This window comes from Streptomyces sp. NPDC043812, from assembly GCF_056436245.1.
On the sequence record NZ_JBWKCY010000004.1, the window covers coordinates 1 to 57,457 of the forward strand.

Annotated in this window: 48 protein-coding genes, 1 tRNA gene and 2 rRNA genes (1 of these 51 cut by a window edge); 33 read left to right on the plus strand and 18 right to left on the minus strand. The window is 69.8% G+C overall.

What is annotated here, in order from left to right; genetic code table 11:
- The 3 genes from AC067Z_RS07325 to AC067Z_RS07335 all read left to right on the plus strand — a co-directional run.
- Positions 1–94: ribosomal RNA gene (locus AC067Z_RS07325) — 23S ribosomal RNA — on the plus strand; the annotation flags it as partial.
- 79 nt (positions 95–173) lie between these two features.
- A 5S ribosomal RNA gene (gene rrf, locus AC067Z_RS07330) occupies positions 174–290 on the plus strand.
- A 159-nt stretch (positions 291–449) separates the two neighbouring features.
- Positions 450–522 (plus strand) — tRNA-Thr (locus AC067Z_RS07335).
- Positions 523–599: 77 nt separating this feature from the next.
- On the opposite strand, the gene AC067Z_RS07340 is transcribed toward AC067Z_RS07335, so the two are convergent.
- Positions 600–3,254 (minus strand): SpoIIE family protein phosphatase, encoded by a 2,655-nt coding sequence (locus tag AC067Z_RS07340; RefSeq protein WP_478788492.1) that lies wholly within the window; start codon positions 3,252–3,254, stop codon positions 600–602.
- A gap of 267 nt (positions 3,255–3,521) precedes the next feature.
- Between AC067Z_RS07340 and AC067Z_RS07345 the strand changes: the two genes are divergently transcribed.
- The 10 genes from AC067Z_RS07345 to AC067Z_RS07390 all read left to right on the plus strand — a co-directional run bounded on the left by AC067Z_RS07345 (position 3,522) and on the right by AC067Z_RS07390 (position 18,152).
- Positions 3,522–8,996 (plus strand): HAMP domain-containing protein, encoded by a 5,475-nt coding sequence (locus AC067Z_RS07345; RefSeq protein ID WP_478788493.1) that lies wholly within the window; start codon positions 3,522–3,524, stop codon positions 8,994–8,996.
- 274 nt (positions 8,997–9,270) lie between these two features.
- Complete coding sequence (locus AC067Z_RS07350) at positions 9,271–9,954, plus strand: response regulator (protein ID WP_478788494.1); 684 nt, start codon at positions 9,271–9,273, stop codon at positions 9,952–9,954.
- 135 nt (positions 9,955–10,089) lie between these two features.
- A complete protein-coding gene (locus tag AC067Z_RS07355) occupies positions 10,090–12,906 on the plus strand; it encodes a DNA translocase FtsK (protein WP_478788814.1) in 2,817 nt (938 codons plus the stop codon).
- A gap of 189 nt (positions 12,907–13,095) precedes the next feature.
- A complete protein-coding gene (locus AC067Z_RS07360; RefSeq protein WP_478788495.1) occupies positions 13,096–13,917 on the plus strand; it encodes a helix-turn-helix domain-containing protein in 822 nt (273 codons plus the stop codon).
- 82 nt (positions 13,918–13,999) lie between these two features.
- Complete coding sequence (gene rimO, locus AC067Z_RS07365; RefSeq protein WP_478788496.1) at positions 14,000–15,466, plus strand: 30S ribosomal protein S12 methylthiotransferase RimO; 1,467 nt, start codon at positions 14,000–14,002, stop codon at positions 15,464–15,466.
- Complete coding sequence (pgsA, locus tag AC067Z_RS07370) at positions 15,463–16,149, plus strand: CDP-diacylglycerol--glycerol-3-phosphate 3-phosphatidyltransferase (protein ID WP_478788497.1); 687 nt, start codon at positions 15,463–15,465, stop codon at positions 16,147–16,149. The genes rimO and pgsA overlap by 4 nt, the downstream gene beginning before the upstream one ends.
- Positions 16,146–16,655, plus strand: coding sequence for a CinA family protein (locus tag AC067Z_RS07375; RefSeq protein WP_478788498.1), 510 nt, complete (start codon positions 16,146–16,148; stop codon positions 16,653–16,655). Before pgsA ends, AC067Z_RS07375 begins: the two co-directional genes overlap by 4 nt.
- 109 nt (positions 16,656–16,764) lie before the next feature.
- Entirely contained in the window at positions 16,765–17,148 is a 384-nt protein-coding gene (locus tag AC067Z_RS07380) for a helix-turn-helix domain-containing protein (RefSeq protein WP_478788499.1), read from the plus strand.
- Positions 17,149–17,293: 145 nt separating this feature from the next.
- Complete coding sequence (locus tag AC067Z_RS07385) at positions 17,294–17,764, plus strand: Dps family protein (protein ID WP_478788500.1); 471 nt, start codon at positions 17,294–17,296, stop codon at positions 17,762–17,764.
- A 145-nt stretch (positions 17,765–17,909) separates the two neighbouring features.
- Positions 17,910–18,152, plus strand: a complete 243-nt coding sequence (locus AC067Z_RS07390) for a hypothetical protein (protein WP_478788501.1) — start codon at positions 17,910–17,912, stop codon at positions 18,150–18,152.
- Here AC067Z_RS07390 and AC067Z_RS07395 read toward each other — a convergent pair.
- From AC067Z_RS07395 to AC067Z_RS07405, 3 genes are all read right to left on the minus strand, one after another.
- The gene (locus tag AC067Z_RS07395; protein WP_478788502.1) at positions 18,100–18,894 is read right to left on the minus strand and encodes an SDR family NAD(P)-dependent oxidoreductase; all 795 of its coding nucleotides are present in this window, start codon (positions 18,892–18,894) and stop codon (positions 18,100–18,102) included. The two genes, AC067Z_RS07390 and AC067Z_RS07395, sit on opposite strands and share 53 nt — an antisense overlap.
- Positions 18,895–18,926: 32 nt before the next feature.
- On the minus strand, positions 18,927–19,727 hold the full coding sequence (locus AC067Z_RS07400; RefSeq protein ID WP_478788503.1) for an Fpg/Nei family DNA glycosylase: 801 nt from the start codon (positions 19,725–19,727) through the stop codon (positions 18,927–18,929).
- Between the two features lie 123 nt (positions 19,728–19,850).
- Positions 19,851–24,476: an ATP-dependent helicase gene (locus AC067Z_RS07405; protein WP_478788504.1), complete on the minus strand. Its 4,626-nt coding sequence runs from the start codon at positions 24,474–24,476 to the stop codon at positions 19,851–19,853.
- Between the two features lie 90 nt (positions 24,477–24,566).
- On the opposite strand from AC067Z_RS07405, the gene AC067Z_RS07410 reads away from it, so the two are divergent.
- Genes AC067Z_RS07410 through AC067Z_RS07420 form a run of 3 tightly spaced genes read left to right on the plus strand, consistent with a single transcriptional unit; the run spans position 24,567 to position 26,570 of the window.
- Complete coding sequence (locus AC067Z_RS07410) at positions 24,567–25,439, plus strand: AraC family transcriptional regulator (protein ID WP_478788505.1); 873 nt, start codon at positions 24,567–24,569, stop codon at positions 25,437–25,439.
- A 10-nt stretch (positions 25,440–25,449) separates the two neighbouring features.
- Positions 25,450–26,265, plus strand: coding sequence for an AzlC family ABC transporter permease (locus tag AC067Z_RS07415; RefSeq protein ID WP_478788506.1), 816 nt, complete (start codon positions 25,450–25,452; stop codon positions 26,263–26,265).
- Positions 26,262–26,570 carry an AzlD domain-containing protein gene (locus AC067Z_RS07420; RefSeq protein ID WP_478788507.1) on the plus strand — a complete coding sequence of 103 codons (309 nt, stop codon included), beginning with the start codon at positions 26,262–26,264 and terminating at the stop codon, positions 26,568–26,570. Before AC067Z_RS07415 ends, AC067Z_RS07420 begins: the two co-directional genes overlap by 4 nt.
- Before the next feature lie 25 nt (positions 26,571–26,595).
- Here the strand turns inward: AC067Z_RS07420 and AC067Z_RS07425 are convergent, their stop codons facing one another.
- Positions 26,596–27,531 (minus strand): hypothetical protein, encoded by a 936-nt coding sequence (locus AC067Z_RS07425; RefSeq protein ID WP_478788508.1) that lies wholly within the window; start codon positions 27,529–27,531, stop codon positions 26,596–26,598.
- Between the two features lie 79 nt (positions 27,532–27,610).
- Here AC067Z_RS07425 and AC067Z_RS07430 point away from each other — a divergent pair, with 79 nt between their 5' ends.
- The 5 genes from AC067Z_RS07430 (at position 27,611) to recX (ending at position 31,498) form a co-directional block, all read left to right on the plus strand.
- Entirely contained in the window at positions 27,611–27,805 is a 195-nt protein-coding gene (locus AC067Z_RS07430; protein WP_478788509.1) for a DUF3046 domain-containing protein, read from the plus strand.
- A 181-nt stretch (positions 27,806–27,986) separates the two neighbouring features.
- Complete coding sequence (locus AC067Z_RS07435) at positions 27,987–29,147, plus strand: AI-2E family transporter (RefSeq protein ID WP_478788815.1); 1,161 nt, start codon at positions 27,987–27,989, stop codon at positions 29,145–29,147.
- 146 nt (positions 29,148–29,293) lie between these two features.
- A complete protein-coding gene (locus AC067Z_RS07440; RefSeq protein ID WP_478788510.1) occupies positions 29,294–29,593 on the plus strand; it encodes a hypothetical protein in 300 nt (99 codons plus the stop codon).
- Between the two features lie 210 nt (positions 29,594–29,803).
- Positions 29,804–30,928 carry a recombinase RecA gene (recA, locus tag AC067Z_RS07445; protein ID WP_478788511.1) on the plus strand — a complete coding sequence of 375 codons (1,125 nt, stop codon included), beginning with the start codon at positions 29,804–29,806 and terminating at the stop codon, positions 30,926–30,928.
- A gap of 3 nt (positions 30,929–30,931) precedes the next feature.
- Positions 30,932–31,498: a recombination regulator RecX gene (gene recX, locus AC067Z_RS07450; RefSeq protein WP_478788512.1), complete on the plus strand. Its 567-nt coding sequence runs from the start codon at positions 30,932–30,934 to the stop codon at positions 31,496–31,498.
- A gap of 295 nt (positions 31,499–31,793) precedes the next feature.
- Here the strand turns inward: recX and AC067Z_RS07455 are convergent, their stop codons facing one another.
- The 8 genes from AC067Z_RS07455 to AC067Z_RS07490 all read right to left on the minus strand — a co-directional run bounded on the left by AC067Z_RS07455 (position 31,794) and on the right by AC067Z_RS07490 (position 38,082).
- Positions 31,794–32,180, minus strand: a complete 387-nt coding sequence (locus AC067Z_RS07455) for a rhodanese-like domain-containing protein (protein ID WP_478788513.1) — start codon at positions 32,178–32,180, stop codon at positions 31,794–31,796.
- Positions 32,177–32,737 (minus strand): cupin domain-containing protein, encoded by a 561-nt coding sequence (locus AC067Z_RS07460; protein ID WP_478788514.1) that lies wholly within the window; start codon positions 32,735–32,737, stop codon positions 32,177–32,179. The genes AC067Z_RS07455 and AC067Z_RS07460 overlap by 4 nt, the downstream gene beginning before the upstream one ends.
- Before the next feature lie 66 nt (positions 32,738–32,803).
- Entirely contained in the window at positions 32,804–32,890 is an 87-nt protein-coding gene (locus AC067Z_RS07465; protein WP_311605579.1) for a putative leader peptide, read from the minus strand.
- A gap of 32 nt (positions 32,891–32,922) precedes the next feature.
- Positions 32,923–34,536: an FAD-dependent monooxygenase gene (locus AC067Z_RS07470; RefSeq protein WP_478788515.1), complete on the minus strand. Its 1,614-nt coding sequence runs from the start codon at positions 34,534–34,536 to the stop codon at positions 32,923–32,925.
- Positions 34,537–34,756: 220 nt separating this feature from the next.
- Positions 34,757–35,662, minus strand: coding sequence for an amino acid ABC transporter permease (locus tag AC067Z_RS07475; RefSeq protein WP_478788516.1), 906 nt, complete (start codon positions 35,660–35,662; stop codon positions 34,757–34,759).
- Positions 35,659–36,327: an amino acid ABC transporter permease gene (locus tag AC067Z_RS07480; protein WP_478788517.1), complete on the minus strand. Its 669-nt coding sequence runs from the start codon at positions 36,325–36,327 to the stop codon at positions 35,659–35,661. Before AC067Z_RS07480 ends, AC067Z_RS07475 begins: the two co-directional genes overlap by 4 nt.
- A gap of 75 nt (positions 36,328–36,402) precedes the next feature.
- Positions 36,403–37,242, minus strand: coding sequence for a glutamate ABC transporter substrate-binding protein (locus AC067Z_RS07485; RefSeq protein WP_478788518.1), 840 nt, complete (start codon positions 37,240–37,242; stop codon positions 36,403–36,405).
- A 54-nt stretch (positions 37,243–37,296) separates the two neighbouring features.
- On the minus strand, positions 37,297–38,082 hold the full coding sequence (locus AC067Z_RS07490; RefSeq protein WP_478788519.1) for an amino acid ABC transporter ATP-binding protein: 786 nt from the start codon (positions 38,080–38,082) through the stop codon (positions 37,297–37,299).
- Positions 38,083–38,415: 333 nt separating this feature from the next.
- Here AC067Z_RS07490 and AC067Z_RS07495 point away from each other — a divergent pair, with 333 nt between their 5' ends.
- Both AC067Z_RS07495 and AC067Z_RS07500 read left to right on the plus strand, forming a co-directional pair.
- On the plus strand, positions 38,416–39,123 hold the full coding sequence (locus AC067Z_RS07495; RefSeq protein WP_478788520.1) for a response regulator transcription factor: 708 nt from the start codon (positions 38,416–38,418) through the stop codon (positions 39,121–39,123).
- 15 nt (positions 39,124–39,138) lie between these two features.
- Complete coding sequence (locus AC067Z_RS07500) at positions 39,139–40,533, plus strand: sensor histidine kinase (protein ID WP_478788521.1); 1,395 nt, start codon at positions 39,139–39,141, stop codon at positions 40,531–40,533.
- A gap of 71 nt (positions 40,534–40,604) precedes the next feature.
- Here AC067Z_RS07500 and AC067Z_RS07505 read toward each other — a convergent pair whose 3' ends face one another.
- The gene (locus tag AC067Z_RS07505) at positions 40,605–41,603 is read right to left on the minus strand and encodes a TAXI family TRAP transporter solute-binding subunit (protein WP_478788522.1); all 999 of its coding nucleotides are present in this window, start codon (positions 41,601–41,603) and stop codon (positions 40,605–40,607) included.
- A 126-nt stretch (positions 41,604–41,729) separates the two neighbouring features.
- On the opposite strand from AC067Z_RS07505, the gene miaB reads away from it, so the two are divergent.
- Both miaB and AC067Z_RS07515 read left to right on the plus strand, forming a co-directional pair.
- Positions 41,730–43,220: a tRNA (N6-isopentenyl adenosine(37)-C2)-methylthiotransferase MiaB gene (gene miaB / locus AC067Z_RS07510; protein WP_478788523.1), complete on the plus strand. Its 1,491-nt coding sequence runs from the start codon at positions 41,730–41,732 to the stop codon at positions 43,218–43,220.
- A 30-nt stretch (positions 43,221–43,250) separates the two neighbouring features.
- Positions 43,251–43,958 (plus strand): class III extradiol dioxygenase subunit B-like domain-containing protein, encoded by a 708-nt coding sequence (locus tag AC067Z_RS07515; protein ID WP_478788524.1) that lies wholly within the window; start codon positions 43,251–43,253, stop codon positions 43,956–43,958.
- A 91-nt stretch (positions 43,959–44,049) separates the two neighbouring features.
- Here AC067Z_RS07515 and AC067Z_RS07520 read toward each other — a convergent pair whose 3' ends face one another.
- Together AC067Z_RS07520 and AC067Z_RS07525 are read right to left on the minus strand one after the other, a co-directional pair.
- Positions 44,050–44,295 carry an antitoxin gene (locus tag AC067Z_RS07520; RefSeq protein WP_478788525.1) on the minus strand — a complete coding sequence of 82 codons (246 nt, stop codon included), beginning with the start codon at positions 44,293–44,295 and terminating at the stop codon, positions 44,050–44,052.
- A gap of 33 nt (positions 44,296–44,328) precedes the next feature.
- Positions 44,329–44,652, minus strand: coding sequence for a hypothetical protein (locus tag AC067Z_RS07525; RefSeq protein WP_478788526.1), 324 nt, complete (start codon positions 44,650–44,652; stop codon positions 44,329–44,331).
- Between the two features lie 181 nt (positions 44,653–44,833).
- Between AC067Z_RS07525 and miaA the strand changes: the two genes are divergently transcribed.
- The 6 genes from miaA to hflX all read left to right on the plus strand — a co-directional run bounded on the left by miaA (position 44,834) and on the right by hflX (position 52,732).
- Positions 44,834–45,772 (plus strand): tRNA (adenosine(37)-N6)-dimethylallyltransferase MiaA, encoded by a 939-nt coding sequence (gene miaA / locus AC067Z_RS07530; RefSeq protein WP_478788527.1) that lies wholly within the window; start codon positions 44,834–44,836, stop codon positions 45,770–45,772.
- A 106-nt stretch (positions 45,773–45,878) separates the two neighbouring features.
- Positions 45,879–46,319, plus strand: a complete 441-nt coding sequence (locus tag AC067Z_RS07535) for a hypothetical protein (RefSeq protein ID WP_478788816.1) — start codon at positions 45,879–45,881, stop codon at positions 46,317–46,319.
- Between the two features lie 73 nt (positions 46,320–46,392).
- Positions 46,393–47,307, plus strand: coding sequence for a diaminopimelate epimerase (gene dapF, locus AC067Z_RS07540; protein ID WP_478788528.1), 915 nt, complete (start codon positions 46,393–46,395; stop codon positions 47,305–47,307).
- A gap of 140 nt (positions 47,308–47,447) precedes the next feature.
- On the plus strand, positions 47,448–49,526 hold the full coding sequence (locus tag AC067Z_RS07545) for a RelA/SpoT family protein (protein WP_478788529.1): 2,079 nt from the start codon (positions 47,448–47,450) through the stop codon (positions 49,524–49,526).
- 76 nt (positions 49,527–49,602) lie between these two features.
- The gene (locus tag AC067Z_RS07550) at positions 49,603–51,066 is read left to right on the plus strand and encodes a M1 family metallopeptidase (protein WP_478788530.1); all 1,464 of its coding nucleotides are present in this window, start codon (positions 49,603–49,605) and stop codon (positions 51,064–51,066) included.
- 175 nt (positions 51,067–51,241) lie between these two features.
- Positions 51,242–52,732, plus strand: coding sequence for a GTPase HflX (gene hflX / locus AC067Z_RS07555; protein WP_478788531.1), 1,491 nt, complete (start codon positions 51,242–51,244; stop codon positions 52,730–52,732).
- A 136-nt stretch (positions 52,733–52,868) separates the two neighbouring features.
- Here hflX and AC067Z_RS07560 read toward each other — a convergent pair whose 3' ends face one another.
- Together AC067Z_RS07560 and AC067Z_RS07565 are read right to left on the minus strand one after the other, a co-directional pair.
- Positions 52,869–54,038, minus strand: coding sequence for a trypsin-like serine peptidase (locus tag AC067Z_RS07560; RefSeq protein WP_478788532.1), 1,170 nt, complete (start codon positions 54,036–54,038; stop codon positions 52,869–52,871).
- Between the two features lie 314 nt (positions 54,039–54,352).
- On the minus strand, positions 54,353–55,528 hold the full coding sequence (locus tag AC067Z_RS07565) for a trypsin-like serine peptidase (protein ID WP_478788533.1): 1,176 nt from the start codon (positions 55,526–55,528) through the stop codon (positions 54,353–54,355).
- A 334-nt stretch (positions 55,529–55,862) separates the two neighbouring features.
- Here AC067Z_RS07565 and AC067Z_RS07570 point away from each other — a divergent pair, with 334 nt between their 5' ends.
- Positions 55,863–57,239, plus strand: coding sequence for a diaminobutyrate--2-oxoglutarate transaminase family protein (locus tag AC067Z_RS07570; RefSeq protein ID WP_478788534.1), 1,377 nt, complete (start codon positions 55,863–55,865; stop codon positions 57,237–57,239).
- Between the two features lie 31 nt (positions 57,240–57,270).
- Positions 57,271–57,457 carry the 5' portion of an IucA/IucC family protein gene (locus AC067Z_RS07575; RefSeq protein ID WP_478788535.1) on the plus strand. Its footprint extends 1,712 nt past the window's final position, so 187 of the gene's 1,899 nt are visible here — the first part of the coding sequence; it begins with the start codon at positions 57,271–57,273; its stop codon lies beyond the right edge, outside the window.

Here is a 57,457-nt window from a genome sequence, read left to right on the forward strand (position 1 = left end):
AGGCTCCCAGTAGACGACTGGGTTGATAGGCCGGATATGGAAGCCCTGTAAGGGGTGGAGTTGACCGGTACTAATAGGCCGAGGGCTTGTCCTCAGTTGCTCGCGTCCACTGTGTTAGTTCTGAAGTAACGAACTCGCCGTTGCCGGCTGGTAGTTCGACATCTTCATAGAGTTTCGGTGGTCATTGCGTTAGGGAAACGCCCGGTTACATTCCGAACCCGGAAGCTAAGCCTTTCAGCGCCGATGGTACTGCAGGGGGGACCCTGTGGGAGAGTAGGACGCCGCCGAACAATCATTTGCCTCAACCCCCGGATCCGTTCCGGGGGTTGAGGCATTTTTGCGTTCCCCACCAATGCGCGTCGGGGATGGGATCGTACGTTTGGAAGCACCCCTCACCATGGGCTATGCTTCTTCTCGTTGCTCCGGGGACACACCCCACAGAGCAACAGGCCCCTATAGCTCAGTCGGTAGAGCGTCTCCATGGTAAGGAGAAGGTCAACGGTTCGATTCCGTTTGGGGGCTCAACGAAAGAGAAGGCCCCTCGCCTTTCGGCGAGGGGCCTTCTTCGTTTTCCGGGCCGGTCGGTCCGTCGATTCCACTCAGTCCTTGTGGGGCTCGTGGACGCGCATCGCGAGAATGGCCATGTCGTCGGAGGCCGGCTCGGCCGCGAAACGCTCAACTGCCCTGAGGACACGCGCCGCGACCGCTCCAGCCGTCAGCCCCGTGCAGGTGGTCAGCACGTCACTGAGGCCGTCGTCGCCCAGCATCCGCGTGCCCTCACGGCGCTCTGTCACGCCGTCCGTCACGCACAGCAGCACGTCACCCGGATCCAGGGTGACGACCTGCTCGTAGAGCTCCAGGTCGTCCATGACGCCGAGCAGGGGCTGAGGCTCCGCCGCCGGTTCCACCGAGCCGTCCTGACGCAGGCGCAGGGGCAGCGGGTGGCCGGCACAGACGAACTTGAGGACCGCACTGCCGTCCTCCTGCGGCCACAACTCTCCGTAGAGAAGGGTGAGGAAGCGGCTGCGCGCGCCTTCGTCGAGGATTGCCGCGTTCAGCCGCTCCAGCACGGCGGGACCGCCGAAGCCCTCACGGGCCAGCAGACGCAGTGCGTGGCGGGCCAGACCCGTGACGGCCGCGGCTTCCGGGCCCGTGCCGCAGACGTCGCCGATGGCGAACCCGTAGGCGCCGTCGCGGATCGGGAAGAGGTCGTAGAAGTCGCCGCCGACCTCGTTGCCCTCACCGGCGGCGCGGTAGATGACCTCGACCTCGACGCCCGGGATCTGCGGCAACTCCGGCGGCAGCAGACTGCGCTGGAGGGACTGGCTGATGGCCACGCGTTCCGAATAGAGGCGGGCGTTGTCGAGGGCGAGAGCGGCACGGCGCGAAAGGTCCTCGGCCAGTTCCAGGATCTCCTGGCGGAAGTGGTCGTCGGACGGCTTCCCCAGGGTGAGCATGCCGATCACGCGGTTGCGGGCGAAGAGCGGGAGGACCACCGTCTCGCCGCCGACGGCGGCTGCCGTCGCCAGCGTGCTGCCGATGCCGGACGAGACCGGAGGAGTGGAGCCGAGGCCCAGCTCGCGCTTGGACGCCACCAGGGCCGCCTGCTGCGCGGCTTCGACGGGAGCGTTCCACACGCGGGCGCCCGGCGTCGGCACCGGGTCCGGGGGATCGATCCTGGACAGCAGTGCCTTGACGCCGTCAATGCGTTCCTCGTCCTCATGGAGGACATAGCTGAGGTACGGCTCCGAGGACTGGTCGGCGATCGTGTACACCGCACACCAGGTGGCGAGCGTGGGGACCGTCATCTGGGCCATCAGGGCCAGCGTCTGGTCACGGTCGAGGGTGCCGGCGAGCAGGTCCGAGGCCTCGACGAGGAAGGACAGGGAGCCTCGGCGCAGCCGTTCCAGTTCGCCGAGCCGGGCAGACTCCACGGCGAGGGCGATGCGGTCGGCGGCGAACTGCAGGCGCAGTGCCTCCTCGTTCGAGTAGAGGCCGGCCGATTCGGCGGCCACGCCGAGGGAGCCGGTGAGCCGGCCCTCCACCTTGAGCGGGACGGTCACGACCGAGCGCATTCCCGTGGAGTTGAGGAGCGGCACGGCGCCGGGGACGACGGTGAGATCCTCGTGGACCGCGGGCATGCGGGCGGAGCCGTAGCGGCCGGTGCCCGCCTCGACCGGGACGCGGGCGAAGCGTTGGCGGGCCGACGGAAGTCCGGTCGTGGCGCGGACCTCCAGCTCGGTCTCGTCGTCCGTGGCGAGCAGCAGGAAGGCCGCATCGCCGTCGAGCATGTCGCGGGCCCGTTCGACGGTGCGCTGGAGCAGGCCGTCGAGGTCGTCGGGTGCCGGCGAGCCGATGAAGACCTCGAACGGGTCGGTCGTGCGGTTGTCCGATCCTCCGTCGGAGACCGGGGTGCGCTGGGGCGTCTGCAGAACGGCCCGCTCCTCGTCGCGCACAAGGAGGCAGACCGTGGACGGCTCGCCGTTGTTGTCGCGTACCCGGAGGTGGGAGGCGTAAACAGGGACGACCCGGCCGTCGGTCCCGCGGATGCCGTAGCTGCCCTCCCAGCGGGAGAGCTGGAGTGCTTCGGCGATGCCGGTGCCGGTGCCGGGGGTGTGCGGCCAGGCGGCGATGTCGGTCAGCGGCTTGCCGATGACCTGTTCCGCCGGGTAGCCGAAGAGGTGCTCGGCGTCCTCGTTCCATACGGAGATCGCCCCGCTGCGGTCGATCTGGGTGACGGCGACGCGGACCCGCTCGTCGGCGACCGGCAGCATGGCCGTCGGCAGGGCGGGCCCGGCGGAGCGGGCGCCCACGTTGCGCTGCGGGAGGTCGAGCTGGAACCAGACCTGTTTGTGGGTGGGGCTGTACTCGACGCCCCAGCGGGAGGCGAGCGCGGCGCACAGGAGCAGTCCCCTGCCGTTCTCCCGCTCGGGGCTCCCGAACGTGTGCTGGGCGCCCTGGATCGGGATCTCGCGCTCGGGGTAGTGGTCGGCGACCTCGACGCGTACGCCGTCCTCGCTGCGCAGGCACAGGACGTCGGCCGCCGTGCCAGCGTGGATGACCGCGTTGGTGACCAGTTCGCTGGTGAGGACCACCGCGTCGTCGACGACGTCCGAATACCCCCAGCCCTGGAGGGTGTCGCGGACAAAGGCTCTGGCGGTCGCGACGGACCGCCCGACAGGGTCGAAACTGGCGGCCGCCCGCGCGGTGATCACAGAACTCCTCGTACGCGTCTCGACGCCCGGCTCTGCCATGATCGGCCCGTCCCTCCCCTGCCCGGTGGTAGTACGTGCACCACACCGCCCCCGCCGGGCGGACCGGGGCGGCTGGACAGCCGGATGCCAGGTTACTTACCTTCGCTGTCCGAGCGGATGCCGGTCATGGCTGTTTCCGTCCTCCGGGGGTGGGGACGCTATGCGAAGCTGCCGAACTGTTATGGCCTGGTTCCGGCATGGTGAAACACTGGGCACGCTTCCTGAGACAGCCCGGGCAGTACGGTCAACCCCTGCGGGAGGGACACGGTGGAGTCTGGCGTGGCGGCGCGTGGCAAGGATACGCGCGCGAAAGGCGGACGGTCCCGGAGCAATGGGACAACGGAAGTCGACACAGCGGCCCTGAACAGGCTGCTGGCGGCTCTGGTGACGATGCGGGACGGGAACTTCCGGCGTCGGCTGACCGTGTCCGGCGACGGCGTCATGGCCGAGATCGCGGCGGTCTTCAACGAGGTCGCCGATCGCAATCTGCATCTCACCGGTGAGATCGCGCGCGTCCGCAGAATGGTCGGGCGTGAGGGAAAGCTCACCGAGCGGCTGGAGACCGGGGCCTGCGAAGGATCGTGGGCGACGGCGATCGACGCCTCGAACGAGTTGGTGGACGATCTCGCGCGGCCCGTGTCCGAGGTCGGGCGGGTGCTGTCCGCGGTCGCCGAGGGTGATCTGGACCAGCGCATGGAGCTGCGGTCGCACTCCACGGACGCCCAGGACGGGACGGTGCGTCCGCTGAGGGGTGAGTTCCTCAAGGTCGCGCGTACGGTCAACAGCCTGGTCGACCAGTTGTCGGCGTTCACCGACGAGGTCACGCGTGTGGCGCTCGAGGTCGGTACCGAGGGCAAGCTCGGCGGTCAGGCGCAGGTGCGCGGAATGTCCGGTTCGTGGAAAGACCTCACGGACTCGGTCAACACCATGGCGTACCGGCTGACCGCTCAGGTGCGGGACATCGCGCTCGTCACCACGGCCGTGGCCAAGGGTGACCTCTCGCAGAAGGTGACCGTCCATGTGGCGGGCGAGATGCTGGAGCTCAAGAACACCGTCAACACGATGGTGGACCAGCTCCAGTCGTTCTCCTCCGAGGTCACGCGTGTCGCCCGCGAGGTGGGCACGGAAGGTGAACTGGGCGGTCAGGCAACAGTTCCGGGCGTGGCCGGCGTGTGGAAGGACCTCACCGATTCGGTGAACACGATGGCCGGCAACCTCACCTCGCAGGTGCGGGGCATCGCCGAGGTGACGACGGCGGTCGCCAACGGTGATCTGTCGCAGAAGGTCACCGTGAGCGCACGCGGTGAGGTGGCGCAGCTCGCCGAGACGATCAACCAGATGACCGAGACGCTGCGGACGTTCGCGGACGAGGTCACGCGTGTGGCCAGTGAGGTCGGCGCGGAGGGTCTGCTCGGTGGTCAGGCGCAGGTGCCGGGTGCGGCGGGTACGTGGAAGGACCTCACCGATTCGGTGAACACCGTCTTCCGCAACCTGACCACGCAGGTGCGGGACATCGCGCAGGTGACGACCGCCGTGGCCAACGGTGATCTGTCGCAGAAGGTCACGGTGGACGTCGCGGGCGAGATGCTCGAGCTGAAGAACACCGTGAACACCATGGTGGACCAGCTGCAGTCGTTCGGTTCCGAGGTGACGCGGGTGGCCCGCGAGGTCGGCGTCGAGGGCCGTCTCGGTGGTCAGGCGGAGGTGCCGGGTGCGGCGGGTACGTGGAAGGACCTCACCGATTCGGTGAACACCGCGTTCCGCAACCTCACCGGACAGGTGCGGGACATCGCGCAGGTGACGACGGCTGTCGCCAACGGTGATCTGTCGCAGAAGGTCACGGTGGATGTCGCGGGCGAGATGCTCGAGCTGAAGAACACCGTGAACACCATGGTGGCGCAGCTGTCGTCCTTCGCCGATCAGGTCACGCGCATGGCGCGGGACGTGGGCACGGAAGGCCGCCTGGGTGGTCAGGCCCGAGTCGACGGTGTCAGCGGCACGTGGAAGGAGCTGACGGACTCCGTCAACTTCATGGCCGGCAATCTCACCTCGCAGGTGCGCCAGATCGCGCAGGTGACGACGGCGGTGGCCCGAGGCGATCTGTCGCAGAAGATCGATGTGGACGCGCGGGGCGAGATCCTCGAGCTGAAGAACACCATCAACACGATGGTCGACCAGCTCTCCGCGTTCGCCGAGCAGGTGACCCGGGTGGCCCGTGAGGTGGGCACGGACGGGCGGCTCGGCGGTCAGGCGCAGGTGCCCGGCGTCGCGGGTGTGTGGCGTGATCTGACCGATTCGGTGAACGGCATGGCCGAGAACCTGACCGGCCAGGTCCGCAACATCGCGCAGGTCGCGACGGCGGTGGCCCGTGGTGATCTGTCGCAGAAGATCGATGTGGATGCGCGGGGCGAGATCCTCGAGCTGAAGAACACGCTCAACACGATGGTCGACCAGCTCTCCAACTTCGCGGAGCAGGTGACCCGGGTGGCCCGTGAGGTGGGCACCGAGGGCATCCTCGGCGGTCAGGCGGAGGTGCAGGGCGTCTCCGGCACCTGGAAGGACCTGACCCAGTCCGTCAACTTCATGGCGAACAACCTGACGAGCCAGGTGCGCAACATCGCCGAGGTGACGACGGCGGTCGCCAAGGGCGACCTGTCGAAGAAGATCACCGTCGACGCCAAGGGCGAGATCCTGGAACTGGTGACGACCGTCAACACGATGGTGGACCAGCTCTCCGACTTCGCGGACGAGGTGACCAGGGTCGCCCGTGAGGTGGGTACGGAAGGTGTGCTGGGCGGTCAGGCGCGGGTGCGCGGTGTCACCGGCATCTGGAAGGACCTCAGCGACAACGTCAACCTGATGGCCAACAACCTGACCAATCAGGTGCGCAACATCGCCCGGGTCTCCTCGGCGGTCGCCAACGGCGATCTGTCGAAGAAGGTGACCGTCGAGGCACGCGGCGAGGTCGCCGAACTCGCCGACACGGTCAACACGATGGTGCGGACGCTGTCGTCCTTCGCCGACGAGGTCACCCGGGTGGCCCGTGAGGTGGGCACCGACGGGCGGCTCGGCGGCCAGGCCCGTGTGCCGGGTGTCTCGGGTACGTGGAAGGACCTCACCGAGTCCGTGAACTCGATGGCCTCCAACCTCACCGGCCAGGTGCGGCAGATCGCCACGGTCACGACGGCCATCGCGAAGGGTGATCTGACCCGCAAGATCGACATCGATGCGCGGGGCGAGATCCTCGAGCTGAAGACGACGATCAACACGATGGTCGACCAGCTGTCGTCGTTCGCCGAGGAGGTCACGCGAGTGGCCCGTGAGGTGGGCACCGACGGGCAGCTGGGCGGTCAGGCGCGGGTGCGTGACGTCGACGGCACCTGGCGCGACCTCACCGAGTCCGTGAACGAGATGGCCGGGAACCTGACCCGGCAGGTGCGCGCGATCGCGGCCGTCGCCACGGCGGTGACGCGCGGCGATCTGAACCTGAAGATCGACGTGGACGCGGCGGGCGAGATCCAGGTTCTGCAGGACAACATCAACACGATGATCGCGAACCTCCGCGACACCACCCTTGCCAATGAGGAACAGGACTGGCTCAAGGGCAATCTGGCGCGTATCTCCGGTCTGATGCAGGGGCGGCGCGATCTCGACGACGTGGCCTCGCTCATCATGAGCGAGCTGACGCCGGTCGTCTCCGCACAGCACGGTGCGTTCTTCGTGGCGATGCCGACGGGCGGCCCGGACGTGGCGGCGGGCGGTGAGTCGTACGAGCTGTGCATGCGCGGCAGCTACGGCTACTCGGCGGGGCTGATGCCGACGTCGTTCCGGCCGGGGGAGACCCTGATCGGTACGGCTGCGGAGGAGAAGCGGACCATCCAGGTCAATGTGCCGCCGGGCTATCTGAAGATCTCCTCCGGTCTGGGTGAGGCCTCACCCGCTTATGTGATCGTCCTTCCGGTGCTGTTCGAGGGGAAGGTCCTCGGTGTGATCGAGCTGGCGTCGTTCCAGCCGTTCACGCAGATCCAGCGGGACTTCCTGAACCAGATCGCCGAGATGATCGCCACGAGCGTCAACACGATCAGTGTCAACACCAAGACCGAGGTGCTGCTCAAGCAGTCGCAGGAGCTCACGGAGCAGCTGCGCGAGCGCTCGGCGGAGCTGGAGAACCGGCAGAAGGCGCTGCAGGAGTCCAACGCCGAACTGGAGGACAAGGCCGAGCTGCTGGCGCAGCAGAACCGCGACATCGAGGTGAAGAACACCGAGATCGAGGAGGCCCGGCAGGTGCTGGAGGAGCGTGCGGAGCAGCTCGCGGTCTCCATGCGCTACAAGTCGGAGTTCCTGGCGAACATGTCGCACGAGCTGCGGACGCCGCTGAACTCCCTGCTGATTCTGGCCAAGCTGCTGGCGGACAACGCGGACGCCAATCTGTCGCCGAAGCAGGTGGAGTTCGCCGAGACGATCCATGGCGCGGGTTCCGATCTGCTGCAGCTGATCAACGACATCCTCGATCTGTCGAAGGTCGAGGCGGGCAAGATGGATGTCAGCCCGACGCGTATCGCGCTGGTGCAGCTGGTCGACTACGTCGAGGCGACGTTCCGGCCGCTGACGGCGGAGAAGGGGCTCGACTTCTCGGTCCGGGTCTCGCCGGAGCTGCCCGCGACCCTGCACACCGACGAGCAGCGGCTGCTGCAGGTGCTGCGCAATCTCCTGTCGAACGCGGTGAAGTTCACCGACAGCGGCGCGGTCGAGCTGGTCATCCGGCCGGCGGGCGCCGATGTGCCGCAGTCGATCAGGGAGCAGTTGCTCGAAGCGGGTTCGTTGCAGGACGCGGACGCGGACCTGATCGCGTTCTCGGTGACCGACACGGGCATCGGGATCGCGGCGGGCAAGATGCGGGTCATCTTCGAGGCGTTCAAGCAGGCGGACGGCACGACCAGCCGGAAGTACGGCGGTACCGGCCTGGGCCTGTCGATCAGCCGGGAGATCGCGCGGCTGCTGGGCGGCGAGATCCATGCGGCGAGCGAGCCGGGCCGTGGTTCGACGTTCACGCTCTATCTGCCGCTGCACCCGAGCGAGCTGCCGCCGCAGGGCTATCCGCAGCTCGCGCCCGGGACGGGCGATGCCCAGGCGGCGGCGCACGCCGCCGCGGAGGACGACGGGAGCGCCCAGGTGCAGCCCGCTGCCGGCCGGCAGGCCGGGCCTGCCGCAGGGCCGGCGGCGCTGTTCCGGAGGCGGCGCAAGGCCCTGGGTTCCCAGGACGGGCGGCAGTCGGGTCAGCTGCAGGGGCAGCGCCAGGGGTACGAGCCGTGGTCGGAGTCGGCGGCCGGGCAGGAGGTCCCCGAGCAGCGGCGGGTGTTCGCGTTCGACGGCGAGAAGGTGCTGATCGTCGACGACGACATCCGCAATGTGTTCGCGCTGACGAGCGTCCTGGAACAGCACGGACTGTCGGTCCTGTACGCGGAGAACGGCCGGGAGGGCATCGAAGTCCTTGAGCAGCACGACGATGTGACGGTCGTACTGATGGACATCATGATGCCGGAGATGGACGGTTACGCGACGACGACGGCGATCCGCAGGATGCCGCAGTTCGCCGGGCTGCCGATCATCGCGCTGACCGCGAAGGCGATGAAGGGCGACCGGGAGAAGGCGATCGAATCGGGTGCTTCCGACTATGTCACCAAGCCGGTGGATCCCGATCACCTGCTGTCGGTGATGGAGCAGTGGATGAACGCGAGGTGAGCGGACGTCGCGCGAATCGGCGCGAGTTGCTGATCGATTGTGTCCAGAGGTGTGTGGGGCCGAGATATTCGGGGAACTATCCGGTCTCCCCCCACGTTTTTGGTGCGTGCACAGTGACATCGCGGTGACAGGGTGTGGCGACGGGCGGGGTGCGGCTACCATGACCGGCACAAGGACGGGCGGCGCAAGGGAGTCGTCCCCTGGGGCGGCGCCCGGTGCGTCCTCCGGCTCTTCGAGCCGGAGAGACCCCATGCCGGGGCGAGGAGGACGGGGCATGGTGCAGAAGGCCAAGATCCTCCTGGTCGATGACCGGCCGGAGAATCTGCTCGCGCTGGAGGCCATCCTCTCCGCGCTCGATCAGACACTGGTGCGGGCATCGTCAGGGGAGGAAGCGCTCAAGGCGCTGCTGACGGACGACTTCGCGGTCATTCTGCTGGATGTCCAGATGCCGGGAATGGACGGTTTCGAGACCGCGGCGCATATCAAGCGCCGTGAGCGGACCCGCGATATTCCGATCATCTTCCTGACCGCGATCAACCACGGCCCCCACCACACCTTCCGCGGTTACGCGGCGGGGGCCGTCGACTACATCTCGAAGCCCTTCGACCCCTGGGTCCTGCGGGCCAAGGTCTCGGTGTTCGTCGAGCTGTACATGAAGAACTGCCAACTGCGGGAGCAGGCCGCACTGCTGCGCCTCCAGCTGGAGGGCACCGGACAGCCCGACACGTCCGGCGGGCGGGAGCCCGCGGGACTCCTCGCCGAACTGTCCGCGCGGCTCGCGGCAGTTGAGGAGCAGGCGGAAGCCCTGTCCAAGCAGCTCGACGACGATTCGGCCGATGCCGCGGCGGTGGCCACTGCCGCCCATCTCGAGCGCAAACTCACCGGATTGCGCCGCGCTCTGGACGCGCTGGAGCCGGGCACCGGCGGAGGCGCGCCGACGCTCCCTTCGCAGAGCTGACGCAGGCCCGCGTCCCCTCAGGGCGGCAAGCGCCTTGAGGGGTGCGTCAGTTCGGCGCCCCTCCCGGCGCGACACGAACGGGTGAAGCAGTGGGCACGCGTGTCCACTGACGTCGACACCGGTAACCTCACCACCATGGCCTCACGTACGTCCGGCAAGGGTTCCCACGGCACGGCGGGCACCGCAAAGCCGCGGGCCGGCCGTACGACCGGTGTCGCGAAGAAGGCGGCTCCCGCCAAGAAGACCGCCGCGAAGAAGTCCGCACCGGCGAAAAAGGCACCGGCGAAGAAGGCTGCCGCCAGGAAGGCGGCCGCGCCGAAGCCGGCACCGTCCCCCACCGGGGGCGTCTACCGGCTCGCACGCGCCCTCTGGCTCGGCCTGGCACACGCGGTGGGCGCGATGTTCCGCGGCATAGGGCGCGGCGCGAAGGGACTTGACCCCGCGCACCGCAAGGACGGTCTCGCGCTGTTGCTGCTGGGCATCGCGCTGATCGTCGCCGCCGGTACCTGGTCCAACCTGCGCGGGCCCGTAGGCGACCTCGTCGAGATGCTGGTGACCGGTGCCTTCGGCCGGCTCGACCTGCTCGCGCCGATACTGCTCGGCGCCATCGGCGTACGTCTGATCCTCTATCCCGAACGGCCCGAGGCGAACGGCCGCATCGTGATCGGCCTGTCCGCGCTGGTCATCGGCGTGCTCGGGCTGGTCCACATCGCCTGCGGCTCGCCCGGCCGCGGCGAGGGCACCGAGGCCATCCAGGACGCCGGAGGCCTGGTCGGCTGGGCCGCATCGAAGCCGTTGATCTTCATGATGGGCGAGGTGCTGGCCGTACCCCTGCTGGTCCTGCTCACCGTGTTCGGCCTGCTGGTCGTCACCGCCACGCCCGTGAACGCGATCCCCCAGCGGCTGCGGCTGCTGGGCTCCAAGCTCGGCCTGGTCGACCCGGTGGACGAGACGGGTGCCGACGGCGGGGCCACCGTGGACGACGAGCGGTACGGCGAGCAGTGGCGCGCCGCGGTACCGGCCCGGCCCAGGCGCACCGCCGGCCGCGCCGGCGACGCCTCTGCCGACTACGATCCCGGCTTGGCCGAGGAAGAGGCGCTGTCCCGGCGCAAGCGCCCGCGCCGGCCCTCGGTGCAGCCCGCGATGGGGCGCGAGATGGACGCCGTGGACGTCGCCGCCGCGGCGGCCGCGGCACTCGACGGTGCCGTCCTGAACGGCATGCCGCCCTCCCCGCTGGTCGCCGACCTCACGCGCGATGTGACGGCCGACCGGCAGCGGGCCGCCTCACCCGTGCCCTCGGCACGCGAGCCCGAGGACGTCCGGCCCGAACCGCAGAGGACGGCGCGGGGTGCGGACGGTTCCGTACCGCAGAGGGCGATTCGGGGTGCGGACGGTTCCGTGCCGGATCTCACCAAGCCGGCGCCCGACGAATCCCAGCCCCTGCCGCCACGCGCCGAGCAGCTGCAGCTGTCCGGTGACATCACCTACGGGCTGCCCTCGCTCGATCTGCTGGAGCGAGGCGGTCCTGGCAAGACGCGGAGCGCCGCCAACGACGCTGTGGTCGCGTCGCTGACCAACGTGTTCATGGAGTTCAAGGTCGACGCCGCCGTCACCGGTTTCACCCGCGGCCCGACGGTCACCCGCTACGAGGTCGAGCTCGGCCCCGCGGTGAAGGTCGAGCGCATCACCGCACTGACCAAGAACATCGCGTACGCGGTCGCCAGCCCCGATGTGCGGATCATCTCGCCGATTCCCGGCAAGTCCGCGGTCGGCATCGAGATCCCCAACACCGACCGCGAGATGGTCAACCTCGGTGATGTGCTGCGTCTCGCCGACGCCGCGGAGGACGACCACCCGATGCTCGTCGCACTCGGCAAGGACGTCGAGGGCGGCTACGTGATGGCCAACCTGGCGAAGATGCCGCACGTCCTGGTCGCGGGCGCCACCGGCTCCGGCAAGTCGTCGTGCATCAACTGCCTGATCACCTCGGTGATGATAAGAGCGACACCCGAGGACGTCCGGATGGTCCTCGTCGACCCCAAGCGGGTCGAGCTCACCGCGTACGAGGGCATCCCGCATCTGATCACCCCGATCATCACCAACCCCAAGCGGGCAGCCGAGGCCCTGCAGTGGGTGGTGCGCGAGATGGACCTGCGCTACGACGACCTCGCGGCGTTCGGCTACCGCCACATCGACGACTTCAACCAGGCCGTGCGCAACGGCAAGGTCAAGCTGCCGGAGGGCAGCGAACGCGAGCTCCAGCCGTATCCCTATCTGCTGGTGATCGTGGACGAGCTCGCCGACCTGATGATGGTCGCGCCCAGGGACGTCGAGGACGCGATCGTGCGCATCACCCAGCTCGCACGAGCCGCCGGAATCCACCTGGTCCTGGCGACCCAGCGGCCCTCCGTCGATGTCGTCACCGGCCTGATCAAGGCGAACGTGCCGTCCCGGCTCGCCTTCGCCACCTCCTCGCTCGCCGACAGCCGGGTCATCCTCGATCAGCCGGGTGCCGAGAAGCTGATCGGCAAGGGTGACGGACTGTTCCTGCCGATGGGGGCGAACAAGCCGACCCGTATGCAGGGCGCCTTCGTCACCGAGGACGAGGTCGCCGCCGTCGTCCAGCACTGCAAGGACCAGATGGCGCCGGTCTTCCGCGACGACGTCGTGGTCGGCACGAAGCAGAAGAAGGAGATCGACGAGGACATCGGCGACGACCTCGATCTGCTGTGCCAGGCCGCTGAGCTGGTGGTTTCCACCCAGTTCGGCTCGACGTCCATGCTTCAGCGCAAGCTGCGGGTCGGCTTCGCGAAGGCCGGCCGGCTGATGGACCTGATGGAGTCGCGCAACATCGTCGGGCCCAGCGAAGGATCCAAGGCACGTGACGTTCTCGTGAAACCGGACGAGTTGGATGGAGTGCTCGCCGTGATCCGGGGAGAGACTCACTCGTAAGGATTCGGAGAGCAACCGTTTCCCTTGGTCATACGTCAAGTTGGAGGGAGGCACGAAAAGAAGTTCCGCCCCCGGGAAGCGCGGCCATTCCGATGGCGTACAAAGTCCCGCCGCCCGGTTGCCCCACCCTTTCGTACCACCCATAGACTGAACCTCCAGCAGGTGGTTACACGCTCGAAAGGCGCCCCCGTGTCCATCGGCAACTCCCCCGAAGACAACCGGCCTTCATTCGAAGACCCCCGGCCGTCGATCGGTCACGCCCTGCAGCAGGCGCGTGTCGGCGCCGGTCTGACCGTCGACGAGGTCAGCTCCTCCACCCGGGTGCGCATCCCCATCGTGCACGCGATCGAGGACGACGACTTCACCCGCTGCGGCGGCGACGTGTACGCCCGCGGCCATATCCGTACCCTCGCCCGTGCCGTCGGGCTCGATCCTGACCCCATGGTCGCCCAGTACGACGCCGAGCACGGCGGACGTCCGTCGCCGACCCCTGCCGCACCGCTCTTCGAGGCGGAGCGCATCCGCCCCGAACCGCGCCGGCCCAACTGGACCGCGGCCATGGTCGCCGCCATCGTCGCCGTGGTCGGCTTCGCCGGCTTCACGCTCTTCAGCGGCGACAGTGACGGCAAGGACACCTCCGTCGCCGAGGGAACCCCCGAGACGAAGCCCACCCCGACCAAGCCTTCGGTCACCAAGCCCGCCGACCCCAAGCCCGATCCTTCGGACAGTGCCATCGCCGCCGTGCCCAAGGACAAGGTGACGGTGAAGCTGTCGGCCACCAACGACAAGAGCTGGATCTCCGCCAGGTCGCACAACGGAAAGCTGCTCTTCGACGGCACCCTTGCCCAGGGCGAGTCCAAGACCTTCCAGGACGACGAGCGCGTCGACCTGATCCTCGGAAACGCCGGCGCGATCGACCTGTTCGTGAACGGCAAGAAGGTCGAGGACGACTTCGAAATGGGCGGCGTCGAGCGCCTGTCCTACACGAAGGGCGACCCCGAGGCCGGCTGACGATCTTCGGGAGTACGGGGCGACGGACGGGGGGCAACCCTCGGGGCAGGGGAGCGGGCCGGGACAAAGTAGTCTTGAGCCCATGCCCGAACGCCGTACCGTCGCCCTTGTCACTCTCGGCTGCGCCCGTAACGAGGTGGACTCGGAGGAACTCGCAGGCCGCTTGGCAGCGGACGGCTGGGAGCTCGTCGAGGAAGCCTCAGACGCGGATGTCGCTGTCGTCAACACCTGCGGATTCGTCGAGGCCGCCAAGAAGGACTCCGTCGACGCCCTGCTGGAGGCCAACGATCTCAAGGATCATGGCCGCACCCAGGCCGTCGTCGCCGTCGGCTGCATGGCCGAGCGGTACGGCAAGGATCTTGCAGAGGCGCTTCCCGAGGCCGACGGAGTGCTCGGCTTCGACGACTACGCCGACATCTCCGACCGCCTGCAGACCATCCTCAGTGGAGGCGTCCACGCCTCGCACACCCCGCGTGACCGGCGCAAGCTGCTGCCGCTGAGCCCTGTCGAGCGCCAGGGGGCCACCGAGGTGGCCCTTCCCGGCCACGGAGACATCACCCCTGCGCCCGAGGACCTGCCGGAAGGTGTCGCACCGGTGTCGGGACCGCGCGCTCCGCTGCGCCGCCGCCTCGGCACCAGCCCCGTCGCCTCCGTGAAGCTTGCCTCCGGCTGCGACCGGCGCTGCACGTTCTGCGCCATTCCCTCCTTCCGCGGCTCGTTCATCTCGCGCCGCCCGAGCGACGTGCTCGGCGAGACGCGCTGGCTGGCCGAGCAGGGCGTCAAGGAGGTCATGCTGGTCTCCGAGAACAACACCTCGTATGGCAAGGACCTCGGCGACATCCGGCTGCTGGAGACTCTGCTGCCGGAGCTGGCGGCGGTCGACGGCATCGAGCGGGTCCGGGTGAGCTATCTGCAGCCTGCCGAGATGCGGCCCGGGCTGATCGATGTCCTGACGTCGACCGAGAAGGTCGTGCCGTACTTCGACCTGTCCTTCCAGCACTCCGCTCCCGACGTGCTGCGCGCCATGCGCCGCTTCGGTGACACCGAGCGCTTCTGGGAGCTGCTGGAGACCATTCGGGGCAAGGCCCCGCAGGCCGGTGTCCGGTCGAACTTCATCGTCGGCTTCCCCGGCGAGAGCGAGGCCGACTTCGCCGAGCTGGAACGCTTCCTCGGTGCCGCCCGCCTCGACGCGATCGGCGTCTTCGGATACAGCGACGAAGAGGGTACCGAGGCCGTCTCGTACGAGAACAAGCTCGATGCCGACGTCATCTCCGAGCGCCTGGAGCATCTGTCCAGACTCGCCGAGGAGCTCACGGCGCAGCGCGCCGAGGAGCGGATGGGCGAGACCCTCGAGGTGCTCGTCGAGAGCGTCGACGACGAGGAGGGAGCCGTCGGCAGGGCGGCGCACCAGGCGCCCGAGACCGACGGCCAGGTGCTGTTCACGTCCGCCGGGGGCCTCGTGCCCGGCCGCATGGTGACGGCCAAGGTCGTGGGCACCGAGGGTGTCGACCTGGTGGCCGAATGTCTGGGCGAGGAGGCGGGCAGATGACGGGAGTGCCCGCATCCGCGGCGGGCGGCACCGGCAGGCCGGCGCCCGGCGGCAAACTGGGCGCTGCGGCCGTCAATCAGGCCAGTCTGTGGAACATCGCCAACATCCTGACCATGGTGCGCCTGGTGCTGGTGCCCGCGTTCGTGGTGCTGATGCTGCAGGACGGCGGCTACGACCCCGCCTGGCGCGCGTGGGCGTGGGCGGCGTTCGCCGTCGCGATGATCACGGACATCTTCGACGGGCATCTGGCCCGCACGTACAACCTGGTCACCGACTTCGGGAAGATCGCCGACCCGATCGCCGACAAGGCGATCATGGCAGCCGGACTGATCTGCCTGTCGGCACTCGGCGATCTGCCGTGGTGGGTGACCGGAGTGATCCTCTTCCGTGAGCTGGGGATCACGCTGATGCGTTTCTGGGTGATCCGGCACGGCATCATTCCGGCCAGTCGCGGCGGCAAGATGAAGACGCTCGCTCAGGGCGCGGCGGTCGGTATGTACGTGCTGGCACTGACCGGTGCGCTGGCGACCCTGCGCTTCTGGGTGATGGGGGTCGCCGTCGTGCTCACGGTCGTCACGGGGCTCGACTACGTGCGACAGGCGATCGTCCTGAGGCGCAAGGGACTCGCCGAGGAGCGGGCCGCCGCGGCCGCGCGGACCACGGCCGAGGGCGCGGAACGGTGAACACGGCGGCTCGGGTGCTGGCTCTGCTTGCGGAGCGTGGCGAGACCCTGGCCGTTGCCGAGTCCCTCACGGGCGGTCTCGTGGCCGCGCGGTTGACGGAGGTTCCGGGAGCCTCGCGGGTGTTCCGCGGGTCCGTCACGGCCTATGCGACCACCCTGAAGAGCGACCTGCTGGGCGTCGACGGGACCCTGCTGGAGGAACGTGGGGCGGTCGACTCCGAGGTCGCGCAGCAGATGGCGGCAGGTGTACGAAGGCGTCTCGGCGCTGTGTGGGGGATCGCGACGACGGGCGTCGCGGGGCCGGATCCGCAGGACGGCCGGGCGGTCGGGACGGTCTACGTTGCCGTTTCGGGACCTTCGGGCGCGGGGAAAGTGGCCGCTTTGCGGTTGAACGGCGGCCGGGAGGAAATCCGTAGAGAGAGTGTACGGAGAGTGCTCGACCTGCTCTCCGACGAACTGCACTCGAATGCGCGGACACAGGATACGGAACAGAACGGGGGGACTTGATGTTTGCAGCCCTGAGTGAACACGACATCGCTCCCCGCACGGCCGCGGCGCGAGGCGGTACGGTGGGGCGTGAAGGATGCGGCTACGCGGTCCGAGGAGGGAGCCACCGATGATTCTGCTCCGTCGCCTGCTGGGTGACGTGCTGCGTCGGCAGCGCCAGCGCCAGGGCCGTACTCTGCGCGAAGTCTCCTCGTCCGCCCGAGTATCGCTCGGCTATCTCTCCGAGGTGGAGCGGGGGCAGAAGGAGGCTTCCTCCGAGCTGCTCTCCGCGATCTGCGACGCGCTTGACGTACGGATGTCCGAGCTCATGCGTGAGGTGAGCGACGAGCTGTCCCTGGCCGAACTGGCCGAGTCGGCACGCGCCACCGAACCGGTGCCTGCGCCGGTACGCCCGATGCTCAATTCCGTCTCCGTGACGTCGGTGGCAGGTGTGCCGACGGAGCGTGTGACGATCAAGGCACCCACGGAAGCGGTCGACGTCGTCGCCGCCTGATCCGTAAGGCGCTGCAGGCCTGGTTTGGTCAAGGCCCCGAGTGGTACGCGAGTACCGGTCGGGGCTTTTTCCTTGCCGCCGAATGGCCCTTTTGTGTAGTTATGCGATTGTGGAGCGTAGTCGCGAACCCCAGTGGAGGACACGCATGTCTGTCGTGAAGAGCCCTCTGTCCGAAGCGGACCTCAAGACGGTCGGTGACGCGCTGCGAGGCGCACTGGTGGACCTGGTGGATCTGGCTCTGGTGGCCAAGCAGGTGCACTGGAACGTGGTCGGGCCGCGGTTCAGGTCGGTCCACCTCCAGTTGGACGACGTGGTCGACACCGCGCGTCAGCACTCCGACACGGTGGCCGAGCGGGCGTCGGCGATCGGTGTGACGCCGGACGGGCGGGCCGCGACCGTGGCCGCGCAGAGCGCGATCGGGACGGTGCCGGACGGCTGGATCAAGGACGTGGATGCGGTGCAGACGCTGGTGGACGCGCTCGGCGCCGTCGTCGGGCGGATGCGGGAGCGCATCGAGGCCACGGCCGATCCGGACCCCGTGAGCCAGGACATCCTGATCGGGCTGACCGCGGACCTCGAGAAGCACGCGTGGATGTTCCAGGCGGAGTCCGCGTAGCCGGCCGGCGCTCAACGGGAGATGCCGGGGTGGCCGCGCCAGGGCACCGGCGGACACCGCCGCCTGTGCGCCGGGTCCGTCAACCGTGCGCCCTCCCGGCCGTCGGGCACGTCGCACTAGCGTGAACGCAGCGGAGGAGGCGGCCATGGCGATACGCGGGGCGGTCCTCGTGCCTGTTGTCGCGGTGCTCGGGCTCGTGGTGGGCGGGCTGTGGTGGTGGGCCGTACTGCGGTTGGTGCTGGTGCCCGAGCACACGGGCGTCGTCGAAGGCGCGGTGGCCGCAGGGGGTTGGGGGTTGAGTCTGCTGCCGGTGCACGTGGCCGCCTCACGCGGCGTCACCAGGGCATCACGACGCCGCCGTTCGGACGGAATATCTGACCCGTCGTGAACGACGAGGCGTCGCACGCCAGATGAAGCACCGTCTGGGCGATGTCCTCCGCTTCGCCGACCCTGCGCAGCGGGGACATCCGGATCAGCGCGGCCTCGGCCTGGTGCTGGAGCGTTGCGTCGTGCCGGTCGGTCATCGGCGTGCGGACCCAGCCCGGGGCGACGGCGTTGACGCGGATGCCGTGCGGGCCGAGTTCGGTCGCCAGGGTCCTGGTGAGCTGGACGACCGCCGCCTTGGACGCGCTGTAGCAGAGCAGTCCGGCGTTCGCCGCATCGACGGCTCCGGATGCCATGGTGATGATCGAGCCGCGGCCTGCGGTCTGCCTGTCCTCACCCGCGTCCCCGTCCGAGGCGAGCATCGCGCGGGCCGCTTCCTGGCAGGCGTACAGCACGCCCTTGAAGTTGACGTCGAATACGCGGTCGAGGTCCTCGTCCCGGGTGTCGAGGACGGCGCTGGTGTGCATGACCCCGGCGATCGCCGCCATGATGTCGAGCCGCCCCGTGCGCGCCACCGCGGCCTCGAGCTGAGCCCGCTCGGTGACATCGAGGGCGTGACCGACAGCGGTGCCGCCATCGGCGCGGATGAGGGAGCAGGTCTCGTCGAGGCCCTTTTCGTCGAGGTCGGCACAGTGGACGTCGGCGCCTGCTGCGGCGAGCAGGACGGCCGTGGCGCGGCCGATGCCGCCGGCGGCGCCGGTGACGAAGGCTGTGCGGCCGCTGAGGTCGTATGCCGGGAGTCCCATGTCCGGACGGTACGGCCGAATCTGACGGATCGTCAATTACTGGGACCGGATTGGCAGCGCGGGCACCAGTACGTGGGGCGCTCGCGGCTGCCGTCACCCTGGTCGGCCTTGCGCACCGGGGTTCCGCAGCGCGGGCACGGGCGGCCCTCGCGGCCGTAGACGTACAGCTTCTGTCCCGGGTTGCGGCCACCGGTCGTGACGCGGTCGGGGCGGTCCTTGTTGAGGTCGAGGAGCCGGTGGGCCGTGGCCACGAGGCGGGCGGGGATGCCGGCGGGCAGCTCGCCGACCGGCAGCCACGGTGTCACCCGGGCCAGGAAGGCCAGTTCGGACTTGTAGACATTGCCGATGCCCGCGAGGTTCCGCTGGTCGAGCAGCGCCTCGCCGAGAGGGCGGGAGGGATCGGCGAGCAGATTGGCCACTGCCCGGTCCGGATCCCAGTCGGGGCCGAGCAGATCGGGACCGAGGTGACCGACGGTCCGGTCTTCGTCGGCGGTGCGGATCAGCTCCAGGACGGGGAGGCGGTAGCCGACGGCGGTGTGCGACTCGTTGCCGAGGATGGCGCGGATCTGGTGCGCCGGGCCGCCGCGCCAGAGCCGGCCGGGCCCGTACACCTGCCAGGAGCCGTCCATCCGCAGGTGCGAGTGCAGGGTGAGACCGCCCTCGATGCGGGTGAGGAGGTGCTTGCCGCGCGGGGTCACGTCCACGACGGTCCGGCCGGTGAGATCCGCGGTCGCGAATCGGGGCACACGCAGATCGGACCGCGTCAGCACGCGGCCGGCCAGTGCGTCGTGCAGCCGGCGGGCGGTCAGCCAGACGGTGTCTCCTTCGGGCATGTCATCCATGATGCGCGACGCATGTTGTGTGGGGCCCGCCGCGCGGGCGGGGCAGGGCGGCAGCGGTCTCGCCCGCCTGCGCGGCCGGGGGCAGGACCTGCGTGCCCACGCGGAACGGGCGGGTCAGGGTCGCAGGCGCAGTCCTCTCGGTGTGGCGTGGAACCCGGCAGTCTCCAGGGCGCGGCCCAGGGGCGAGGTCAGGGCAGGAGAGCCGTTCGCACGCTCCACTGTCACCGTGCCGAGCGCGCCGTCCCGGGCCGCCGTGGCCAGCGCGTCGGCCGCTGCAGCCAGCGCGGGGGAGTCCGGGTCCGTCGCCCATGCGAGCAGGGTCTTGCCGCCGCGCTCCATGTAGAGCGTCAGCTCGCCGTCGACCAGCACGACGAGTGAGCCCGCCTTGCGGCCCGGCTTGTGCCCGGCGCCTTCCGGTGGCTCGGGCCAGGGCAGTGCCGCCCCGTATGCGTTCGCCGGATCGGCGGCGGCGAGGACGACGGCACGGGGCGCAGTCTGACCGTCCGCACGGTCACGGGCGGTGGCCGCCGCACGCAGCCGGTCGACCGCGCCGTCCATCGCGAACTGCGCGGCGCCCAGCCCCTCGACGACATAGCCGCGGCGGGCCTGCCCGCTGTCCTCGAAGGCCGACAGAATGCGGTAGGTGGCGGAGAAGCCGCCCTCCACGCCCTCGGCGGACACCGCGCCACGTGTCACGACCCCGTGCCGGTCCAGCAAGGTGCGGGCGAGAGCGTGTGCCCGGTGCGTCGGCTCGGGCTCTGCCGGCGGCAGCAGGGACCAGCGGCCGCTCACGGTCGGCGGACCGGAGCGCGACGCGGGGCGTGCCGCGGCGGTCAGAGTGCCGTAGCGGCCGCGGGGGACCGTGCGCTTGGCGCGGTGCGCCGTCGACCCCGCCGTGCGGCCGGAGCCGAGCAGCGCGCGCAGGGGCGCGAGGGTGTCGTTGGTGAGGCGCCCGGACCAGGCCAGGTCCCATACGGCGTCGGCCAGTTGTGGATCGGAGGCGTCCGGGTGGGTGGTGGCCCGAACCTGGTCGGCGATCTGGCGGAAGAAGAGGCCGTAGCCGCCGGAGAGCGTGGTGAGCACCGATTCGTGCAGCGCTGTCAGCTCCAGGGGATGCGGCGGCGGGAGTAGCAGCGGGGCGGCGTCGGCCAGATAGAGGGAGACCCAGCCGTCCTTGCCCGGCAGCGCGCCGGCTCCCGCCCACAACACCTCGCCCGTCGTGGTCAGTTCGTCGAGCAGCGTGGCGCTGTAGTGCGAGACGCGGGAGGGGAGCACGAGCTTTTCGAGGGCGGATGCGGGGACTGCCGCACCTTGGAGCTGCTCGACGGCGCGGGCAAGCCCGTCGATGCCGCGCAGGCGATTGCTCCCCATGTGCTGCCACTGGGGGAGGAAGGTGGCGAGCGCGGCGGGCGGCACCGGCTCCAGCTCGTGACGCAGCGCGGCCAGCGAACGGCGACGCAGGCGGCGCAGCACGGTCGCGTCGCACCACTCCTGACCGATGCCGGACGGATGGAACTCCCCCTGGACGACGCGGCCCGACGCGGCGAGCCGCTGCATGCCGCCCTCCGTGACCGCCGCACCCAGCCCGAAGCGGGCCGCCGCCTGCGCTGTCGTGAACGGGCCATGGGTGCGGGCGAAACGGGCCAGGAGGTCACCGAGCGGATCCTTGACGGGCTCCGTGAACGCCTCGGGGACACCCACCGGCAGCGCCGTGCCCAGGGCGTCGCGCAGCCGGCCGGCGTCCTCGACCGCCGCCCAGTGGTCGGCCCCCGCGATCCGCACCCGGATGGCGCGACGCGCGCCCGCCAGCTCCCCGGGCCATGCCGGGTCGCCGCCCCGTTCGGTCAGCTCCGCGTCGGTGAGCGGACCCAGCACGCGCAGCAGGTCCGCCACGCCTTCGACATCCTTGATCCGCCGGTCGTCCGTGAGCCACTGCAGCTCCTGCTCCAGCTCGCTCAGGACGTCCGCGTCGAGCAGTTCGCGCAGTTCCGCCTGGCCCAGCAGCTCGGCGAGCAGCCGGGAGTCCAGGGACAGGGCGGCGGCGCGCCGCTCGGCGAGCGGCGAGTCCCCCTCGTAGAGGAACTGGGCCACGTAGCCGAAGAGCAGCGAGCGGGCGAACGGGGAGGGCTCGGGGGTGGTGACCTCGACCAGCCGGATCCGGCGCGACTCGATGTCGCCCATCAACTCGGAGAGCCCGGGGACGTCGAAAACGTCCTGGAGACATTCGCGGACCGCTTCCAGCACGATCGGGAACGAGCCGAACTCGCTTGCCACCTGCAGCAGTTGCGCCGCGCGCTGCCGCTGCTGCCACAGGGGTGTGCGCTTTCCGGGATTGCGCCGGGGCAGCAGCAGGGCGCGTGCGGCGCACTCGCGAAACCGCGAAGCGAAGAGCGCGGACCCACCGACCTGGTCCGTCACGAGCTGACCGATCTCGCTCTTGTCGAAGATCGTGTCCGCCGCCCCGACCGGGGCCTGCTCGCTGTCGTAGGAGCTGTCCAGGTGCGCCGGGTCCTGGTCGAGGAGGTCCAGGCCCATCAGATCCGCGTCGGGCAGGCGCAGCACGATGCCGTCGTCCGCGTGCATGGCCTGCGCGTCCATGCCGTAGCGCTCGGAGAGCCGCGCTCCCAGTGCCAGGGCCCAGGGCGCGTGCACCTGCGCCCCGAACGGTGAGTGGATCACCACGCGCCAGTCGCCCAACTCGTCCCGGAACCGCTCGACCAGGATCGTGCGGTCGTCGGGCACATGGCCGCACGACCGGCGCTGCTCGTCGAGATACGAGAGCACATTGTCGGCCGCCCAGGCGTCCAGTCCGGCGGCCAGCAGGCGCAGCCGGGCGTCCTCGGGCGACAGACCACCGACCTCGCGCAGGAACGCGCCCATCGCACGGCCCAGTTCCAGCGGGCGGCCCAGCTGGTCGCCCTTCCAGAACGGCAGTCGGCCGGGAACGCCGGGTGCCGGTGAGACCAGCACCCGGTCCCGGGTGATGTCCTCGATCCGCCAGGACGTCGTGCCCAGCGTGAAGACATCGCCGACCCGGGATTCGTAGACCATCTCCTCGTCGAGCTCCCCCACCCGGCCGCCGCCCTTCTTCGGGTCGGCGCCGGCGAGGAAGACACCGAACAGCCCGCGGTCCGGGATCGTGCCGCCCGAGGTGACGGCGAGGCGCTGCGCACCGGGACGGCCGGTGACCGTGCCTGCGACCCGGTCCCACACCACCCGGGGGCGCAACTCCGCGAAGGCGTCCGACGGATACCGCCCGGCGAGCATGTCGAGGACCGCGGTGAACGCGGACTCGGGCAGTGAGGCGAACGGCGCGGCACGCCGGACCAGCGTCAGCAGATCGTCGTACTGCACCGTGTCCATGGAAACCATGGCGACCAGCTGCTGAGCCAGCACGTCCAGCGGATTGGAGGGAACGCGCAGCGATTCGATCGAGCCCGAGCGCATCCGCTCGGTGACCACCGCCGCCTGTACCAGGTCGCCGCGGTACTTGGGGAAGACGACGCCGGTGGAGACCGCACCCACCTGATGCCCGGCGCGGCCGACGCGCTGCAGACCCGAGGCGACCGACGGCGGCGACTCGACCTGGACGACCAGATCCACCGCGCCCATGTCGATGCCGAGCTCCAGGCTGGAGGTGGCGACGACGGCCGGAAGCCGGCCCGCCTTCAGATCCTCCTCCACCAAGGCGCGCTGCTCCTTGGACACCGAACCGTGGTGCGCGCGGGCGAGCAGCGGAGGAGCCCCCTGCGCGGCCCCGGACTGCGCCATGATCTCTGCCGGCGGACTCCCCTCCGGCAGTGGGGCGCCCGTGGCGCGCTCGTACGCGATCTCGTTGAGCCGGTTGCACAGTCTCTCCGCCAGCCGACGGGAGTTGGCGAAGACGATCGTCGACCGGTGTGCCTGGACGAGGTCGGCGATGCGCTCCTCCACATGCGGCCAGATCGACGGCTTCTCGGCAGGGCCTTCGGACACGTCGGACGCGGGGGAGCCGCCGAGCTCCCCCAGATCCTCCACCGGGACGACCACCGAGAGGTCGAACTCCTTGCCCGAGGGCGGCTGGACGATCTCCACCCGCCGCTGAGGGGAGAGATAGCGGGCCACCTCGTCCACCGGGCGCACCGTCGCCGACAAGCCGATCCTGCGTGCGGGACGCGGCAACAGGTCGTCCAGACGCTCCAGCGACAGCGCCAGATGCGCTCCGCGCTTCGTGCCCGCCACGGCGTGCACCTCGTCGAGGATGACCGTCTCGACGCCCGCCAGCGCGTCCCGCGCTGCCGAGGTGAGCATGAGGAACAGCGATTCCGGGGTGGTGATCAGAATGTCCGGCGGCCTGGTCACCAGCGCCCGGCGCTCGGCGGGCGGGGTGTCTCCCGAGCGGATGCCGACCCGCACCTCGGGCTCGGGCAGACCGACGCGCACCGACTCGTGCCGGATTCCCGTGAGCGGACTGCGCAGATTGCGCTCCACGTCGACCGCGAGCGCCTTGAGCGGTGACACGTACAGCACACGGCAGCGCTTCTTCGGCTCCGCGGGGGCAGGCGTGGACGTGAGGCGGTCCAGAGCCGCGAGGAACGCGGCCAGCGTCTTGCCGGAGCCCGTCGGCGCCACGACCAGCACGTCCGAGCCCTCGCCGATGGCACGCCAGGCACCCTCCTGCGCGGCGGTGGGCGCGCTGAACGCCCCCGTGAACCAGCTTCGGGTCGCGTGGGAGAACGAATCGAGCGCGCTGCCTGCCATGCACCCCATCGTGCACCCGGCCACTGACAGCGGGCGTCCAGGACGTGGACCAGCAGGTCGCGGCCGTGCGGGCGGGCGCAGAATGGCTGCATGGAGACGGATGGGGCACCGGCGAAGAAGGGCGAGTGGGCGCGGCACTGGCAGTACCCCGGCGTGCCCGGTCTCGACCTGCTGAAGGCCCGCTACGTGCGCCACTCCTTCACCCGCCACACCCATGAGGGCTTCGTCTTCGGGGCGGTCCGCCAGGGCATCGAGGACGTCGTGATGCCCGAGGGCACGATCAGCGCCAGGCCCGGTACGGTCGTCATGATCAATCCCGAGGTGCCGCACTCCGCGAAGGCCGGTGTGCCCGAGGGCTGGGTGTACTCGACGCTGTATCCCTCGTCCCGGCTGATCGCGGGAATTGCCGAGGACATGACCACGATGCGCGGGACTGCCGGATTCGCCGAGACGATCGTCGAGGACCCCGACACCGCACGTCTGATCCACGCCGTGCACCTGGCCGCCGAGGAGGGCAACGCCCTGGCGGCCGACAGCGTGCTGCGAGTCACCGTCGCCCGGCTGTTGCGCCGGCACGGCCGCTCGATGCCGGCGCGTGAGCCCCTGGCGTCCGGTGCACGCAGTGCAGCCCTCGCCAAACAGCTTCTGGAGGAGCGGATGGCCGAACCCCCGTCCCTCGAGGAACTGGCCCGTGAGCTGGGCACGAGTCCCTTCGCCCTGCTGCGTGCCTTCAAGGCCGCGTACGGCCTGCCGCCCCACACCTGGCTGACGGATGCCCGTGTGCGCCGTGCCCGCCGTCTCCTCGACGCCGGGACGGCCCCCGCCGAGGCTGCCGCCGCCGTGGGTTTCACCGACCAGCCGCACCTGAACCGCCACTTCACGCGGATCGTCGGCGTGCCCCCGGGGGCGTACCGCCGCGAGCGCGCAATAACGTACAAGACCGATGGCGAGAGCCCTGCGTAACGTCGTGGACGTGGCAGAACAGACAGCTCACCCAGAGGTACCCACTGCCGCGGCGCCGGGGGCCGGGCCGCAGGGAGTGACCAAACCGGATTCGGCCGTCGTCCGCGACGCACTCGGCGTCGGCATCGCCGTCGGACTGTCCGGGTTCGCCTTCGGCGTGACATCGGCGGGGTCCGGGCTCTCCCTCCTGCAGACGTGCGCGCTCAGCCTGCTGGTCTTCACCGGCGCCTCCCAGTTCGCGCTCGTGGGAGCCATCGCCGCCGGGGGCAACCCGCTCGCCGCGGCTGCGGGTGCGTTCTTCCTCGGCGTACGCAACGCCTTCTACGGACTGCGGCTGTCCCAGCTGCTCGCCCTGCCCCGCTTCCTGCGGCCGCTGGCGGCCCACTGGGTGATCGACGAGACAGCCGCTGTCGCCCTCGCACAGCCCACGCGCCGCAGCGTGCGAATCGGCTTCACCGTCACCGGGCTCACTCTCTATGTGCTGTGGAACCTGACCACGCTCCTCGGCGCGCTGGGCGCGGAGGCACTCGGCGACACCGACGCCTGGGGACTGGACGCGGCCGGGCCGGCGGTGTTCCTCGCCCTGCTGGCGCCCATGCTGCGGACCGCCACCGAACGGGCGGTCGCCGGTGTCGCCGTCGTGCTCGGGCTCGGTGTTCTGCCGGTCCTGCCGGCGGGCGTCCCCGTGCTGGTGGCGGCGCTGGCCGCGCCGATCGTGCTGTGGCTCAAGGGCCGTGCCATCGGCGGGCCGCCGGACACGGCGGACGGCGTGGACAAGGGGCGAACGTCCCCTACGACGGCTGCCGGGAAGGAAGAGGACCGTTGAGCATCTGGATCGCGATCGCGGCGACTGCTGTCGGCTGCTACCTCGTCAAGCTTGTCGGGCTGCTCGTGCCGGCCGATGCCCTGGAGCGGCCGCTCGTGCGGCAGTTGGCCGCCCTGCTGCCTGTCGCCCTGCTGGCCGCACTCACCGCCCAACAGACGTTCAGCGTCGACGATTCACTCGTCCTCGACGCGCGGGCGGCCGGGCTCGTGGCCGCGGCGGTGGCGCTCGTGCTGCGTGCTCCGTTCCTGGTCGTGGTCGGGGCGGCGGTGGCGGTGACGGCGGGCGTGCGGGCACTCGGGGGCTGACGGGCGGGGCGCCCCGCCGTGCGGCTCAGCCGATGGTGCGGCCGTACGCCTGCAGGGTCCGCAGCGCCTCGATCGTCACGATCGGGCGTGCCTCCAGGGCCGGCCCCGGCGCCCACCGGCGCCGGGTGGCCGGCCACCCGCCGTCCTCCTCCTGCAGGCTCACGAGATGGTCCAGCGACAGTGTCATCTCCTCTTCCGTGAACCAGCGGCGGGCGAGCGAGCCGGGAGTGGGGGCGTAGTGGTGCGCGAAGTGGTGATCGCCCGGCGCACAGCCCGGTGCGACCGCCTGGTCGTCGAGGCGGCGCGGGTCCAGTGCCACCAGCCGCTGTTCGCGCACCGTCCGGCCGAGCCGGTCCGCAGTGGCCTGCGCGCGTGAGCGGTCCGGGACGCTGTCGAGGAACGCGACCGCCGCCTCGATCTCGTACGGATGCGTTTTGTCGATCGCGTCCACGGCGGCCCAGCAGAAGTCGGTGGCCCGGAACAGCCAGGCGTGCCAGACCTGATTGCGGTGCAGCAGACCGACCACCGGGCCGGTCGCGAGCAGTTCGCTCGGCGGACTGTCGACGATCGGGATGAACGGCGCGGCCGGATACCCGCGTTGGGACGGATGGATGGCCGGCAGAGCACCTTCCGGTGTCGAGACATGTGTGAGGAAGCGGCACAACCGCTCCACGCGCAGACCGCCGCAGCGACCGATGGAGTCCAGCACCCGCAGGGCGTGCGCCGTGTGCAGGGGCTGGCTGACCGGGCCGCGCAGATCCGGTTCGAGGGCATGGCCGTAGCCGCCGTCCTCGTTGAGATACGCGGACAGGGCCGTGTCGACGGCGTCCGAGCCGCCGCCCAGGAAGTGATAGGCGAACCGCCGCTGCTCGAGGACGCGGGCGGTCAGCCAGATGAAGCGCTCGGCACGGGCGAGAGGTGACGCGTGAGGTGCCTCGGTGGTTGCTCCGGTTCCAGCCATGCTCCGACGGTAGGGCGGAAAAGGCTTTCGACAAGCCCGACGGACCAGGCTGCACCCTCAGGGGCGGGATACTCGTGTCATGCGGTTGACGATTTTCTGGGAGCGGATGGCCGACCACTTCGGTGCGGCATACGCCGAATCCTTCGCGCGCGATCACGTGATGGCCGAACTGGGCGGGCGTACGGTCCACGAAGCCCTTGCCGCGGGCTGGGAGGCGAAGGACGTGTGGCGCGGCGTCTGCGCCGCGATGGACATCCCTGCCGAGAAGCGATGAGTCGCGAGGGGGACCGCCTGCTGTCACCGGGGTACGCGACACTTGACCGGTGGCCCAGAACGACAGCACCGCTCAGGACGGGACAGCCGCGGACGTGACCGCGCAGGAACCCGTCGCACCGACCACCCCGCCCGGCACGCCCCCGCCCGGCATGGGTGAAGGGAGTCGTGGCACGGTCGGAATGCCGCGCTGGCTGCCGCGCGCCATGGTGCTCGCACTCGCGCTCTACGCGTGCTTCCAGCTCGGGAATTGGGCCTTCCACCAGCTCATCGGCCTGCTGATCAACATCCTGATCGCGTTCTTCCTGGCACTCGCCATGGAGCCTGCGGTGGGCCGCATGGCCGCGCGCGGGATGCGCAGGGGGCTCGCGACCTTCCTGGTGTTCCTCGCCGTTCTGGTGGTGGGCGTCGGCTTCGTCGTCCTGCTCGGCTCGATGCTCGCCGGCCAGATCATCGAGATGGTCGAGGACTTCCCCCAGTACCTCGACTCCGTCATCCGCTGGATCAACGCCACGTTCGACACCGAGCTGTCCCGGGTCGAGGTCCAGGACAGCCTGTTGCGCTCCGACTGGCTGCGCAGGTACGTCCAGAACAGCGCCAGCGGTGTGCTGGACATCTCGGCGACGGTTCTCGGCGGGTTGTTCAAACTGCTGACGATCTTCCTGTTCTCGTTCTACTTCGCGGCGGACGGGCCGAGGCTGCGCCGGGCCCTGTGCTCCGTACTGCCGCCCGCCAAGCAGACCGAGGTGCTTCGCGCCTGGGAGATCGCGGTCGACAAGACCGGCGGGTATCTGTACTCCCGCGGCCTGATGGCGCTGATCTCCGGCGTCGCGCACTACATCCTGTTCGAGATCCTCGGGGTGCCGTACGCCCCGGCGCTCGCGGTCTGGGTCGGAATCGTGTCGCAGTTCATCCCGACGATCGGCACCTATCTGGCGGGTGCGCTGCCGATGCTGATCGCGTTCACCGTGGACCCCTGGTACGCGCTGTGGGTGCTCGGCTTCGCCGTGGTCTACCAGCAGTTCGAGAACTATGTGCTGCAGCCCAAGCTGACCTCCAAGACCGTCGACATCCACCCGGCTGTCGCCTTCGGGTCGGTCGTCGCCGGTACGGCCCTGCTGGGCGCGGTCGGTGCGCTCATCGCCATTCCCGCGGTGGCGACGCTCCAGGCGTTCCTGGGGGCGTACGTGAAGCGGTACGACGTGACCGACGATCCGCGCGTGCACGGACACCACTGGTACGGCGACGGCAGGACGCTGGCCCGGCTGCGGGGACTGCTCCGTGGCGGCCGTCGCCGCGTGGACGAGGACGGTGCCGGTTCCGGCGGGACTCCCAAACCCTGACGGCGCCGTCCCGGCTCCGTCGCGGTGGCCGGCAGTGGTGCTGCCGCGTTGTCCCCGTGGTGGGCCGGGAGGACCCTGGAAACGTGGGCGACCGGGTGTCCTCGGTGCGCCAGAGGGAGCACCGCTCGGCCGCGAAGGAGTGCTCCATGCGCATGCTGCTGAAGGTAGAAATGGACACACAGGCGTCCAATCAGGCCATCAGGAACGGCACCTTGCAGAAAACGGTGGAGTCCGCCCTGGAGGCGCTGAGTCCCGAGGCCGCCTACTTCACCACCGAGAACGGCTGCCGCACGGCGTACATCTTCTTCGATCTGCAGGACTCCTCGCAGATGCCGAAGACCGGCGAGCCGTTCTTCCTGGAGCTCGGAGCCAAGGTCCACTACTCACCGGTGATGAACGCGGAGGATCTTCGCACCGGCCTGGGCGCTCTGGCGTCCGGAGGCTGACCGGCCCCGGCTCGCGGCCACTGCCGACGGTTCGCGTGGTGCGCTTGACACCAAAATCGAACATCCATTCTCATGGGGTTGCCGGCCCCGAAATCGCGCGGATTCCCGTGAGTTATCCACAGGCTGGAGGGACGTCGGGGCCCATTGTCAGTGGCAGGGGTTAGCGTCTTTGACGTGAAGCGATCGACTCAAGCAAATCGGGTGGAACCCATGGCAGGAACCGACCGCGAGAAGGCGCTCGACGCCGCGCTCGCACAGATTGAACGGCAGTTCGGCAAGGGCGCGGTGATGCGCCTCGGCGAGCGGCCGAACGAGCCCATCGAGGTCATCCCGACCGGGTCGACCGCGCTCGATGTCGCACTCGGCGTCGGCGGCATCCCTCGCGGCCGCGTGGTGGAGGTGTACGGCCCCGAGTCGTCCGGTAAGACGACCCTGACCCTGCACGCCGTGGCCAATGCGCAGAAGGCCGGCGGCCAGGTCGCCTTCGTGGACGCCGAGCACGCCCTCGACCCTGAGTACGCGAAGAAGCTCGGCGTCGACATCGACAACCTGATCCTGTCGCAGCCGGACAACGGCGAGCAGGCGCTCGAGATCGTCGACATGCTCGTGCGCTCCGGCGCGCTCGACCTGATCGTCATCGACTCCGTCGCCGCCCTGGTGCCGCGCGCCGAGATCGAGGGCGAGATGGGTGACTCGCACGTCGGCCTGCAGGCTCGCCTCATGAGCCAGGCGCTCCGGAAGATCACCAGCGCGCTGAATCAGTCCAAGACCACCGCGATCTTCATCAACCAGCTCCGCGAGAAGATCGGTGTGATGTTCGGCTCGCCGGAGACCACGACCGGTGGCCGGGCCCTGAAGTTCTACGCCTCCGTGCGGCTCGACATCCGCCGTATCGAGACCCTCAAGGACGGTACGGACGCGGTCGGCAACCGCACCCGCGTGAAGGTCGTCAAGAACAAGGTGGCGCCGCCCTTCAAGCAGGCCGAGTTCGACATCCTCTACGGCCAGGGCATCAGCCGTGAGGGCGGTCTGATCGACATGGGCGTGGAGCACGGCTTCGTCCGGAAGGCGGGCGCCTGGTACACCTACGAGGGCGACCAGCTCGGCCAGGGCAAGGAAAACGCGCGCAACTTCCTGAAGGACAATCCCGACCTTGCCAACGAGATCGAGAAGAAGATCAAGGAGAAGCTCGGCGTCGGTGTCCGGCCGGAGGCCCCGGCGGCAGAGCCCGGCGCGGACGCGGCAGGCACGGCTGCGGCCGAGGACGCGGCGAAGTCGGTGCCCGCGCCCGCCACCAAGGCGAAGGCGGCCAAGACGGCGGCGGCCAAGGGCTAGCCCATGGCCCGGCGCACTGAATGGCCGGGCGACAGCGCCGACTCGTCGAGGGCCGAGAAGGCGCTGCCGCCCCAGGATCCGGTCGAGCGGGCGCGGGCGATCTGCCTGCGCCTGCTCACCGGAACCCCCCGCACCCGCAAGCAGCTGGCCGACGCACTGCACAAGCGGGAGATCCCTGCGGAGATTGCCGAAGAGGTTCTCTCCCGCTTCGAGGACGTGGGGTTGATCAACGACGCCGCCTTCGCGGACGCCTGGGTCGAGTCACGGCATCACGGCCGCGGTCTCGCCCGGCGTGCACTGGCGCGTGAACTGCGGACCAAAGGCGTGGACTCCGCACTGATCGACGAGGCCGTGGGGCAGCTCGACTCGGACCAGGAGGAGGAGACCGCACGGGAGCTGGTCGCGCGCAAGCTGCGGTCCACCCGTGGTCTCGACCGAGACCGCCGTCTCCGGCGCCTGGCCGGCATGCTCGCCCGCAAGGGGTATCCGGAGGGCATGGCCCTTCGGGTGGTCAGGCGGGCACTGGAGGAGGAAGGCGAGGACACCGAGGGCTTGGACGAGGCCTTCTAGCTGGCTCCCCTCCGCAGGTGCACGGCGACAGCCCGCGCACGGCGATCACGCGGGTGCGGCACTGCGACACAGGGCGGGGGAGGTGCGCCGCCGGAACGTGCAGTGCACCTGCCACCGCGCCTGCCGGGGAGGGGTGCCGGAGAGAGGTCCTGGACGGGGCCGTTCACCTCGCGATGGCGCCTGCCCGTATGTCCCCCTCAACGGACGCCGGCCGTTGATCGGTTGGCTACCTCTGCCACAGGAACCAGGTGGTGGACGAGCAGGTGGTTGACGGCCGCCCCTGCGGCCCGTAGCCCTAGCGTGAGACCGGAAGTCCTGCCTCGCGCCAGGCCTGGAACCCACCGACCAGATCGGTCGCGCGGTGCAGACCGAGCTGGTGCAGCGACGCCGCGGCGAGGGAGGAGGCGTAGCCCTCGTTGCAGATCACCACGATGGGCACATCGTGCCCGGTCGCCTCCGGGACGCGGTGGCTTCCTCGGGGGTCGAGCCGCCACTCCAGCTCGTTGCGTTCGATGACGAGCGCGCCGGGGATCAGCCCGTCCCGGTCGCGCAGCGCCTGGTAGCGGATGTCCACGAGCAGCGCACCGTGCGCGGCGGCGTCGTGCGCCTCCTGCGGTCCGACGCGCTCAAGATCTTCCCGTACGCGTTCCAACAGCTCATCGATGCCCGGGTGTTCACTCACTGCCAGTCCTCCGGGCGCTCGACCTGCTCGAGACGGAGCACCGTACCCGAGCGGCTGAAGCGCCTCAGCAGGGGGAGCGGCGGGTAGTAGGCGTGGACCGAGACGGCGTGCTCGGCGGTCGACGCGTTGAGCACTTCGTGGACATGGTGCCTGCCGAAGGCGCGCGCCCGGCCGGCGGACACACGGCGCTCGCGGTCCACACCCTCGTTGAGTTCCAGGGTCTTCCAGCCGCCGGCTGGAAGTCGTACCGCCAGCGAGTGCTCCGTCAGCTCACCCTCGGCCGTGGCGAAGGCTCCCAGGGACTCGTCGTGGTCGTGCCAGCCGGTGCCGGTGCCTGGCGGCCAGCCGATCAGCCATGCCTCGCTGCCCCGAGGCCCTTCGAGCCGCAGCCAGGTGCGGCCGTCAGGGTCACGCGGGAGGGAAGCGATCAGTTCCTTGTCGGTGGCGGCGCGCTGCACGAAGGCGAGCAGCTCCGCCGCCGTGGGACCGCCCGGCCGGGAGTCGACGGAAGGGCGTGGGGCAGTGGTGACAGCGGATGTCGGAGCAGGCTGGGACACGGATTCCGTCCTGGGAGTCGCTGGAGAGCGCACGGGCACAACGGGCCACGGCGCGAGGGAGGCGAGTCAGCAGGAAGGTCGACACACGCAGCCCGCATAGCGGACGAGGTCCATATGGACCCTCCGCCACAGGCGCACATCGGTGTCGGTCACGCTCCGGAGTACACCATGCGGACCTCCAAGGGTCAATTGATGTCCGCAGTGCGGTCGCTGCGGTCGGTGCGGTCGGTGCGGTCCGCCGAGGGTGCGCCGCCACGAACGGTGTCCGCGGCGTCGTACAGCTCGGTGGGGTGTACACCTCCGAAGGATGCCGCCAGATGCCCGTCGGGCCGCACGAGCAGAACGGAGTGCGCCGATGCTCCCGGGTAGCTCTCCGTCACCAGCAGTTCCGCCGGCATCGGCAGACCGTTGACGGCCGAGGCCAGCCTGGGCATGACGCCGGCGCTCACCCAGTGACGCCGGTCCCACACACCGGTTCCCGGCGCGACGAGCACCACCAGCAGGCGTCCCCGTCCGAGCCGGTCGCGCAGCCGCCCCGTCGTGCCGTCCGGAGCCGTTACCCGTACATCGTCGACCGGAGCCCCTGCCTCCGTGCCGACCGGTGGCTGCGGCACCGCGGGCTCGGGAGTGAGCATGGAGTGCGCGTAGACGGGTGGCGCGCCCAACGCGCCCTGTCCCAGATGGCCGTCGCTGAGCATCGAGTCGTGCTCGCGTGTCGCCCCCGGAAGATAGGTCCTCAGCCCGCTGCCGCTGCGCAGTATCGGCAGCGACTGATCGGCCGCACGCAGCCGGGCGGCAACGGCACTCCGGCGCTCCTCCTGGTAGCTGTCGAGCAGCGCCGCGGATGCCCCGTGGTGCCACGCGTGGGCCAGCTTCCAGGCGAGATTGTCGATGTCGCGCAGCCCCTCGTCGATCCCCTGGGTGCCGAGCGCGCCCAGCAGATGCGCGGCATCACCGGCGAGGAAGGCCCGCTCCACCCGCCAGCGGCGCGCCAGCCGGTGGTGGAGCGTGTACACGCCGGTGTCGAGCAGTTCGTACGGCGGTGTCTCGCCGCACCAGCCCGCGAGCGTGTCCCGTACGCGGGCCACCAGCGATTCGGGGGTGACCAGATCGCCACGGGGCGGCAGCAGCCAGTCCAGCCGCCACACCCCGTCCGGCAGCGGGCGTGCGGTGATCTCGTCGGCGCCCGCCGGCCATGAGGGCCGACGGTGCAGCAACGCTTCACCGGGCCACGGCAGTTCGGCGCGCAGTGCGGCGACCGCGTGGCGTTCCACCGCCGTACGCCCGGGGAAGCGGATGCCGAGGAGCTTGCGGACAGTGGACCTCGCGCCGTCGCAGCCGACCAGATAACTGCCCCGCCACCAGGTGCCCGAAGGGCCACGGCTGTGGGCGGTGACGCCGGTGCTGTCCTGCTCCAGTGAGTCGAGGCGGCTGTCGGTGACGAGTCGTACGAGCCGCTCTTCGGTCACCGCGTCCCGCAGGCCGCGGGTGAGCGCATGCTGGGGGATGTGCAGCGGAGCGGCGGTGACGCCGTCGCCGAGGGGAAGCCGCCGAACTTCCTGCCGGCGTCTCAGGGACCGCCATCCGGTCCAGCGGGTGCCTTCGTCCCGGAGGGTGCCGCAGCCCAGGCGCTCGACCAACGCGGCAGCGTCGGCGCGCAGTACAACCGTACGGGCCGGACGTGGCTCGTCCTTGCCGATTGTCTCGTCGAGTACGACGGACGGGACGCCCTGAGCGGCGAGGGCGAGCGAGAGGGCAAGGCCCACCGGGCCCGCGCCGACGATGATCACCGGGTCCACGACGTGGCTCCTCGGGCGCGACGGGGCGTGAGGGGCGTTCGGGTTGTGAGGGTCGTGCGGGTAGTGAGGGTGGTGCGGAGACGTGCGAGGGGAGCCCGGGGCGCGATCACAGAACGTATGCAACTCACTGCTGGTGCCTGCGTCAAGCGACACAGGGACGCGGCGAGGGGCGGTGGCCTCATGGCCACCGCCCCTCACTGGTCGAACATCGGATGAACCGTCAGACGCCGCGTCCGTCATCGGTCTTGCCGACTCCGGGCTCGGCGACGGGCTCCTCCGCGCCGCCCGGCCCCGTCAGCACCGTCCCCGTGCTCTTCTTCGCTCGCCGCAGCCTGCGCTCCAGCCACGAGGCGAAGCTGGTGAGCAGCATGTTGAGGACGATGAAGATAATGGCGACGACGATGAAGCTGGGGATGGTGTTCGCGTAGTTCGCGGCCAGAGTCCCCTGGGCGCTGAGCAGCTCGGTGAAGGACAGCATCGCGCCGCCGAGTGCGGTGTCCTTGACAATGACGACGAGCTGGCTGACCAGAGCCGGCAGCATCACTGTCACGGACTGCGGCAGCAGGATGCTGGTCATCGTCTGGCCCTTGCGCAGACCGATCGCCTTGGCAGCCTCCGACTGGCCCTTGGGCAGCGACAGGATGCCGGCCCGTACGACCTCGGCGAGGACCGAGGCGTTGTACAGCACCAGGCCGGTGACCACGGCGTACAGCGGGCGGACGTCGCTGCTGATGGCGTCGGTGTTCGCGTAGAGCTCGTTCGCGAACAGCATCAGGATCAGGACCGGGATGGCGCGGAAGAACTCCACGACGACTCCGGCCGGAACTCTGATCCAGCGGTGGTCCGAGAGTCGGGCGATGCCGAATACCGCGCCCAGCGGCAGGGCAATGACCATCGCGAGCGCCGCCGCCTTCAGCGTGTTGCCGAGTCCGGGCAGCAGATACGTCGTCCAGGCCTCGGCCTGGGTGAACGGCTTCCACAGGGACCATTCGAGCTGTCCCTTGTCGAGCATGACGCTCAGGGCCCACCAGATGGCCAGCGCGAGCAGTGCGAGGAATCCGACGGTGTAGACGATGTTGCGGCGCTTGGCGCGGGGCCCAGGAGCGTCGTAGAGGACGGACGTCATCGCTTCACCGCCACACGCTTGCCGACCCAGCCGAGGATGAGTCCGGTCGGAAGGGTCAGAACCACGAAGCCGAAGGCGAAGACGGCCGTGATGAGGACCAGTTGCGCCTCGTTCTCGATCATCTCCTTCATCAGGAGAGCCGCCTCGGCCACACCGATCGCCGCTGCGACGGTGGTGTTCTTGGTGAGGGCGATCAGCACATTGGTCAGTGGACCGATGACCGAGCGGAAGGCCTGCGGAAGCACGATGTGCCTCAGGACCTGGGTGAAGCTCAGCCCGATCGCGCGTGCCGCCTCCGCCTGGCCGACCGGCACCGTGTTGATGCCCGACCGCACGGCCTCGCAGACGAACGCCGCGGTGTACGCCGCGAGTCCGAGGATTGCCAGCCGGAACGCCAGTGTGTCGAAGTCGTCGGCAACGCCCAGGGTCATGCCGAAGACATCGGCGAGACCGAGCGAGGAGAAGACGATGATGACGGTCAGTGGAATGTTCCGGACCACATTCACGTAGGCCGTGCCGAACGCACGCATCAAGGGGACCGGGCTCACCCGCATCGCGGCGAGTATGGTGCCCAGAACCAGGGAGCCGATACCGGAGAAGACGGTGAGTTTCACCGTCATCCAGAACGCCCCGAGCAAGTCGTAACCTTCAAGAAAGTCGAACACGATCTCCCGCGCTTCCGCGTGATGGGAGGGCGAGGCGCGCCGCCGTCAGCGGCGGCGCGCCGTTTCAGCCCTGCTTCACTGGACGATGTTGCCGATCTTCGGGGCGGGCTCGTTCTTGTAGTTGGCCGGGCCGAAGTTGTCCGTCACGGCCTTGTCCCACGACTTGTCCTGGACCATCTTCTCGAGGGCGGCGTTGATCTTGTCGACCATCTCCTTGTCCCCCTTCTTCACGCCGACGCCGTAGTTCTCGTTGCTGAGCTTCAGGCCGGCGAGCTTGAACTTGTCCTTGTACTGCGGCTGTGAGGCGTAACCGGCGAGGATCGAGTCGTCCGTGGTCAGTGCGTCGACCTGGCCGCTCTGGAGGGCGCTGAGGCACTGGGAGTACGTGGGGTACTGCTTCAGCTGGGCCTTCGGCGCGAAGTCCTTCTTCACGTTCTGCGCGGACGTGGAGCCGGTGACCGAGCAGAGCTTCTTGCCGTTGAGGTCGTCGCCCTTGGCGATGTTGTCGTCGGCACGGATCAGCAGGTCCTGGTGCGCGAGCAGGTAGGGGCCGGCGAAGTCGACCTTCTGCTTGCGCTCGTCGGTGATCGAGTAGGTGGCGGCGATGAAGTCGACGTCACCGCGTGCGAGCGCGGTCTCGCGGTCGGCGCTCTTCGTCTCCTTGAACTCGATGTCGTCCTCGTTGTATCCGAGCTCCTTGGCGACGTACGTGGCCACGTCGACGTCGAAGCCGGTGAACTCGCCGTTCGGCGTCTTCAGGCCGAGGCCGGGCTGGTCGTACTTGATACCGACCGTGATCTTCTTGCCGCCGCCGTCACCCGAGCCGCTGTCACCGCTGTCGGAGCCGCAGGCGGTGGCGGTCAGGGCGAGTGCGAACACGGTGGCCGTAGCGGCAGTGACCTTGCGAAGCTTCATGATGATGACTTCCCTAGAGTTGACGCGAAGTGATGTAAATCAGGGATCCAGGACTCAGTGGTGAAGGATCTTCGACAGGAAGTCCTTGGCCCGGTCGCTGCGCGGGTTGCTGAAGAACTCCTCGGGGGAGGCTTCTTCGACGATCTTGCCGTCCGCCATGAACACGACCCGGTTCGCGGCGGAACGGGCGAAGCCCATCTCGTGGGTGACGACCACCATTGTCATCCCGTCACGCGCCAACTGCTGCATGACTTCGAGGACCTCGTTGATCATCTCGGGGTCGAGTGCCGACGTCGGCTCGTCGAAGAGCATGACCTTGGGGCCCATCGCCAGCGCGCGCGCGATCGCGACGCGCTGCTGCTGCCCGCCGGACAGCTGCGCCGGGTACTTGTCGGCCTGGGCACCGACGCCGACGCGGTCGAGCAGAGCCCGCGCCTGCTCTTCGGCAGCCTTCTTGTCGGTCTTGCGCACCTTGACCTGGCCCAGCGTCACGTTCTCCAGCACCGTCTTGTGCGCGAAGAGGTTGAACGACTGGAAGACCATGCCGACATCGGCGCGGAGCTTGGCGAGCTCCTTGCCCTCCTGGGGCAGCGGCTTGCCGTCGATCGCGATGTCGCCCGAGTCGATCGTCTCCAGACGGTTGATGGTGCGGCACAGCGTGGACTTTCCGGACCCGGACGGTCCGATCACCACCACGACCTCGCCGCGGGTGATCGTCAGGTCGATGTCCTGGAGTACATGCAACGCGCCGAAGTGCTTGTTCACGTTGCTCAGCACGACCAGGTCGCCCGCTGCGGGTACGGCGTCGTCGGCGCCCTTGGTCACTGACACTCCGCTCATCGGCTTCTTGCTCCGTCCTCCTCGGTTGCAGAGGACCCTAATCACGCAGTGCGACGGGAGTCATTACATCTGAGGGGAAATTGAGCATAACGATCCGGCCGCAATCGGACACTCTGCGTGAACAGGGCGGGGATCAGCGTACCGGGTGGGTAACGGATACCCCTGTGTAACAGGATGCCCCTTGACTCCGCGCAGGGGCATCGGCGTTCATGCCCTGTTGGGTGCCGCGACAATGCACGGATACGCACACGGCGACCACATGCTCGATGGCGGGGCCGTCCGCGGCTCCCGCAGGACCACGACCTGACCACGACGGACGAATGTAGGGGGGCCATGAGGCTGCTGCTCGTCGAGGACGACGACCACGTCGCCGCCGCCCTCTCGGCGGTGCTCGCAAGGCACGGATTCCAGGTTGTCCACGCCCGCAACGGCGAGGAGGCACTGCGAGCAGTGCTGCCCGACAGCCACCCTGACAAGCCGCCCTTCGGCTGCGTACTCCTCGACCTCGGCCTCCCGGACCAGGACGGGTACCAGGTCTGCGGCAAGCTCCGGAAGCTCACCTCCACACCCGTGATCATGGTCACAGCGCGCTCCGACGTCCGCTCCCGCATCCACGGCCTCAACCTCGGCGCCGACGACTATGTGGTCAAGCCGTACGACACCGGGGAGCTGCTCGCCCGGATACACGCAGTCAGCCGGCGCACCGGCGCTGCCGACGAGCCCGCGCACGGCGCTGCGGACGACGCCCTGCGGCTCGGCGCGGTCACGATCGAACTGCCGACCCGGAGGGTCAGCGTCGACGGCACCACCGTGCAGCTCACTCGCAAGGAGTTCGACCTGCTGGCCCTGCTCGCGCAGCGGCCCGGAGTCGTGTTCCGGCGCGAGCAGATCATCAGCGAGGTGTGGCGCACCAGCTGGGAAGGGACCGGGCGCACGCTGGAGGTGCACGTGGCGTCCCTGCGTTCCAAGCTGCGTATGCCCGCACTGATCGAGACCGTGCGGGGCGTCGGATACCGGCTCGTCGCGCCCGCCGGATCGTAAGGCCCGACGACCTTCGTGCGTACCCGACTGCTCCCTCTGCTCATCGTGCTCATGGCCGGTGTGCTGCTCGCGCTCGGCTTTCCCCTGGCCGTGAGCCTCGCCGCGGCGCAGCAGCAGCGGGTGGTGGTCGACCGGATCGACGACACCGTGCGGTTCGCCGCACTCGCACAGTTCGTCACGGAGGGGCCGGCGGCGAGGGACGAGCGCCGTTCCACCCTGCAGGAGCAGCTCGACCGCTACTACGACACGTACGGGATCCGAGGGGGCGTCTTCTACCGCGAGATGGGGTCCATGGCGAGTGCCCCGCACAGCTGGTCACTGCCCGTGGAGGGCGACGGGCGGAAGGCGTTCGACGAGGCACTCACCGGTCGGCGGAGCGAGGACCCTCCGCAGGTGTGGCCGTGGCAGCGCGCGGAGCGGTTGGTGGTTGCCTCCCCGGTCGTACGGGACGGGGACGTTGTCGCCGTGGTGTACACCGACTCGCCCACCGGCCAGTTGCGTTCGCGTGTCCTGCAGGGATGGCTGCTGATCGCGGCCGGTGAGAGCGCGGCGATGCTGCTCGCCGTCGGCGCCGCATTCCGGCTCACCGGCTGGGTGCTGAGGCCCGTGCGCGTCCTGGACGCGGCCACGCACGACATCGCGACGGGCCGCATGAACTCCCGGGTGGCGGCGGCCGGCGGCCCGCCGGAACTCAGGCGGCTGGCACGCTCGTTCAACGAGATGGCCGACAACGTCGAAGAAGTCCTGGAGCAGCAGCGGGCGTTCGTCGCCGACGCCTCGCACCAACTGCGCAATCCCCTGGCCGCGCTGCTGCTTCGCATCGAGCTCCTCGCGCTCGAGTTGCCCGAGGGCAATGAGGAGATCGCCTCGGTGCGTACCGAGGGCAAGCGCCTGGCCCAGGTGCTCGACGACCTCCTCGACCTGGCCCTCGCCGAGCACGCCCCTGCCGACCTGCAGCTGACCGACATCGGAGCGCTGGCGGGCGAGCGGGTCGCGGCCTGGCGTCCGCTGGCGGACGAAAAGGGGGTCGCACTCGGCGGGAACACCGGGGCAACCACCGCATGGGCCGATCCGGTCGCGCTCTCCAGCGCGCTCGACGCCGTGATCGACAACGCCCTGAAGTTCACCCCGGGTGGAGAGTCGGTCGATGTCTCGGTCGCGTCCAACGGCAATACGTCCACCATCGTGATCACCGATGCCGGACCGGGGCTCACCGACGACGAGCTGTCCCGCATCGGGGACCGCTTCTGGCGCAGCGGGCGCCATCAGAACGTCAAGGGGTCCGGCCTCGGCCTGTCCATCTCGCGTGCGCTGCTGATGGCGGGGGGCGCTTCGATCGCCTACGAACACCACGAGCCGCACGGTCTACGCGTGACGGTCACGCTGCCGCGTACGGCCCCGCACGCCTGAGAAGCGCCCGGCCGCGTGACGGCTGGCCCACCTCGTGCGGGCCGGTGCTCCGGACCGGACGAGGGGCGACGTTACGGCTTCGCCGACCGGTAGTAGCGCCGCGCGCCCTCGTGCAGCGGCAGCGGGGCCGTGTACACCGCGGTCCGCAGATCGACGAGCTGCGCGGGATGGACCGTGTTGCCGATGTGATCACGGCTGTCGATCACCGTCCGGGTGAAGCCCTCGGTCATCGCGGGATCCGTCCGGTCGGTGGTCACCAGAAGGTTCGCGACCGCCACGGTGGGCACCGGTGCTCCGCCCTGCGCCTTCAGGTACGTGTCCGCCGGCATCACGGCGGAGCGGTAGTAACTGGTGGTCTCGCCCGTTGCGTGGAGGTTGTCGACAAGCTCAGGTTCTACCGGGACCAGCCGGATCTCGAAACGCTCGGTCAGCTCCTGCACCGTGTTGGTGGGAAGGCCGCCCGACCAGAAGAACGCGTCCAGGGCTCCGTTCTCGAGCCGTCCGGGCATGGTGTCGATGCCCGCGGGGACGGGGGTGATGTCCCGCCGGGGGTCCAGCCCCGCGGCTGTCATGAGCCGGTCGGCGAGCAGGCGGACTCCCGAGCCCTCCTGGCCGACGCCGACCACCTTGCCCCGAAGATCGCGTACGGACTTCACCGACGAGGTGCGGGGCACTATCAGATGCACGTAGTCGTCGTACAGGCGCACGCACCCGCGCAGCCGGTCCGCACCCGGCAGACCTTCCCGCTTGTACTTCGCGACCGCGTCGGCCGTGGCGATGGTGAAGTCCGCCTCACCGGATGCCACCCGGGCGAGGTTCTGCTGGGAGCCCTCGCTGGTGCGCAGGTCGATCTCGACATCGGGCATGTCCTTCGCCAGCGCCTCTTCGAGCAGGACGCCGTAGCGCTGGTAGACCCCACTGCGCGAGCCCGTGCTGAAGGTCAGCTCCCCGCTCGGCGACGTACGCCCGAAGGGCAGCAGCCACCACATCAGCAGCCCGAGTACCACCAGTGCGGCCGCCGCACCCGTGAGGGCACGGCGGCGGCTGATGCGGATGGTGGCGGGGAACATGGGCGCGATCCTGCCAGCTCATCGGGCGTGCTGGCCAGGCCCGTCCTGCGCGCACCCGCCTCCCCGGCCCGTGGCCGTGAACGCAGGGGCGCGGCAGCACCGCGACCCCGTACCCTGGTTGGCGCGATGAGTGCGAAAACTTACGAGGTGCGCACCTACGGGTGCCAGATGAACGTCCACGACTCCGAGCGGCTGTCCGGCCTGCTGGAGGACGCCGGCTATGTGCGTGCGCCCGAGGGTGCCGACGGCGACGCCGATGTCGTCGTCTTCAACACGTGCGCGGTGCGGGAGAACGCCGACAACAAGCTGTACGGCAATCTCGGCCGGCTCGCGCCGATGAAGACGAAGCGTCCCGGGATGCAGATCGCCGTCGGCGGCTGCCTGGCCCAGAAGGACCGCGACACCATCGTCACCAAGGCGCCCTGGGTGGACGTCGTCTTCGGTACGCACAACATCGGCAAGCTCCCCGTGCTCCTGGAGCGTGCCCGCGTCCAGGAAGAGGCGCAGGTCGAGATCGCCGAGTCGCTGGAGGCGTTCCCCTCCACGCTGCCGACGCGGCGTGAGTCCGCGTATGCCGCCTGGGTCTCGATCTCGGTCGGCTGCAACAACACCTGCACCTTCTGCATCGTTCCTGCCCTGCGAGGCAAGGAGAAGGACCGCAGGCCGGGCGACATCCTGGCGGAGATCGAGGCATTGGTCTCCGAGGGCGTCTCCGAGATCACCCTGCTCGGCCAGAACGTCAACGCGTACGGCTCCGACATCGGCGACCGCGAGGCTTTCAGCAAGCTGCTGCGCGCCTGCGGAAAGATCGAGGGCCTGGAGCGGGTGCGGTTCACCTCGCCCCACCCTCGTGACTTCACCGACGACGTCATCGCCGCCATGGCCGAGACGCCGAACGTGATGCCGCAGCTGCACATGCCGCTGCAGTCCGGTTCGGACACGGTCCTGAAGGCGATGCGCCGCTCGTACAGGCAGGAGCGTTTCCTCGGAATCATCGAGAAGGTGCGTGCGGCCATTCCGCACGCCGCGATCTCCACCGACATCATCGTGGGCTTCCCCGGCGAGACCGAGGAGGACTTCGAGCAGACGATGCACACGGTGCGCGAGGCACGCTTCGCGAACGCCTTCACCTTCCAGTACTCCAAGCGTCCCGGCACCCCCGCGGCGACCATGGACGGCCAGATCCCCAAGGAGGTCGTCCAGGAGCGCTACATGCGCCTGGTCGCCCTGCAGGAGGAGATCTCCTGGGGCGAGAACAAGAAGCAGGTCGGCCGCACCCTGGACGTCATGGTCGCCGAGGGTGAGGGCCGCAAGGACGGCGCCACCCACCGGCTGTCCGGCCGCGCCCCCGACAACCGCCTCGTCCACTTCACCAAGCCGGACAACGAGGTGCGCCCCGGCGACGTGGTGACCGTCGAGATCACGTACGCGGCGCCGCACCACCTCCTCGCCGAGGGCGCGGTGACGTCCGTGCGGCGCACCCGCGCCGGTGACGCGTGGGAGAAGCGCAACGCCGCGCGGGCGGCGAAGCCTGCCGGAGTCATGCTGGGCCTGCCGCGGATCGGCGCGCCCGAGCCGCTGCCGGCCGCGTCCGCACCCGGCTGCGGCTGCGACTGACGTCCCCGCGTACGCACTAGGCTGGCGATCATGCTTGTCGCCGCCGCCGTCTGCCCCTGCCCCCCGCTCCTGGTACCCGAGGTCGCCGCAGGGGCCGCCCCCGAGCTCGACGCCGCTCGGGACGCCTGCGCCGACGCCGTGGGAGTGCTGGCGGCCGCCAGGCCGGACCTGCTTGTGGTCGTCGGACCGGCGGGTGAGACCGAGAGCGGTCCCTATGCGGGGGGTACCGCCGCCTCGTTCCGCGGTTTCGGTGTCGACCTCGGCGTACGTCTCGGTGCCGGGCCCGAACGGGACCGGCAACTGCCCCCCTCGCTCGCCGTGGGGGCCTGGCTTCTGGAACGTGCCCACTGGGCCGCCTCCGCGGTGGAGGCCCTCGGTGTGGGCGAACGGCTCGGAGTCGAGGACTGCGCCGCCGCCGGACGGGAGATCGCGGGCCGCGCGGAGCGGGTGGCCCTGCTCGTGATGGGGGACGGCAGCGCTTGCCGGACGCTCAAGGCGCCCGGATACCTCGACGAGCGCGCGGCCGAGTTCGACCGGCAGGCGGCCGAGGCGTTGGGCGGCGCGGACGTGGACGCATTGCTGGCGCTGGACGAGTCGCTCGCGCACGCGCTCAAAGCGGTGGGACGGGCGCCGTGGCAGGTGCTCGCGGGTGCCGCGCAGGGGACGGCGCCGGCAGGCCGGCTGCTCTACGAGGACGCGCCGTACGGAGTCGGCTACTTCGTCGCAGCCTGGTCCTGAGGCGTACGGGCAGCCTGGTCCTGAGGCTTACGGGCCCGAACGGCCGGGCGGCCGCGGAGCGATACGCTCCACGGCCGTCCGTCGCCCCGTTTCAGCGGGCCGGCGGTGTGGTCCCGCCGTGCCCTTCGTCTCGGTGCGCGATGCGGCCGAGGGCCCCCTTGGCCTTGCCCGTGCCCGTCTCGATCTTGCCGCTGTACTTGCCCTTGGTCTTGTTGTCGACCGTCCTTGCGGCCTTGTCCAGGCTCTGCCCGATCCGGCCTTCGTGCTGCTGGGCCAGGCCGGAGACCTTGTCCTTGGCAGGGGCGAGCTTGGCCTTCACGTTGTCCAGGAAGCCCACGGTTCACCTTCCTTCCTCATCCCTCGCAGGGACCTACTGCCGGGCGCCTTCCCCGGTCTCGCTGTCCGCCGCTTCCTCGGCCGACTGCTGCTTGGGGATGTCCACCGCCGGGGCGACCGCGCCGTCACCGGGCGTCTCTTCTGCCGCCTCAGGCACCTCAGGCGCCTCGGGCACTGCCTCGGCAGTCGTCGGTCCACCGGTCGGGCTGTCGGGGGCGGTGTCGGAGGGGACAGCGGCTTCGGAGTCGGATGCGGCGCCGGCCGGGGGCTCCGCCGCCGGGGTGGCGGCCGAGGTCTCCGGATCCGACGCCTCGGCCGTCGCCACAGACTTGGTGCGGAACCATGAAAAAACGCCCATATTTACTCCATAGCCTACTCGTGCGGGCGAAGTTCCGTGTCGCCCGGAGCGTCCTGTTGCGCCGCTCGCGGGTGCCGGTCCGAAACCGGCGCCGGGAACCTCGCAACAGGAAACGAACGTGACTGCGGACCGTCACCTCGCTCGTTCGGGGACATGCCCGCAGGTTTGCGAAACTGGGGCCGTGAGAAGTGCAGCTCCCGCACCGCGGGTCATCGCCGTCGTCGGTCCCACCGCGGCCGGAAAGTCCGATCTGGGGGTCTTTCTGGCCCGGCGCCTGGGCGGTGAGGTCGTCAACGCCGACTCCATGCAGCTCTACCGGGGGATGGACATCGGCACCGCCAAACTGACGACCGAGGAACGCGGCGGCGTCCCGCACCGGCTCCTCGACATCTGGGACGTCACCGAGGCCGCGAGCGTCGCCGAGTACCAGCGGCTCGCCCGGGCGGAGATCGACCGGCTGCTCGCGGAGGGCCGCACCCCCGTGCTCGTCGGCGGCTCCGGTCTCTATGTGCGCGGCGCGATCGACGCCCTCGAATTCCCGGGCACGGACCCAGAGGTCCGCGCCCGGCTCGAGGAGGAGCTGACAGTGCGCGGCTCCGGCGCGCTGCACGCCCGTCTCGCCGCCGCCGATCCCGATGCGGGCAGGGCGATCCTGCCCAGCAACGGCCGCCGCATCGTCCGGGCGCTGGAGGTCATCGAGATCACCGGCAGGCCCTTCACCGCCAATCTCCCGGGCCACGACGCCGTGTACGACACCGTGCAGATCGGCGTCGACGTGGAGCGGCCCGAGCTCGACGAACGCATTGCGCGCAGGGTGGACCGGATGTGGGAGGCGGGGCTGGTCGACGAGGTGCGCGCCCTGGAGGCGCAGGGCCTTCGCGAGGGGCGCACCGCGTCCCGTGCGCTCGGCTACCAGCAGGTGCTCGCGGCGCTCGCGGGGGAGTGCACCGAACAGCAGGCGCGCGACGAGACGGTGCGCGCCACAAAACGCTTCGCGCGCCGTCAGGACTCGTGGTTCCGGCGCGATCCGCGCGTGCACTGGCTCAGTGGTGCCGCGGCGGACCGGGCGGAACTTCCGCACCGAGCGCTGGCGTTGATCGAACGAGCGGTCACAGCCTGATCACGTGATGGCATCGGGACGCTCCGCCCGTCATGTCGGCCGCCGGGAGCGTGCCATCATCGAGCATCGATCGACAGCAGAGTCCGAGTTGGGAGGGCGCGTGGCGATGGAGGCCGGCCCTCGCGACACCGAGCGGGAGCGCCGAGATGCCGCGGAAGGCACCTCGGGGCTGAGCCCGGACGGACCCGACGAGCAGGATGTCGTCGCCGACGAGGTCGAGGTGGAGCTGCGTCCGCCGCGCCGTCTGCGCATCTGGCAGCTCGCCCCCATCGTCGGCCTGGCCGCCGTCGGCTCCCTGATGTTCGCCTTCCCGCTCGCCTTCGGCACGGGTGACGGCGGCGCGGTCGTCGCCATGCTGGGGCTGCTGATCAGCTGCTGTGCGGCCGGATGGGGAGTGATGGCCGCCCGCAGGGTCGGGCACACCTGGCCCGGCCTGCCCGCCCGGGGCTCGGGCGAGCGCCCCGACTGGCGCGTCATCGCCCTCTACGTCGGCGTGGGCGCGCTGCTGGTCGCGCTCGCGGTGTGGCGGGTGGCCCGACTGCGGTGAGGGGCCGGGGCCCGCGCGCCAGGAGATCGCTCCGAGGCGCCCGCGCGGCCCGCTGTCGGACCGGCCTCGTACGATGGGGGACGTGAGCACCTCGCAGACCCCGCCGGTCCCCTTCCTCAAGGGCCACGGCACGGAGAACGACTTCGTGATCGTCCCCGACCCGGACAACCGCCTCGACCTGCCCGCGGCGGTCGTGGCCAGGTTGTGCGACCGCCGCGCAGGCATCGGCGGTGACGGACTGCTCCACGTCGTCCGGTCCGCGGCTCACCCCGAGGCCGAAGCCATGGCCGACGAGGCCGAGTGGTTCATGGACTACCGCAACGCGGACGGCTCCAAGGCCGAGATGTGCGGAAACGGCGTCCGGGTGTTCGCCCGGTATCTCCAGCGCGTCGGTCATGTCGGCGCGGGGGACCTGGCGGTGGCGACGCGGGGCGGCGTCAAGCGGGTCCACATCGCCAAGGCCGCGTCCGACGGCAGGCAGGGCGCGGGCGACATCACGGTCTCGATGGGACGTGCGCTGCTCCCCGAGCAGGGCGTGACGGTCACGGTCGACGGCCGCAGCTGGCCCGCGCGGAACGTGAACATGGGCAACCCCCACGCCGTCGCGTTCGTCGAGGACCTGGACCACGCGGGCAACCTCTACTCGGTCCCCCCGTTCAGCCCGCAGGCGGTCTATCCGGACGGCGTGAACGTGGAGTTCGTCGCCGACCGCGGCGAGCGCCATGTGGCCATGCGGGTGCACGAGCGGGGTTCCGGCGAGACCCGCTCCTGCGGCACCGGTGCCTGCGCGGTCGCGGTCGCGGCCGCCCGCAGGGACGGCGTCGACCCTGCGGTCACGGGTGCCCCCGTCACGTACACCGTCGATCTGCCCGGCGGCCGGCTGGTGATCACCGAACGGCCGGACGGTGAGGTCGAGATGACCGGCCCCGCGGTGATCGTGGCCGAAGGGTGCATCGAACCGGCCCTCCTCGAAACGGCGATCGCATAGAGCTTCGCTCGAATGGGTGATCCGTTTCACGCTGAGCGAGAGCTGGACTGCGCCACGTGGTGGGCTCGGTAGCATCAAGCACCGGCCGGGAGGCACGACCTGACCTTCCCACCGCCGGTCGAAGCCGCCGGAGGTGCCCCATGAGTGCAGAGGCCGCCAACCCTGGTGCCCACAGTCGCAGGCGCGGCCGCCCAAGGATCGACCTCCGCCGGCTGGGCCGCGCCGCGCTGATGGGCCCCACGGGCCGGGACCGGCTCCCCGACGCGATCGGCCATGTCGTCGACGCACACCGCGCACACCACCCCGACGCCGACATCGCCCAGTTGCACAAGGCGTATGTGCTGGCGGAGTCATCGCACCGGGGCCAGTTCCGCAAGAGCGGCGAGCCGTACATCACGCACCCGCTCGCCGTCACGCTGATCCTGGCCGAACTGGGCGCCGAGACCACCACGTTGACCGCTTCACTGCTCCACGACACCGTCGAGGACACCGAGGTGACACTCGATCAGGTGAAGTCGGAGTTCGGTGCCGAGGTCTGCTACCTCGTCGACGGGGTCACCAAACTCGAGAAGGTCGACTACGGCGCCGCCGCCGAGCCCGAGACCTTCCGCAAGATGCTGGTCGCCACCGGCAACGACGTCCGGGTGATGTCGATCAAGCTCGCCGACCGGCTGCACAACATGCGCACGCTGGGGGTGATGCGGCCCGAGAAGCAGGAGCGCATCGCCAAGGTCACTCGTGATGTGCTCATCCCCCTCGCCGAGCGGCTCGGCGTGCAGGCGCTGAAGACTGAGCTGGAGGACCTGGTCTTCGCGATCCTGCATCCCGAGGAGTACGAACGCACCCGCGCCCTGATCGCCGAGAACGCCGCCGCGTGCAATGCGCTCTCCTCCATCGCGGAGGACTTCACCACGGTGCTGCGCGACGCCGGCATCACGGCCGAAGTCCTCATCAGGCCACGGCACTTCGTCTCCGTTCACCGCGTCTGCCTCAAACGCTCCGACCTGCGCAGCACCGACTTCGGGCGACTGCTCGTACTCGTCGCCGAGGATGCCGACTGCTACGGAGTGCTCGGCGAGCTGCACACCTGCTTCACCCCGGTGATCTCCGAGTTCAAGGACTTCATCGCCGCGCCCAAGTTCAACCTGTACCAGTCGCTGCACACCGCCGTCGCGGGACCTGACGGCGCCGTCGCGGAAGTCCTCATCCGCACGCACCAGATGCACAAGGTCGCCGAGGCCGGCGTGGTCGCGCTCGGCAATCCGTACGTACCGACCGAGGCGACGGAGCCCCCGGACGGCGAGCGTGCCGACCCGACCAGGCCGGGCTGGCTCTCCAGACTCCTGGAATGGCAGGAGTCCACCCCCGACCCCGACACCTTCTGGACCTCCCTGCGAGCCGACCTCGCACAGGACAAGGAGATCACCGTCTTCCGTGCCGACGGACGCGCGCTCGGCCTGCCGGCCGGTGCGAGCTGCGTGGATGCCGCTTACGCCCAGTACGGCGAGCAGGCGCACGCCAGCATCGGCGCCCGGGTCAACGGCCGTCTGGCGACGCTGAGCACCCAGCTCTGCGACGGCGACACCGTGCATGTGCTGCTCGCCCAGGACGGATCCTCGGGCCCGTCACGGGACTGGCTCGACCATGTCCGTACACCGGCGGCGCGTATCGCCATCAGCGGCTGGCTCGACGCCCACCCGGAAGGAGTGAGCGCGCAGGCGGCCGAACCGCGGCGGCCCACGCCACGCGCGGCCGACCGGCCCGCCACGGCCAACGCGGTCGTCGACCTCCCCGACGCGACGGTGCGGCTGGCCGGCTGTTGTACGCCCGTGCCACCGGACGCCGTGACCGGCTTCGCGGTACGCGGGGGCGCCGTGACCGTCCACCGCGAGGAGTGTCCCGCTGTCGGCCGGATGGAGAGCGTCGGCCGCAAACCGGTAGCGGTGCGGTGGGGTGACACGGCCGAGTGCCGGGTGACCCTGGTCGCCGAGTCGTTCGGCCGGCCCCGACTGCTGGCCGATCTCACCGAGGCGATCGCGACCGAAGGCGCTGCGATCGTCTCGGCGACCGTCGAACCACCGAGCCAGCAGCGGGTACGGCACACGTACACCCTCCAACTCCCGGACGCCGCCGGGCTTCCGGCCCTGATGCGCGCGATGCGGGACGTCCCCGGTGTGTACGACGTGAGCCGGACCCAGCATCCGGCGGCAACCGGCTGACCTCGTTCGGGTGGGGGCGGCGCCCGCCGTCGCGCGTCGTCGCGACCGCCGCAAGGCCCGCTGGTAGCGGTAGGACATGCTGTACACCCCCCGGCGCCGTCTGCGTGCCGTACTGCTGGCCGCCGCGTCGGCCACCCTTGTCGCCGCCACGTTGCCCGAGCCCACGGCGCTCGGCATCGGCGACAGGCTCTTCCCCCAACTGGGCAACCCCGGCTACGACGTCATCGCCTACGACATCTCCCTCACCTACCGCGGCAAGAACACGAAACCGCTCGACGCCGTCACCAAGATCGACGCTCTGGCGAACCGCTCTCTCGACCGGGTCAACCTCGACTTCACCCATGGAACGGTCCGCTCGGTCGAGGTGAACGGAAGCCCGGCCGACTTCGCGTCCGCCGGCGAGGATCTCGTCATCGAGCCGGCCTCGGCCGTCGACAAGGGATCGCGCTTGGAGATCACCGTGACGCACACGAGTGATCCGCGCGGGTCCAACAGCGCCGGAGGGTGGGTGCGTACAGGCGACGGGCTCGTGATGGCCAACCAGGCCGACGCCGCCCACCGCGTCTTCCCCGGCAACGACCACCCCGCGGACAAGGCGTACTTCACCTTCCGCGTCACCGCGCCCAAGAAGATGACCGTCGTCGCCAACGGGCGGCGCGTCGCGAAGGCCACGGTCGGCACGAACTCCTCGTGGGTCTACCGGACCGCCGAACCCATGGCGACCGAGCTGGCCCAGGTCGCCATCGGCCGTTCGGCCGTCGTCGAGCGGAGGGGCCCGGGCGGGCTCCCCCTCCGGGATGTCGTCCCCGCCGCAGACCGGACGAAGCTCGAGCCCTGGCTGAGGAAGACCCCCGGCCATGTGGCGTGGATGGAGCAGAAGGTCGGCGGCTACCCGTTCGAGACGTACGGTGTGCTCATCGCCGAGGCCGACACCGGGTTCGAGCTGGAGACACAGACGCTGTCGCTCTTCGAGCGCTCCCTGTTCACGGGTACGGCGTACCCGGAGTGGTACGTCGACTCCGTGATGGTCCACGAACTGGCCCACCACTGGTTCGGCAACAGCGTCTCGCCCCGCACCTGGTCCGACCTGTGGCTCAACGAGGGGCATGCCACCTGGTACGAGGCGCTGTACGCGCAGGAGAAGGCGAAGCAGCCCCTGGTGAACCGCATGCGGCAGGCCTACCAGCTCTCCGACGGCTGGCGCGCGGCCGGCGGACCGCCTGCCGCCCCCGCCCTGCCCGCGCCGGGGCAGAAGCTCAGCCTCTTCCGTCCGGTGGTCTACGACGGCAGCGCCCTGGTCCTCTACGCCTTGCGGCAGACGATCGGGCAGAGCACCTTCGAGCGCCTGGAGCGTGCGTGGGTCACCGAGTACCAGCACGCCACCGCGAGCACGGAGGACTTCACCCAGCTCGCATCCCGCGTCGCCGGGCGTGACCTCGGCAGCTTCTTCAAGGCATGGCTGTACGGCAAGAAGACACCGCCGATGCCCGGCCACCCGGGCTGGCGCAGTCAGGCCCCCGCCGCCCGCAAGGCCCGCTGAAACCCGGGTGACGGCCTCGGTACGCCCGTGCGACCATCAACAGGTCGACGGCCCGGGCGGCAGTACGGAACCCCTCCGGGGAATCTTCCGGGGCCGTCACACGTTGTCACACACGAACGGGCAGACTCTCGCGGACTTGCTGTCCGCATCGCCCTCCCACCGACCTAAGGATCCAATGACCTCCTCTTCTTCCCCTTCCCAGGACGAGCAGAGCTTCGCGGATACGCGCCCCGAGAGCCTTCGGGCCGATGCCCTGATGGAAGAGGACGTCGCCTGGAGCTACGAGATCGACACCGAGCGGGACGGCGATCAGTTCGACCGCTCCGAGCGGGCCGCGCTGCGACGCGTGGCGGGCCTCTCCACCGAGCTCGAGGACGTCACCGAGGTCGAGTACCGACAGCTGCGCCTGGAGCGCGTCGTGCTGGTCGGTGTCTGGACATCGGGGACGGTTCAGGACGCGGAGAATTCCCTGGCCGAGCTGGCGGCACTCGCGGAGACCGCGGGCGCGCTGGTGCTCGACGGGGTCATTCAGCGCCGCGACAAGCCCGACCCGGCCACCTACATCGGCTCGGGCAAGGCGCAGGAACTCCGCGACATCGTCCTCGAGACCGGAGCCGACACCGTCGTCTGCGACGGTGAGCTCAGCCCCGGTCAGCTGATCCACCTCGAGGACGTCGTCAAGGTCAAGGTGGTCGACCGCACCGCCCTGATCCTCGATATCTTCGCCCAGCACGCCAAGTCCCGAGAGGGCAAGGCGCAGGTCGCGCTCGCGCAGATGCAGTACATGCTGCCGAGGCTGCGAGGCTGGGGTCAGTCGCTGTCACGACAGATGGGTGGCGGCGGCGGTGGCGGCATGGCCACGCGTGGTCCCGGTGAGACCAAGATCGAGACGGACCGGCGACGGATCCGCGAGAAGATGGCGAAGATGCGCCGGGAGATCGCGGCCATGAAGACGGGCCGCGAGATCAAGCGTCAGGAGCGCCGGCGCAACAAGGTGCCCTCCGTCGCGATCGCGGGATACACCAACGCCGGAAAGTCCTCCCTGCTCAACCGCCTCACCGGCGCCGGTGTCCTGGTGGAGAACGCCCTGTTCGCCACCCTGGACCCGACCGTCCGCCGGGCCGAGACCCCGAGCGGCCGGATCTACACCCTGGCCGACACCGTCGGGTTCGTACGGCATCTGCCGCACCACCTGGTCGAGGCGTTCCGCTCCACGATGGAGGAGGTCGGCGACTCCGACCTGATCCTGCACGTGGTGGACGGATCGCACCCGGCACCGGAGGAGCAGCTGGCCGCTGTGCGCGAGGTGATCCGCGACGTGGGCGCGTTGGACGTGCCCGAGATCGTGGTGATCAACAAGGCGGACGCGGCGGACCCGCTGGTACTGCAGCGGCTGCTGCGCGTCGAGCGGCACGCGATCGCCGTGTCGGCCCGCACCGGTTCGGGTATCGACAGGCTCCTTGAGCTGATCGATGCCGAACTGCCGCGGCCCGAGGTCGAGATCGAGGCGCTCGTCCCGTACACCCAGGGCGGTCTCGTCTCCCGCGTCCATGCAGAGGGCGAGGTGATCTCCGAGGAGCACACCACGGAGGGCACCCTGCTCAAGGCCCGAGTGCACGAGGAACTGGCCTCGGCCCTCGCCCCGTACGTGCCGGCGACCCGCTGACGCGTTACCGCATCCGACAGACCGGAAGGCCCGCCCCCCCGTGAGGGAGGCGGGCCTTCCGGTCTTCCGCCGCGGCCCGGGGCAGTGCGGCTCGAACCGCCCTGCGGGCGGGGGACCGGCTGCGCCCCGAACCTGCCTACCTGCCTGCGAACTTGTCGCTCAGCATCGTGTAGATCTGCTGCGCGCCCCGGTCCAGACGCGGTCCCGCCAGCCAGCCCGACGTGACCGGGCCGATGGAGGTGTTGGAGACGAGGACGGTCTTGCCACCCGGCTGCCGCACGAACCAGCCGCCACCCGAGGAACCGCCGGTCATCGTGCAGCCGATGCGCCACATCGTCGGCGTGCCGGGAGCGATGGACAGTCGTCCGGGCTGGTCCAGGCACTTGTGCATGATCGCGCCGTTGTACGGCGGCGCCGCCGGGTAGCCCCAGGCGCCCATGGTGCCGATGCTCTTCGCCTCGGGGGCGTCGAAGTCGACGTCGAGGGCCGCGCCGACCGTCTCCTCGAGGGACTTGGTGCCCTGCTCGGGCTTCACATGCATCACGGCGTAGTCGTAGGGGGCTCCCGTGCCACCCGTCGGGCCGCCCTGGTCGATCCACTCACCCGAGGTGGCGACCCAGTCCGCCCAGTAGACGCCGTACGGGGCGACCTCGTGCGGTTGAGCCTGCTCCACCGCGGCGGGGGACTTGCCCTTGTCGTTGTAGGCGGGGACGAAGGCGATGTTGCGGTACCAGCCGCCGCTCTGTCCGGCGTGCACGCAGTGGCCCGCGGTCCACACCATGTTGGACTTGCCCGGGTTCTTCGGGTCCTTCACGACGGTCGCCGAGCAGACCATCGGTCCTTCGGGCGCGTCGAAGAAGACCTTGCCGACCGGTGCGGCGTTCTTGTGGTACGGCTTCGTCTCCTCCTGGGCCTGCACGGGGCGCGGCTCGGGGTCGGTGACGTCCTGGTCGCCGGAGATGTCACCGGCGGCGAGCGTCTTCGTCGGCGCCTTGGCCGTCGTCATGCGCTCGGGCTTCCACAGGCCCTCGATCACCGGGTTGACGAAGTCCTTGGCTTCACGAAGCCACTTGTCCTTCTGCCAGTTCTTCCACTCGCCGTTCTTCCACTTGTCCAGGTCGACACCGTGCTTCTTGAACGTGTCGGCCAGGTCGGCGGGAAGCCCAGCCTCTCCGCCGTCTGCGCCTGCTGTGGAGGCGGCGGGCTTGTCGGCCGCCGCATCCTCGCTCGGGCCGCATGCGGTCGCCGTCAGGGCAAGAGCCGAGACGAGCCCGGCGGCAGCCAGCAACGGACGTATGGATCGCATGAAAACGTTCCCCCTGAAGTGCTTACCAAATGTGCCATGAATGCGGGTGCACCTGGCGCCGGAGGCGATACGCCCCAGCGCTTGCCATGACCGTGTCATGCGAAAGGGCGGCCTTCCGGGGCCGCCTCGGGTGCACCACCACTTTAAGCGGCTCACTGCGGGGCAGGCGCGGGTGGTGCGCAACTACACGGAGTCTCCACGTGAATGACGACTCGGAGAGAGATGGGCCGTACCAGGACGACGGCAAGAGGAGGGGCGTCCGGCCGCTGCGGCCGGACGCCCCTCCTCGGTCAACTTCTGTGGACGCTATGCGCTCAGCGGCCGGAGAACTTCTTGCTCACCGCGCTGTAGACGCCCTCGGCCTCCTTGCCGAGCCGCGGACCCGCCAGCCAGCCGGCCGTCACCGGACCGATGGACGTGTTGGACACCAGGGCGGGCTTGCCGTCCTGGCCCTTGGCCACCCAGCCGCCGCCGGACGAACCGCCGGTCATGGTGCAGCCGATGCGGTACATCGTCGGCTCCTCCGCCTTGAGCGAGAGCCGGCCCGGCTTGTCGGCGCACTGGAACAGCTTCTGGCCGTCGTACGGAGGGGCCGCGGGGTAGCCGGTCGCCGTCATGTTGTCGATGCTCGGCACGGCGGGCGCGTTGAAGTCGACGGGCAGCGCGGCGCCGACGGTCTCCTCGAGCGACTTGCCCGTGCCGCCCTTCTCCGGGGTCACATGGATCACGGCGAAGTCGTAAGGCGCACCCTGACCGCCGGTCGCGGCGCCCTGCGCGATCCACTGCTCGGAGGTCTGTGCCCAGTCGCCCCACCACACGCCGTACGGAGCGATCTCCTCCTTCGGAGTCTTCTCGAGCTCCGAGGTGGGCTTGGCGCTGTCGTTGTACGACGGGACGAAGGCGATGTTGCGGTACCAGCCGCCGCTCTTGCCGGCGTGCACGCAGTGGCCCGCGGTCCACACCATGTTGGACTTGCCCGGGTTGGCAGGGTCCTTCACGACAGTCGCGGAGCAGACCATCGATCCCTGCGGGCCGTCGAAGAAGACCTTTCCGGCCTCGGCGGCGTTCCCGTGGTACGGCGCCTGCACGGGCACCGCGTTGACGGGTGCCGGCGTCGGGTCGGTGACACCCTCGTCACCGGAGATGTCCGGGTCGACGGGCTTGGGCGGCGGCTTCTCCGCATCACGCATACGGTCCGGGTCCCACAGGTCCTCGATGATCGGATTGACGAAGTCCTGCGCCTCGCGCAGCCACTTGTCCCTGTCCCAGTTCTTCCACTCGCCGTTCTTCCACTTGTCCAGGTCGATCCCGCGCTCCTTGAGCCGGTCCTTGAGATCGTCCGGAATCGTGATCTTGTCGTCGGTGGACTGGCTGGCCGGGGCGCTGGGCTTGTCGCCTGCGTTGTCCTCGCTCGGGCCGCAGGCCGTGGCGGCCAGCGCGAGCACGGCGGCAAAGGATGCCGCCGCCAGCGTCGGGCGAATGGGTCGCATCTCGTGATCCCCCTGGGACTTCGGTACTGCTGTTCTGTCTGAACTATGGCAATTGTGCGCAATGTTGGTACTGCCGGCAGCGAACGCGTCCGCCGCCCACCCCGGTCAGGCTCGGCGCCGGAGTGCGGCCCCCACTATGCCGGTGCCGAGGGGGACGGCATACAGCAGGTCCGCGGTTCCGTGCGGTCAAGGATCTTCTCGCCACCCGTGATCCCTGCCGCTCGGCGTCGTTGGTACGAGCGGGGATTGCAAGGGCGGCTCAGCGCCGAGCGGTTGGCCCTGCGGATCCGTACCCATGGGAAAGCACATCGTGACACCTGGAGGAGCAACAGCCGTGGCCGTGACCGAACCTGCCCCGATTGCTCCGCCGGCCGCTCACGAGGGGATCCTCCGGAGGCAGTCGCTGAGGGAGTCGGCGGCGCGGACCTATGCCCGCTCGCTGCCCATCGTGCCCGTGCGAGCCCGCGGGCTGACGATCGAGGGCGCCGACGGCCGCCGCTATCTCGACTGCCTGTCGGGGGCGGGCACACTCGCGCTCGGACACAACCATCCTGTCGTCCTCGAAGCCATCAAACGGGTCCTCGACTCCGGCGCACCGCTGCACATCCTCGACCTGGCCACACCCGTGAAGGACACCTTCACCACCGAGCTGTTCGCCACCCTGCCGCCGCAGTTCGCCAAGGACGCCCGGATTCAGTTCTGCGGCCCTGCCGGGACCGATGCCGTCGAGGCGGCGCTCAAACTCGTCCGGACCTCGACCGGACGAAACGGACTTCTCGCCTTCACGGGTGCCTACCACGGCATGACCGCGGGCGCTCTCGACGCTTCCGGTGGTGCCACCGACGTGCGCGTCACTCGGCTGCCCTTCCCGCACGACTATCGCTGCCCCTTCGGTGTCGGGGGCGAGCGCGGCTCCGAACTCGCCGCACGCTGGACCGAGCACCTCCTCGACGACCCCAAGGGTGGGGTGCCGGCACCTGCCGGAATGATCGTCGAACCGGTCCAGGGAGAAGGCGGAGTGATCCCCGCCCCCGACGACTGGATGCGCCGTATGCGGGAGATCACCGCCGCGCGTTCCATCCCGTTGATCGCGGACGAGGTGCAGACCGGAGTGGGGCGCACCGGCACCTTCTGGGCGGTGGAGCACAGCGGCGTGGTGCCCGACGTCATGGTCATGTCCAAGGCGATCGGCGGCTCCCTTCCCCTTGCGGTGATCGTCTACCGATCCGAACTCGACGCCTGGCAGCCCGGAGCGCATGCCGGGACGTTCCGTGGCAACCAACTGGCCATGGCCGCCGGCGCCGCCACCCTTGCCTACGTACGCGAGAACCGCCTCGCCGACCGTGCGGCAACCCTCGGCGCCCGCATGCTGGCCCGCCTGGAGGGCCTGGCCGCGGCCCATCCCTGCATCGGAGACGTCCGTGGCCGTGGACTCATGATCGGAGTGGAGCTCGTCGACGTCGACTCCACCGACCGGGATGCGCTCGTCCCCCCGCCGGCACCGGCACTCGCCGCTGCCGTCCAGCAGGAATGCCTCGACCGCGGCCTCATCGTCGAACTCGGCGGACGACAGGCCGGTGTTGTCCGGCTTCTTCCCCCTCTCACCCTCACCGATGAACAGGCCGTGGCCGTCCTCGACCGCTTCGCCGACGCCCTGGCCGCTGCGGAGCGCTCCGCTCAACGCCGCACCGACAGCGGGCAGTCGTACTGACCCCGACGACACCGTCACAAGGAAGCTCTCCGTGAATTCCACTCCCGCACCCGAAGTGCCCGAGGCCCACGGCCGCCCCACCGCACCGCACCGCACCCGCGGCGCAGCGGACGGCCCGCTCGCCGTCGAGGCGGCCACGGTGCCGCGTCAGCAGACTGAGGGCTTCGACGACAAACGCCTCGCCCCGGTGGACGGGTCGCACCCGACGGCCCGGCCCG

Bases quoted from the DNA above. Each gene is read 5' to 3' on its own strand.
- AC067Z_RS07350 (WP_478788494.1), top strand. From the start codon at position 9,271: ATGGTGCAGAAGGCCAAGATCCTCCTGGTCGATGACCGGCCGGAGAAT.
- AC067Z_RS07565 (WP_478788533.1), bottom strand. From the start codon at position 55,528: ATGCGACCCATTCGCCCGACGCTGGCGGCGGCATCCTTTGCCGCCGTG.
- AC067Z_RS07340 (WP_478788492.1), bottom strand. From the start codon at position 3,254: ATGGCAGAGCCGGGCGTCGAGACGCGTACGAGGAGTTCTGTGATCACC.
- hflX (WP_478788531.1), top strand. From the start codon at position 51,242: ATGACCTCCTCTTCTTCCCCTTCCCAGGACGAGCAGAGCTTCGCGGAT.
- recA (WP_478788511.1), top strand. From the start codon at position 29,804: ATGGCAGGAACCGACCGCGAGAAGGCGCTCGACGCCGCGCTCGCACAG.
- AC067Z_RS07395 (WP_478788502.1), bottom strand. From the start codon at position 18,894: ATGGGACTCCCGGCATACGACCTCAGCGGCCGCACAGCCTTCGTCACC.
- dapF (WP_478788528.1), top strand. From the start codon at position 46,393: ATGGGGGACGTGAGCACCTCGCAGACCCCGCCGGTCCCCTTCCTCAAG.
- AC067Z_RS07410 (WP_478788505.1), top strand. From the start codon at position 24,567: ATGGAGACGGATGGGGCACCGGCGAAGAAGGGCGAGTGGGCGCGGCAC.
- pgsA (WP_478788497.1), top strand. From the start codon at position 15,463: ATGACGGGAGTGCCCGCATCCGCGGCGGGCGGCACCGGCAGGCCGGCG.
- AC067Z_RS07560 (WP_478788532.1), bottom strand. From the start codon at position 54,038: ATGCGATCCATACGTCCGTTGCTGGCTGCCGCCGGGCTCGTCTCGGCT.
- rimO (WP_478788496.1), top strand. From the start codon at position 14,000: ATGCCCGAACGCCGTACCGTCGCCCTTGTCACTCTCGGCTGCGCCCGT.
- AC067Z_RS07385 (WP_478788500.1), top strand. From the start codon at position 17,294: ATGTCTGTCGTGAAGAGCCCTCTGTCCGAAGCGGACCTCAAGACGGTC.
- AC067Z_RS07435 (WP_478788815.1), top strand. From the start codon at position 27,987: ATGCCGCGCTGGCTGCCGCGCGCCATGGTGCTCGCACTCGCGCTCTAC.
- recX (WP_478788512.1), top strand. From the start codon at position 30,932: ATGGCCCGGCGCACTGAATGGCCGGGCGACAGCGCCGACTCGTCGAGG.
- AC067Z_RS07485 (WP_478788518.1), bottom strand. From the start codon at position 37,242: ATGAAGCTTCGCAAGGTCACTGCCGCTACGGCCACCGTGTTCGCACTC.
- AC067Z_RS07430 (WP_478788509.1), top strand. From the start codon at position 27,611: ATGCGGTTGACGATTTTCTGGGAGCGGATGGCCGACCACTTCGGTGCG.
- AC067Z_RS07545 (WP_478788529.1), top strand. From the start codon at position 47,448: ATGAGTGCAGAGGCCGCCAACCCTGGTGCCCACAGTCGCAGGCGCGGC.
- AC067Z_RS07380 (WP_478788499.1), top strand. From the start codon at position 16,765: ATGATTCTGCTCCGTCGCCTGCTGGGTGACGTGCTGCGTCGGCAGCGC.
- AC067Z_RS07425 (WP_478788508.1), bottom strand. From the start codon at position 27,531: ATGGCTGGAACCGGAGCAACCACCGAGGCACCTCACGCGTCACCTCTC.
- AC067Z_RS07440 (WP_478788510.1), top strand. From the start codon at position 29,294: ATGCGCATGCTGCTGAAGGTAGAAATGGACACACAGGCGTCCAATCAG.
- AC067Z_RS07525 (WP_478788526.1), bottom strand. From the start codon at position 44,652: ATGGGCGTTTTTTCATGGTTCCGCACCAAGTCTGTGGCGACGGCCGAG.
- AC067Z_RS07535 (WP_478788816.1), top strand. From the start codon at position 45,879: ATGGAGGCCGGCCCTCGCGACACCGAGCGGGAGCGCCGAGATGCCGCG.
- miaB (WP_478788523.1), top strand. From the start codon at position 41,730: ATGAGTGCGAAAACTTACGAGGTGCGCACCTACGGGTGCCAGATGAAC.
- AC067Z_RS07495 (WP_478788520.1), top strand. From the start codon at position 38,416: ATGAGGCTGCTGCTCGTCGAGGACGACGACCACGTCGCCGCCGCCCTC.
- AC067Z_RS07390 (WP_478788501.1), top strand. From the start codon at position 17,910: ATGGCGATACGCGGGGCGGTCCTCGTGCCTGTTGTCGCGGTGCTCGGG.
- AC067Z_RS07550 (WP_478788530.1), top strand. From the start codon at position 49,603: ATGCTGTACACCCCCCGGCGCCGTCTGCGTGCCGTACTGCTGGCCGCC.
- AC067Z_RS07490 (WP_478788519.1), bottom strand. From the start codon at position 38,082: ATGAGCGGAGTGTCAGTGACCAAGGGCGCCGACGACGCCGTACCCGCA.
- AC067Z_RS07515 (WP_478788524.1), top strand. From the start codon at position 43,251: ATGCTTGTCGCCGCCGCCGTCTGCCCCTGCCCCCCGCTCCTGGTACCC.
- AC067Z_RS07405 (WP_478788504.1), bottom strand. From the start codon at position 24,476: ATGGCAGGCAGCGCGCTCGATTCGTTCTCCCACGCGACCCGAAGCTGG.
- AC067Z_RS07355 (WP_478788814.1), top strand. From the start codon at position 10,090: ATGGCCTCACGTACGTCCGGCAAGGGTTCCCACGGCACGGCGGGCACC.
- AC067Z_RS07505 (WP_478788522.1), bottom strand. From the start codon at position 41,603: ATGTTCCCCGCCACCATCCGCATCAGCCGCCGCCGTGCCCTCACGGGT.
- AC067Z_RS07400 (WP_478788503.1), bottom strand. From the start codon at position 19,727: ATGCCCGAAGGAGACACCGTCTGGCTGACCGCCCGCCGGCTGCACGAC.
- AC067Z_RS07475 (WP_478788516.1), bottom strand. From the start codon at position 35,662: ATGACGTCCGTCCTCTACGACGCTCCTGGGCCCCGCGCCAAGCGCCGC.